A 57,512-nucleotide genomic window follows, 5' to 3' on the forward strand; every position below is an offset into this window, starting at 1 on the left:
GGGCGCAGCCAGGCCGATGCGCCGGAGATCGATGGTGCGGTCTACCTGCGCAATGTCGCGGCAACGCTCGCGCCAGGCGAGATCGCCAGGGCCCGGATCGAAGATGCCGACGCGCACGATCTGTATGGCGTTATCGCCTAGAACTTGACCGATATAGGGGCTTTCGCCCGCGCCGGTCAGGCTGTAGGCTGACCCGCGATGGGTCCAAGCGATGAGTGATGCACGCCGCGAAGCGCTCAGGTCCGCCATGCAGGGCATGGCAGCCGGTGACCGCGCCGCGCTCGACATGGTCTATGCAATGACTTCAGCCAAGCTGTTTGCGACCATCGTACGGATCGTGCGGGTGCGCGAGCGCGCCGAAGACCTGCTGCAGGAAACCTATGTCAAGGCGTGGCAGCGGGCTGGGAGGTTCGACCCTGCGCGCGGCAGCCCGATCACCTGGCTCTGCACCATTGCGCGCAACACCGCGCTCAACGATTTGCGGCGTGACGGGCGCCTGCCGGTCGATGCCGGGGACGCCCTGCCCGAAGTGGCGGACGACGCCGCGCCGCATGACGAATGGCTGTGCGACCTGCAGGACGCAGAGGCGCTGCATCGTTGCCTCGAGACCCTGCAGGCAGACCATCGCCGCTCGATCCGGCTGGCCTTCTTCGAAGGGCTGACCCATTCCGAACTGGCGCGCAGGATCGACGCGCCGATCGGAACGGTCAAAAGCTGGATCAGACGCGGCCTGTCAGGGCTGAAAGGATGCCTCGGTGGCTAATCCGCTCGACCTCCCCGAAGACGAATTCCTGCTCGCCGGCGAACTTGCGCTTGGCGCACTGGAAGGCGAGGAGCTGGGGGCGGCGCAGCGCCGCGTGTTGGCCGATCCGGCGTTTGCCGCCGCGTTGGGCTGGTGGGAAGAACGCCTCGCCCGCATGGCCGAGGCCGGCGGCACGCTGGCACCCTCGCCCGATCTGCTCCGGGGCATTCACGCTGCGATCGACCGGCTGCCGGGCAATGCCGCACCGGTGCAGCTCGACGGCGCCCGATCGCGCCGATTCTCGCGCTGGAGCATCGGATTGGCTGCATTCGGCACCAGCATGGCTGCCGCAGCCCTCGCGCTCTATCTTGCGACGCCATCGGCGATCGAAAATGTCACGCCGCCCGGCCAGAGCGCCGCCGCGCCGCAGCTCGTCGTGCAATTGCAGGATGCCGAAGCCGGACGCCGCCTCACCGGGGTCGTCCAGCCGGCCGCCCGGCGGCTCGCCATAAGCACCGAAGGGCTGGTTGCTGGGCCGGGCCAGATTGCCGAGCTCTGGGTGATCCCGGCCGACGGCGTTCCCCGATCGCTGGGGGAAATCCCCGGCAGCGGCAGTTTCGCGCGCAGGCTCAGCGAGGCCGAGCTGGATTGGATCGCCGCCGGGGCAGCCCTGGCGGTGACATTCGAACGCGACGAGAATATCCGTCACCAGACGCCAACCGCTCCCATCCTGCTGGCAGGAGCGCTCGCCGAGGTCTAGTGCCCCTGGGCGCCTGCGGCGGCGAAATTGCATCGCCTTTCCAGCGGTTTGACGCTTTCCTTAACCTAAGCTGCATCCGCTCGTAGCGGCGCCGGGTAGCTGGCCTTGCCATCTCGTCCAGATGGCGCGCCGGGACCCGCAGGTCCTCACAGCGATGGGGGCAAAGGCGCGCTGAATCGCGCTGCAACCCGATCCTGTCGGAGGGGAAGACCTACGCCGAACGGCTCAACGGTCCGAACGAACAGGAAGGAAAGCCAGAGATGAAAATAGTCTTCACCAAGCAGATCGCGCTGCAACTGATGGCCGGTGCCGCAATCATCGCGATCGCAACGCAGGCCAAGGCCGATCCCACGCCTGAGTGCAACGACGCCAATGTCGAGTCGACCGAATGCGGCTCCGACAGCACCACCGGCACGGCCAATGGCGCGACTGCGGTGGGCAATGGAGCCGCGGCGACCGGGACCGATTCTGTTGCCATCGGCGGCGACGATGCCGGCACCGATCCTGCTACCGCCTCTGCCCCGTCGACTGTCGCCATCGGCGGCGAGAGCGACGCCACCACCCCGGGGGCGACCGCACTCGGCTGGCAAGCCCAGGCGACCGGAGCCATGGCAACCGCCGTCGGCCACCAGACCACCGCCTCGGGCGACCAGAGCTTTGCCGGCGGCGAAGATGCCGTCGCATCCGGGTCCAACGCCATCGCCATCGGCAACACCGCGCAGGCAACCGGGGGTGATTCCATCGCCATCGGCGGCAATCGCGAAGGCGTATCCGGTCGCGCCACCGTCGCATCCGGTCCATCGACCACCGTGGTAGGGGGACAGGCGCTCGCCATCGGGGCCGGAGCCACTACTTTCGGCTGGCGTGCCGAAGCGACGGCCGAGCGAGCCACCGCGCTTGGCCATCTTGCCACGGCTTCCGGTGTCCGGTCGCTGGCAGTGGGCGAAGCCGCTGCCGCGCAGACGGATTTCGCCATCGCCATCGGCAATCTTTCCGTCGCCAATGGCATCGACGCCGTGGCTTTGGGCGACAGTGCCTTGGCGATGGGCAATTCGACCACGGCCATCGGCGGCGAGAGTGTCGCCACCACGCCGGGAGCGACAGCCCTTGGATGGCAGGCCGTCGCCTCGGGCGCGATGGCGACCGCCGTCGGTCACCAGTCGACCGCGTCTGGCGCGCAAAGCTTTGCCGGGGGCGAGGATTCGGTGGCTTCGGGCAGCAATGCCATCGCCATCGGCAATCTGGCGCAGGCGACCGGTGGCGATTCCATCGCTATCGGCGGCAACCGCGACGGGGCCATGGGGCGCGCCACCATTGCGAGCGGGCCTTCGACCACGGTCGTCGGCGGCCAGGCCATCGCCGCCGGCCCGGGTGCCACAGCCTATGGCTGGCGCGCAGAGGCGACAGCCGAGCGGGCCACAGCACTGGGTCATCTCGCCAACGCCTCGGGCGTGCGTTCTGTGGCGGTCGGCGAGGCCGCCGTCGCGAGCGCGGACGGTGCGATCGCGCTGGGCAACCAAGCCTCGGCGACGGGAGCCAATGCCATCGCCATCGGCAATGGCGCAACGGCGACGAACGACGGCCAAGTCGTGATCGCTTCGCTGGATACCAGTACCGCCAGCCAGATCGGGCCGGTCTTTGCTGTCACGACCGACGCCTCGGGCACTCTGGGGCGGACAGCACTGGCCAGCTCCGCCCAGCAGGCCAACAACACCGCGGCGATTGCCGCCAACACCTCCGCCATCGGTGCCAATACCTCGGCGATCACCGCGCTGCAGACGCTGACCGCCAGCCAGACCCAGCAGATCAACACGCTGTTCGGCCAGACTGCGGCCAATACGGCGGCGATCCAGCGGGCGAATGAAGGCGTGGCCATGGCACTGGCGATGGAGTCCCCCGCGCTTCCGGCGGGGACCACTTTCGGCCTTTCGGGCGGCATCGGCTACTTCGAGGACCAGGCAGCCGGCACGCTGGCCCTGAGCGCCCGGGTTGCCGAGAATACAACTGTCTCGGCCGGCGTCGGCGTCGGCTTCGACAGCGGTGAAGTGGGTGCGCGAGGCGGCTTCCAGATCGCCTGGTAAGCCTTTTGGGTTCCTGCGGACCGGCAGGCGGAGGGTCGGGGTAGTGCAAATGCGCACCCCGGCCCTTCTTTTTTATGTCTCGCGCTCGATTTGTCTGTCACGACGAGAAACATCCTCAAGCCTTGGCCGTTCACCCCCCATGCCCCTTGCCATCACCGCCACGCTCCGTTTCACCGCGCCGCAGCGGGTCGACTGCCTGCTCCAGTGCGAGGCGGCGGCGACGGGGGAGCAGCGCATCCTCTCCGGCGTCACCACCCTGCCCGCCGCCGTGCCGATCACCCGGGTCGCGGCGCAGGACGGGGTCGGCGAGCGGTTCTGGATCAGCCCCGAGGGCGATTGCAGGATCACCTACGAGGCCGAGGTCGAGGTGGTGCGGCAGGCGGTCGATTTCGCCGCGCTCGCCCAGGTCGGCAAGCCGGACCTGCCAGGCGAGGTGACGCAATATCTGTTCGACAGCCGCTATTGCGCCGCCGAAAGCTTCCAGCCCTTTGTCGACAGCGAGTTTCCCGGCCTCGCCGGCGGCGCGAGAGTGGCCGCGATGCGGGACTGGATCGCGCAGCATTTCAGCTATGTCCCGGGCATCAGCGGGGCGCACACCTCCGCCCGCGACAGCTTCGTCGAGCGGCGCGGGGTGTGCCGCGACTATGCCCATGTGCTGGTCGCCTTTGCCCGGGCCGCCGGGATCCCGGCGCGATACGCCAGCTGCTACGCGCCCGACGTAACCCCGCAGGACTTCCATGCCATTGCCGAAGTCTTCCTCGCCGATGACGCCGGCGGCCGCTGGGTTCCCGTCGACGCGACGGGCATGGCCGACCCCCAGGCAACGGCCCTGATCGGCGTAGGCCGCGATGCCGCGGATGTCAGCTTTCTCACCAGCTTCGGTTTCGTCCGGTTCGACGGGCACAAGGTTTCGGTCGAGCGGTAATCCTCCCCAATCTGGGGAGGGGGACTATCCGCAGGATGGTGGAGGGGCGAGCGCCGCTGGTTTCCTCTGCCCGGGAACATTCAGAGACCCTGCACGCCCCTCCACCAGCTGCGCTGGCCCCCTACCCGCTACGGGCAGGAAACCTGAATAGCTATGCGCGCCTCTGGCATGGCGCGCGCCGCGCTGGTAGCGTGCCCGCTGTGTTGACTGGAGAGGCACATAACCGATGAGTTTCACTGCCGACCGGCTGTTGTTGTTCGGGGCGACGGGTGACCTGTCGCAGCGCATGCTGCTGCCTTCGCTCGCGGCGTTGCACGCCGATCACCTGATCCATCCGGATCTGCGGATCATCGGCACGGCACGCTCCGATATGGATGATGCCGGTTTCCGCAATTTCGCGCGCGAGGCGCTGGAAAAGTTCATGCCGGCGGAGCGCCGCAGCGGCATGGGCGAATTCCTCAACCGGCTGAGCTACCAGCCGCTCGATGCGACGACGCTGGAAGGCTACGAAGACCTGGCTGCCAAGGTGGGCGACGGGCAGGGCCTCGCCATCTTCCTGTCCACCGCGCCCAGCCTGTTCGAGCCGACCATTGCCGGGCTGCAGCACGCGGGGCTGGCGGGCAGCGACGTGCGGATCGGGCTGGAAAAGCCGCTCGGCACGTCGCTCGAGACCAGCTGCGAAATCAACGATGCCGTCGCCGCCGCCTTCAGCGAGGACCGCACCTTCCGGATCGACCACTATCTGGGCAAGGAGACGGTCCAGAACCTGATGGCGCTGCGCTTCGCCAATATCCTGTTCGAGCCGATCTGGAACGCGACCTATATCGAGCATGTCCAGATCACCGTGGCCGAGACCGTCGGGCTGGAAGGGCGCGTGGCGTTCTACGACGATGCCGGCGCGCTGCGCGACATGGTGCAGAACCATATGCTGCAGTTGCTGGCACTTGTGGCGATGGAGCCTCCGACCGATTTCGACGCCACCGCCATCCGCGACGAGAAGGTCAAGGTGCTGCGCGCGCTGCGCAAGGTCGAAGGCAGCGAAACGGTGACCGGCCAGTACCGCGGCGGTGCCGTAAACGGCGGGGCGGTGCCCGGTTACGACGAGGAACTGGGCAAGGAAAGCGACACCGAGACCTTCGTTGCAATCAAGGCCCACGTCGACAACTGGCGCTGGAAGGGCGTGCCGTTCTACCTTCGCACCGGCAAGCGCCTGCCCGAACGGGTGACGGAGATCGTCATCCAGTTCCGCTGTATCCCGCATTCGATCTTCGGCTCCAAGGGGGCCAAGGCCCAGCCCAACCGCCTCGTCATCGGCATCCAGCCGGACGAGAACGTGACGCTGCATGTGATGGCCAAGGTGCCCGGGCTCGACCGTGACGGCATCCGCCTGCGCCAAGTGCCGCTCAACATCGCCATGCCCGATGCCTTCAGCGGCAAGACCCGCCGTATTGCCTACGAACGGCTGCTGCTCGACCTGATCGAGGGCGACCAGACATTGTTCGTCCGCCGCGACGAGGTCGAGGCGCAGTGGGACTGGATCGATGCCATCTGCGCCAGCTGGGACAGCAGCGGCATCACGCCCAAGCCTTACAACGCGGGCACCTGGGGTCCGAGCGCAGCCATCGCGCTGGCCGAGCGCGATGGAGTGAGCTGGCACGATGAGTAGTCTCCACGACACCATCCACCGCGTGACCCGGCGGGTGATCGAGCGGTCGAAGCCGACGCGCGAGGCCTATCTCGCGCTGATGGACCGCGAGGCGGACCGTGCGCCCGATCGCAGCCAGGTCAGCTGTTCCAACCTCGCCCATGCCTATGCCGGAGCCTTGGAAGACCAAGGCACCATGAAAGCCGGCGGCGCGCCCAATATCGGCATCGTCACCGCCTACAACGACATGCTTAGCGCGCATCAGCCCTATGGGCGCTATCCCGAGCGGATGAAGATCTACGCCCGCGAGGCCGGGGCCACGGCACAGGTCGCCGGTGGCACCCCGGCGATGTGCGACGGAGTAACGCAGGGCGAGGATGGCATGGAACTGTCGCTGTTCAGCCGGGACGCCATCGCCATGGCGACGGGCGTGGCGCTGAGCCATGCGATGTATGACAGCGTCGCCTGCCTCGGCATCTGCGACAAGATCGTGCCCGGCCTCTTGATGGGCGCACTGCGGTTCGGGCACTTGCCCTGCATCTTCGTCCCCAGTGGCCCGATGCCGAGCGGGGTCGCCAACAAGGAAAAGCAGCGCATCCGCCAGCTCTATGCCGAAGGCAAGGTCGGCCGCGACGAACTGCTGGCGAGCGAGATGGGCAGCTACCACTCGCCCGGCACCTGCACTTTCTATGGCACCGCCAACTCCAACCAGATGATGATGGAGATGATGGGGCTGCACGTTCCGGGCGCGGCCTTTATCCAGCCGGGCACTAGGCTGCGGCAGGAACTGGACCGCGCGGCGGTGCACCGGCTCGCCGGGCTGACCGGTTCGCGCGAACGCAGCCTTGCCCGCTGCGTCGACGAGAAAGCGATCGTCAACGCCGCCATCGGCCTGCTCGCCACCGGCGGCTCGACCAATCATGCGATCCACATCCCGGCGATGGCGCGCGCGGCGGGGATCGTGTTCGACTGGACCGACCTCAGCGAGCTTTCCGGCGCTGTGCCGCTGATCGCGCGGGTCTATCCCAACGGCGCGGGCGACGTGAACCATTTCCACGACGCGGGTGGCATGGGATACGTCATCGGCGAACTGCTCGAGGCCGGCCTCGCTCACCGCGACATCATGACCGTATGGGACAGCGACCTGTCGGCCTATGCCCGCGAGCCGGGCCTTGAAGACGACATGCTCGTATGGCGCGATGTCGGCGAGAGCGGCGACGAGACCATGCTGCGCCCGCCGTCCGACCCGTTCAGTCCCGATGGCGGCATGCGGCTGGTCGAAGGCAATCTGGGCCGTGGCTGTTTCAAGACCAGCGCGGTCGACCAGGAACGCTGGACCATCGAGGCCCCGTGCCGTGTGTTCGAGGATCAGCCGTCGGTCACCGAGGCCTTCAAGCGCGGCGAACTGGATCAGGATGTCGTGGTGGTAGTCCGCTTCCAGGGTCCGCGTGCCAATGGCATGCCTGAACTCCACAAGCTGACCCCGCCGCTGGGCGTGCTGCAGGATCGCGGCTACCGCGTGGCGCTGGTCACCGATGGCCGTATGTCAGGCGCCAGCGGCAAGGTCCCGGCGGCAATCCATGTCACGCCCGAGGCGCTTGGTGGCGGGCCGCTCGCCCGGTTGCGCGATGGTGATGTCGTGCGGCTTTGTGCCACCACCGGAGAGCTTTCGACAACGGCCGAACTCGCTAGCCGCGAGCCCGGACCCGATCCTTGCGCCGCGTGGGGTGTGGGCCGCGAGATGTTCGCCATGTTCCGCCTCCATGCCGACAGCGCGGAGAAAGGCGCGAGCCCGATGCTCGCGGCGGCGGGACTGTGATGCAGCTCGTAGCAGTCGATATCGGCGGCACCCATGCGCGCTTCGCCATCGCTACCATTGGCGATGACGGCGCGATCACGCTCGGCGAGCCGGAGACACTCCACACGGTCGATCATGCCAGCTTCCAGACCGCGTGGCAGGACTTCCGCGAGCGGCAGGGTGGCACGCTCCCCCGCGCAGTCAGCATGGCAATTGCCGGGCCGGTCGGCGGTGACGTCATCCGTTTCACCAACAACCCGTGGATCATCCGCCCGGCGCTGGTGCAGGAAAAGCTCGACGTCGATCACTACACCATCGTCAACGATTTCGAGGCGGTGGCCCATGCCGTGGCGCGGGCCAGCGAGGACCAGTTCATCCACCTGACCGGCCCTGACAAGCCGCTCAGCCCGACCGGGCGCCTCAGCGTGCTCGGCCCAGGCACGGGCCTTGGCGTGGCGCATCTCTATCGCGAGCCGGACGGGCGCTATCGTGTTTCCGCCACCGAAGGCGGGCATATCGACTTCGCCCCGCTCGACCAGATCGACGATGCAATCCTTGCCCGGCTGCGCAAGCGCCACACCCGAGTCTCGGTCGAGCGCGTGGTGGCAGGCCCGGCCATTTCCGACATCTACCAGGCCCTTGCAGCAATGGAGGGCAAGCCGGTCGCCGAGGAAGACGACATCGCCATCTGGACCCGCGGTCAGGATGGCAGCGACAGCCTCGCCGCCGCCGCGGTCGATCGCTTCTGCATGTCGCTCGGCAGCGTGGCGGGCGACATTGCCCTTGCGCAGGGCGGGTTTGGCGGGGTCGTTATTGCCGGTGGTCTCGGTTACCGCATCCGCGAAACGCTGCTCAAATCGGGCTTTGCCGAACGCTTCAAGGCGAAGGGACGGTTCCAGGAGCTGATGGCCTCGATCCCGGTCAAGCTGATCGTCCATCCGCAGCCGGGCCTGTTCGGCGCCGCGGCCGCCTTTGTCTCCGAACACGGGAATTCTGCCAAGTGAAGCCAATCGAAGCCATCATGCACACCGCGCCCGTGATCCCCGTCATCGTTATCGACGAAGTTGCCGATGCCGTGCCGCTTGCGGAGGCCTTGGTGGCCGGCGGGCTGCGCGTGCTCGAAGTGACGTTGCGCACGCCCGCAGCGCTCGAAGCCATCGCTGCGATGAAGCAGGTTGAAGGGGCGATTGTCGGTGCAGGCACAGTAACCAACGCTGCGGAACTCGATGCAGCGATCAAGGCCGGAAGCGAGTTCATCGTCTCGCCCGGCCTGACCGAACCGCTCGGCAAGGCAGCCATTGCAGAGGGTGTGCCGTTCCTGCCTGGAACCGCCAATGCCGGCGACATCATGCGCGGGCTCGACCTGGGGCTGACCCATTTCAAGTTCTTCCCGGCCATGGCGGCGGGCGGCTTGCCCGCGCTCAAGGCGCTGGCCGCGCCGTTCGGCCAATGCCTGTTCTGCCCGACCGGCGGCATAACCGAAGCGACCGCCGCCGAATGGCTCGCCTTCGACCCGGTGCTTTGCGTCGGCGGCAGCTGGGTCGCGCCGCGTCATCCGACCGACTTCGCTGCCATCGAGGCTTCGGCTCGCGCGGCCATGGCGCTGGCGGCATGAAGTCCATCAGCGACCTGCGCGACCGGCTCCAGCAACTTCACGCCCGCACGGCGGAAACCCCGCTGTTCAACCCTGTTTTCCAGCTGTCGCTCGATCTTTCGCGCGAGCTGGAATCGGGCGGCCTGACCCTCGACCAGGTCGAAGGCATGATCTGCGAACTGGAAACGCTCGCGCTGGAAGACCGCGCCGCGCGCACCCGCCGCCTGCTGTCCTTGCCCCGCAAGGGCGAAGCGAGGCTGGGCCCTGCTTTCAAGGACTTCGGCGCGTTCCGTGAACATTGGGAGCAGCCGCGCCTGCACGCCGTCTTCACCGCGCACCCGACCTTCCTGCTGACACCCGACCAGGCCAGCTCGCTCGCCACTGCCATCGAGGGCGATGGCAGCATCTCCAACGCCGCCTGCACCGCGACCGAGGATCGCCCGGCGGTAACCCTCTCCTACGAACATGCCCGCGCCATGCGCGCCATCGGCCATGCCCAGGATGCCCGCAACGAGATCGTCGGGCGGCTGCTGGGAGAGGCAGCGGTGCAATGGCCCGATCGCTGGCGCGACCTCAAGCCGCTGCCATTCCGTTTCGCCACCTGGGTCGGATACGACATGGACGGGCGGACCGATATCAAGTGGTACGATTCGATCGGCTTCCGCTTGGCCGAGAAGGCCCAGCGCCTGCGCCGCTACGTCGCGCGGCTGGAAGGCATCGACAGCGGGCACAAGCTGCTCGCCACGCTCCACCCCGCCCTCGCCTATGCCGAAGCGCGGGCGGAGGATTTCGCGCAGGATCTGACCGATCCGACCGATCTCAGCGATGCTGCCAATCGCCTGACGGCAGGCCACGAGCACAAGCTGCTCACTCTCTCCCCGCTCATTGCCGCGCTGGAGGAAGAAGCCCAGACCGCGCCAGAGGCCCGAGCGATAAAGCTCCTCACCCTCGCCGCTGCGATGCGGGCGGACGGGCTCGGCATGGGCTGGATCCATTTCCGGGTGAACGCCAAGCAGCTCCACAACGCGATCCGACGACGGATCGAAGGCGGCGACACGCTCGATATCGGCAGCCGCGGCGCGCTCGCCGTGCTGCGCAAGATGGTGCGCGAGGTCGAGCCGAAGCGGGCCAATTTCGGCGCGCTGGCGATCGAGGCCTCGACCGCGATCCGCCAGTTCCTCGCCATGGCGCAGATCCTCCACCACATCGACGCCGACGCGCCGATTCGCATGCTGGTGGCCGAGTGCGAGCAGCCTTCGACCGTGATGGCGGCGCTCTATTTCGCCAAGCTGTTCGAGATTGCCGACAAGGTCGATGTCTCGCCGTTGTTCGAGACCGAGGCGGCACTGGAGCATGGCGGCCGCTTCCTCGACGCCCTGCTGCAGGAAGAGGAGTACCGCGCCTATGCCCGTTCGCGCGGGCGGGTCTGCATCCAGACCGGTTTCAGCGACGCAGGGCGCTTTGTCGGGCAGCTCCCTGCCAGCCTCGCCATCGAACGCCTGCAAGGTCGCATGGCCGATGCCATGCGCGCCAATGCGATGAGCGATGTCGCCGCGCTGGTGTTCAACACCCACGGCGAGAGCATGGGGCGCGGGGCGCATCCTTCCAGCTTCCGCGACCGGCTCGAATGGCCGCTCTCGCCTTGGGCGCGGGCGAGATTTGCACGTGGGAACATACGGTTGGAGCCGGAAGCCAGTTTCCAGGGCGGCGACGGCTACCAGTTCTTCGAGACCCCGGCCCTGGCGCTCGCCACCCTGGAGCAGATCGCCGATTACGAATGGACCGAGCACGCCCCGGCCGAGCCCGATCCCTTCTACACCCGCACCGACCTGAGCCTCGACTTCTATCGCGCCATTCGCGGCGAGCAGCGCGAACACCTTGAAAGCGCGACCTATTCGCGGGCCATCACCGCCTTCGGGCTCGGCATGCTCAACGCCACCGGCAGCCGTGTCAGCCGCCGCCAGAGCGATATTTCCGCCGACCGGTCGATGAGCCTGCGCCAGATCCGCGCCATCCCGCACAACGCCATCCTGCAGCAGCTCGGCTATCCCGTGAATGTCATCGCCGGGATCGGTGCAGCGGTGGAAGGGAACGAGGAAGAGCTGGCACAATTGATTCAATCGAGCCCGCGCGGGCGGCAATTGATGCGGCTGGTGCGCAATGCCAATGCACTCGCCAGCATCAAGACCGTCGCCGCCTATGGCGAATTGTTCAACAGCGCCTATTGGGCCAGCCGGACCTATCGCGGGACCGAGGATCGCCTGTCAGATGCCTGCCAGGCCCTGGCCGATTACCTGACCAAGGATGACCGCAACGGCGTGTTCCGGCGGCTGGTGTCGCGCCTGCGGGTCGATGCGCTCAAGTTCCACCGCCTGCTCGACCTGCTGCCGCCCGAGGACCCGATGCCCGAGCGCGAGGCGACCCGCCGCACCATCGGCGTGCTGCAGGCGCTGCGGCTGGCGCTGTTCCAGCACATGTTCCTGCGCGCCGTCTCCATCCCCAGCTTCAGCCGGGCCAACGACATCAGCCGCGACGACGTGCTGGAGATGGTCTTCACGCTCCGTATCGACGATGCGCTGGCGCAGATGCGCCGGGCCTTCCCCACCCACTTCCCCAAGCTGGACGATTTCGCCCTCGACGAAACCAGCGACTGGCCCGATGACGAGGATGCCGGCTACGCCGCGATCGGGCGCAATTTCATCGATCCGATCGAGCGCGCGCATTCGCTATCGCTGCGGATCACCACCGCGATCGCCAATCATTTCGGGGCCCACGGCTAAGCCGCGGCAGCGTTAACCTGTCGCATTCGCCCGTCCAAATGCGGGACGCGGCCTCCTTCGCTGTAGCCTGCGTAAGCCAACGCGCGCATACACGCTCCCATGAACCCGATGCTCAAATGGATTGGCGGCGCGACGGCGGCCGCGGTTTTCGTCTTCGGCGGCGCAACGCTGGCGAGTTCGTATCTCTCCACCGACAACAAGCCGGTCGAGAAGGTCACGCTGGAGGAAGCGATCCCGGTCGATCCGGCGAAGGTGACCGGCGAGACGGTCCAGGGCGCGCCCGGCCAGGGCCAGGCTGCGATGCAGCAAGCCAATGCCCAGGCGGACGACCAGTTCACCGTCAAGCGTATCCTGCCGATCGAAGGCCCGATCAAATACGGCGAGTGGTTCTGGGACGACAAGGACGTGCCCGACGGCCCGATCGTCATGACCGTCGACCTGCAAGCGCGCGTTATCTCGGTGTTCAAGGGCGGCTATGAAATCGGCACCGCGGCGGTCCTGCTCGGCACGGACGAATACCCGACCCCGCTCGGCACTTTCCCGATCCTCTACAAGATGAAGGACAATGTGTCGGAGAAGTACGGCAATTCGCCAATGCCCTATTCGATGTTCCTGACCAAGGACGGCGTGGCGCTGCATGGTGCCGATGTCGAGAAAGGCTTTGCCAGCCACGGCTGCGTCGGACTGCCCACGCCCTTCGCGGCCAAGATCTTCGCGGTCGCCGGCAAGGGCGACAAGGTCATCATCACCGACGGCGAGATGATGGGTCTGGGCGACCAGATCCTGTAACGGATCAACCGGTCCGGCGCGGCGGTTCGGGACGGACGAGAAAGACATCTTCTCGCCTTTCGATCAACGCTCCGCCGACATTGGCCTTGGAGTTACCGCGTGACAGCTGAGACTTGAGCAAGCCCATCACTTCGCCGTAGGCGAGGGCAATTCCCAAAGCCTTGCCCGCCCTGACCAAGAGTCGCGCGTTTGCATCGTGATGATTGGTCCGCGGGACTGACACTTGATCGGCACCCACCTCCGCACCTCGATCCCAGAGCTTCCCCGCCACTGCCTCGAGCGTGGAGTCTGCCTCTGCAAGATAGGCAGCAGAACGCGCAATGGCGTGCGGATCGAGCCAGTCGGCATCTGCCAGTGCCTTTCGCAGCCTCGCCCGGTCGAACCGATCGTCTTCATTGGAGGGATCGAAAGCAAATTCCACTCCGCAGCTTTCGACCAGTCGCAGCAGTTCTGTTCGACGGAAGCCTAGCAATGGGCGAACGATTGGAGTTCCGTGACCTTCGAGCCAGATCTTGCGGCTGATGCCACGCATGCCCTTCAGGCCCGAGCCGCGATTGAGCCGCATCAGGATTGTTTCCAACTGATCGTCAGCATGATGGGCGGTCGCGACGGCACCGACGCCGCGCTGGTCGGCCCAATCGAGAAGCGCGTCATAGCGCGCACTTCGCGCTTCGTGCTGCACATTGCCAGCTGCAACTTTGACGTCGAGAATGTCACAACGCACGCCGAGGCGCTCGCACTGGCGAGCCACGAGAGCGCACTCAGCCGCTGCTTCGGGCCTCAAACCATGGTTGACCGTCGCGACAGCGACTTTGCCATCGAGCGCTTCATATCCCAGAAGCAGCAAAGCCATGGAGTCAGGTCCGCCCGATACCGCCAACCCAATAGGTCGCGTACGGCAGAGTTCCCTCAGCGCGGCATCGAACCGGTCGAGCAGTTCTCGTTCGAGACCTAGATCGACCGCCCTATCAATTGCAGGTCACCTTCTTGCGATTGGCCTCGTACTGGTTCGACAACCGCCCGGCCGCGATCGCCGGATAGGTTTCGCCAAACTCTGCCAGCGCGATGCAGGCACGGTTGGTGTCGCCCAGCGCGATCATGCTCTCGGCGAGGTAGAGCAGGCTGTCAGGCGCGCGTTCGGCGTTGCGGTCCTCCTGGTAGTTCTTGAGGAACCAGGGCGCCGCCTCGCGCGGCTTGCCGTCGTCGAGATAGGCCCGTCCGAGCAGGTTGCGGCCATAGGTCGCGCGCGGATGCCGGGGGTATTTCTCGACGAACATGGCCAGCTGCTGTTGCGCTTCGGGATAGAAGCCGGCGTTCCACAGCCGGAAGCCATAGGAATACTCGTCGTCGCCCGGATCGTCGGTCTGCGGCTTGGCGATGGCCTGCACCGCCGCGAGCCGCTGCGCACTCGGACCGCTGGCTGCAGGCGCAGGAGGTGGCGTCGGAGCCGGACCGGCGGCAGCGGGAAGCGGTTGTTCGTCCGGCAAAAGATTGTCGGCCGCTACAGCCGGCGCAGCGCCGCTCTCGAGGGCAGCGAGCCGAGATTCAAGGTCGCGCACCGCATTGCTGTTGACTTCGACCTGGCCGGTCAGCCGTTGCAGCGAGGCTTCGAGCGCATCGAGACGGGCGAGGATGTCTGTTACCGCAGTCGTGGAAGCGGGCGAGCTGGACGTGGTGGTGACAGGCGCCGAACTGTCGATCTGCGGCTCGAAATAGCGTCCATCGCCGCCGGGGAAGACCTTGCGCTGCAGCGCGCGGACCTCGGCCTCGAGTTTCTTGATGCGTGCCTCGTCGGCATCCTGGGCCATGGCCGGTACCGCCGGGAGCGCGACTGCCAGCAGCGCGGTTCCCATGATCAGGCGGGTGTGGCGGAAAATCATGTCGTCCTCTCCATCGCGGTGACGTGTCGCTTGCACGCAAGACACCGAACCTTCGCTGAACATTTGCCCCGGAAAGTGCCGTGTGCGCCCGCTCCTGTCGAGGGCGGTAATCCGAAAAATCGGGGAAATGCGTTGGCCATCAGCCATGAGGTTAGCCCGAAGGTTAGCCCCGAAGACAGCCCAAGTGTCAGCCCTGCGTGCCGGCAGCGGGCGTTGCCGCAGGGGTCTGAGCCTTCGCAGGAGCCTCATTGCGCGCCAGCAACGCCTCGGCGCTGACCGGGATATCGGCAACCGTGACCGCTTCCTCGCTGAGCTTGGCGACCGGCTTGCCATCGATGGTGATGCCCAGTGCATAGGGTCGCCCGGTCACGATCTGCGGGTTCTCGGCATCGGCCGGCACGGTATAGCGTTCGCCCTTGGACATCTGCTTTTCCATCAGCCGGTTGCCGCTGTCGTCGTAGAACTTGACCCATACCTCGTCTTCGAGCGCGGTGAAGACCACTTCGCCCTGGGGATCGATCGCCGGCCCGGTCGATGCCGCCGCTTCGTTTGCCGCCTGCTGGGTCGCTTCCTCGCGCGCAGCCTGCTCGGTCGGGAGGATCGACCCGGGGCCGGAGCCGGGGGCGAAGAAAGTGCGGTAGAACATGAACCCGCCCGCCAGCAGCAGCAAAATCGAAGCGATCGAGAAGAACACCAGCCCGCGCGAAGGCACTCGTGCCGGATCGCCCGGTTCGAGCGCTTCGCCACTGGCATAGCGCTCTCCCGGACCCTCGACGCCCATATCGGCCCGGACCTGGTCGACAACCGCATGCTGGTCCAGCCCGACCGCCTTGGCATAGCTGCGCGCGAAGCCGACCGCATAGGTGCGCGCCGGCAGGCTGCCGAAGTCGCCCGCCTCGATCGCTTCGAGATGGCGCAGCGGAATCCGGGTCTTGCTGGCTATGTGTTCGAGGGTAAGGTCCTGCGCCTCGCGCGCGGCGCGCAGCTGATCGCCCGCGCTGGCATAGGCGTTTGGTTCGACGGCAGGGGATTCCTCGTCACTCATGGCGGTTCTGTTGCGACCTTCGCTTAAAGCTGGCTTGTTTTGTTTGCGTACCATCCCAGCGGTAAGCCACCGCTGTCAAGCGTGGATTTGGCGGAAACGCAGCGTTTCCGCGGCGTCCAATGGTTACCAGCCTACTCGATATCGATCCCGTGCTCGCTTGCCCAAGCGGCCAGTGCTTGCCGGATGGAGGGCGGTGGCGAAGCAAGGAAACCGGTCATTACCTGTTCGACCTGCTTGAGGTCGACCTGGCGCACCAGTTCCTTGATCGGCCCGACCGAGACCGGCGTAATCGACAGGCGGTGGATACCAAGGCCCAACAGGGCCAACGCCTCCAGCTTGCGCCCACCCATCTCGCCGCACACACCCAGCGTCACCGGCTGGCCGACGCAGGTCTGTGACACGCGCTTGAGGAAGCGCAGGATCGCCGGGCTGAGCCAGTCGTAGCGCGCCGCCAGCTTGGGGTTGGCACGATCGGCAGCGAACAGGAACTGGGTCAGGTCGTTGGTCCCGATCGACAGGAACGAGACCTTGGGGATCAGCAGGTCGAGCACTTCGGCCAGCGCAGGGACTTCCAGCATCGCGCCGTAGCGGATTTCGTCGGGCAACTGCTTCTTCTGCCCGCGCAGCCATTTGATTTGCTCGTCGAACACCGCCTTGGCGGCATCGAATTCCCACGGCTCGCTGACCATCGGAAACATCACGCGCAAGGTCTTGCCGGCGGACGCTTCGAGCAGCGCGCGCGCCTGGGCCTTGAGCAGGCCTTCGCGTTCCAGGGCAAGGCGCAGGGCGCGCCAGCCCATCGCCGGGTTCTCGTCATTCTCGGCTTCCGCACTGGCGAGGTAAGGCACCGCCTTGTCGCCGCCGATATCGACCGTGCGGAACACCACTTCCTTGTCGCCGGCGGCCTCCAGCACATCGCGATAGAGCCGCGTCTGGCGATCACGCTGCGGCAGGGTGGCGGAGACAAGGAACTGGAATTCGGTGCGGAACAGCCCGATCCCGTCGGCCCCGACCAGCGGCAGATTGGCCATATCGTCGCGCAGCCCGGCGTTCATCAGCACCTGGATGCGCTTGCCGCAGCGGGTGAACGGCTCGACATCGCGCAACTCGGCATAGGCGGCCTGGCGCTCCTTCGACTTGGCGAAACGCGCGTCGAAGGCATCGGACAGCTGCTGTGTCGGACGGATCGTCGCGGTCGCCTTGTCGCTGTCGAGCAGGATCTCGTCGCCTTCGCGCACGATTCCGCGCAGGCCGCGGACGCGCCCCAACACCGGCACGCCCATGGCGCGCGCCACGATCACCACATGCGAAGTGAGCGAGCCTTCTTCCAGCAGCACGCCTTTGAGGCGCCGCTTGTCGTACTCCAGCAATTCGGCCGGGCCGAGGTTCTTGGCGATCAGGATCGTATCGCGCCGCAGTCCCTGCGAGGCCGCGGTGCCCAGTTGCCCGGACACGATCCGCAGCAGCCGGTTGGCGAGGTCTTCGAGATCGTGCATCCGGTCCGCCAGCAGCGGATCGTCGATCTCGCGCATGCGCATGCGGGTGCGCTGCTGGACGCGCTCGATCGCCGCTTCCGCCGTCAACCCGCTGTCGATCGCTTCGTTGATGCGGCGCGACCAGCCCTCGTCATAGGCGAACATCTTGTAAGTCTCGAGCACCTCCTCGTGCTCGCCGCCCTTGCCGAACTCCGCCTGCTGCGAGAGGCCCTCGATCTGGTCGCGCATCTTGTCGAAGGCGCGATAGACCCGCTGGCGCTCCATCTCGATGTCTTCGGCCACGACCTGGTCAATGGTGACACGGGGCTGGTGGAACACGGCGTAGCCAGCGGCGATCCCGCCAACGAGGGTCAAGCCTTCAACCTGCACCTGGCCGGTCTGGGCTTCGGTCGCGCCGACCGATTCTTCATCGATCAGGCCGGCATTGCCGATCAGTTCGCTGAGCACCATGGCGGTGGTCTGCAGCGCTTCGATCTCGACGTCTTCGTAGCGCCGCTGTTCGACATGCTGGACGTTGAGCGCCCCGACCGCGCGTTCCCGGTAGACGATCGGCACCCCGGCAAAGCTGTGGAACTTGTCCTCGCCGGTTTCCGGCCGGTACTGGAAATCGGGATGCGCCCGCGCTTCGGCCAGGTTGAGCGTCTCGTTGTTGGCAACGAGCGTGCCGGTCAGCCCTTCGCCCAGCGCCATACGGGTGACGTGGACCGCTTCCTTGTTCAGGCCGCGCGTGGCGAACAGCTCCAGCATCCCCTCGCGCAGGAGGTAGATCGAGCAGACCTCGCTATCGAGCGCCTCGCCGATAATCTCGACCACCGCATCGAGCTTGCCCTGCGGGTGCAGGCGCGACGCCATGATGTCATGCAGGCTGGTGAGGATCTGGCGGGCGGCGGCAGCGGCGGTCATGCCGCTCCGCCTAGCGCATCACTCGCCCATTTGGAATTGGCGAGAGTGCCGCCGGCGCTATCCGGCAGCGATTTCTTCCTTGACCCTCAGCTTGAGCTTCTTGAGTTGCTGGACAATCGCCATGTCGGGGGCCGGCCGGGTCATTTCCTCGTGCAGGCGGGCCTCGAGACCGGCGTGCTTGGACTGAAGGGCGGTGACATGTGACGAAGCCATAGGGCTCTCCTTCTCAGGTTGTGCGACCAGGAAGCGACTCGCCATGAGCGGACGAACCGCTGTGATGCATACAATCACATCATACAAAGATTGCGAAGACCTTGTTTCGCCCTATGCGATTGGTAAACCGCTTTGCGCGACGAAACGTCGTCGCCATCTTCGACAAGGGATCTCTCACAGCGTGACCGAAGCGGAACTGCGCAAACGGCTGGAACACCTGCGTGTCGAGCACCGCGATCTCGACGCGGCGATCAGCGCCTTGACCGAGGCAGGCAGCACCGACCAGCTCCAGATCGCGCGGCTCAAGAAGCGCAAGCTCGCCCTGCGCGACCAGATCGCCGTGATCGAAGACCAGCTGATTCCGGACATCATCGCCTGATCGTCCGGCTGCCCGATTGAGGGCTTCGTTGCGTCCGACGGACCAAAACTGTTCCCCATCGGGACAGGTCTCAATTACCCGACGGACATCGTCGTTACCAAGCTTTCCCGTCAGCATGCGGTCGCGTAGCGGCGTTATGCATGGGAGACCCGACCGACCTGACCGCGACGATTGTGGAAGAGCTATATTGCGAAGCTCTGATCCTGGCCGATGACGTGCGTGCGGCGTTCGACCTCACCACCCCGCGCGATGCGGGCAAGGCCGACCTCGTGCGGATCGCCCTGTCGACCGAAGGTCTCAAGACCACCACCCGCGTGATGCATGTGCTGGCCTGGCTGCTCAACCAGCGGGCCTATTTCCGCGGCGAGATGACCGAATACCAGCTGACCCAGCACGGTCGGCTGCCGCCCGATCGCCCGTCGGAACCATCGCAGCTCGAGCTGCTCGAACTGCCGACCCAGTTGCTGATCCTCGAAACCCAGCTGATGCACGCCCGCGTGGCGCGGCTCGACAAGGCGTGGCGCGAAGGGCCACGCGGACGGCCCGAAGGGCTCGACGATATCCGCGCCCGGCTCGAAAGCGCGCTCAGGCGGCTGTAAGCGCTTTGCGCCAGCGGGCGAGGCGTTCCTGCCGCACGCTGTCGTCCATCGCCGGCTCGAAGGTCCGCACCGAGCCCCGCATCGCCGCCGACGCCTCCTCCAGCGAGCGGTAGAGTCCGGCTCCGACCGCCGCGCTCATCGCCGCTCCCAACGCGGTGGTTTCGACGAAATCGGGGCGTTCGACCGTGAGGCCGAGCATGTCGGCCAGGTCTTGCGCCATCCAGTCGTTGGCGCTCATCCCGCCGTCGATCCGCAGGCATTTCCATGCCGCACCGTCGGCCGCGAAGGCCTCGGCCAGGTCATGCGTCTGGTGCGCCATCGCCTCCAGCGCGGCGCGGGCAATCTGCGCCTTGCCGCTGGAGAAGCTGAGTCCCGTCATCACTCCGCGTGCCTCCGCCCGCCAATGGGGCGCCCCCAGCCCTGACAGAGCGGGAACGATCACTACCTCGCCCGAGTGCGAGATCGAGCGGGCCAGCGCCTCGGTCTCGGCCGCGCTGCTGATGAGGCCAAGCTGGTCGCGCAACCATTGCACCAGGCTACCCGCGACGAAAACCGAGCCCTCGATGGCATAGGTCCGCTGCCCCGCCTGCTGGCACAGCACCGTGCCCAGCATCCGGTTATCGGAATGTGGCAGTTCGTCCCCCTTGTTGGCCAGCACAAAGGCCCCCGTGCCGTAAGTCGCCTTGGTATCGCCGAACGAGAGGCACCCCTGCCCCAGCGTCGCCGATTGCTGGTCGCCGACCATGCCGGTGATGGGGATGACGCGCCCGAACCATTCGGCGCTGGCCTCGGCCAGCGGGCCGTGCGTATCGACCACCTTGGGCAAGGCATCGCGCGGCACGCCGAGCAATTCGCAAAGACCATCGTCGAACTGCGCGCCGTCGAGAGCCAGCAGCTGCGTCCGGCTGGCATTGCTCGCGTCGGTGATATGCGCCTGGCCGCCGGACAGATTGGCCACCAGCCAGCTTTCGACCGTGCCCAGCGCCAGCGTGCCCTTGGCTGCCGCTTGCCGCACGCGCTCGTCATGATCGAGCAGCCAGCGCATCTTGGTGCCGGAGAAATAGGGATCGAGCAGCAGGCCGGTCTTGGCCTGGACGTCCGGTTCATGGCCTTGTGCCTTCAGCACGGCACAGAAATCAGCCGTCCGCCGGTCCTGCCACACGATTGCGCGGCTGAGCGGTTCGAGCGTCTGCTCGTCCCACGCCACCACGGTTTCGCGCTGGTTGGTGATGCCGATGCACGCGATCCGCTCGGCCCCGACCTTGTCCACCGCCTCGCGCGCGCATGCGAGCGTCCGCTCCCAGATCTCGCCCGCGTCATGCTCGACCCAGCCGGGCTGCGGATAATGCTGGGTCAATTCCTTTTGCGCCACGCCATGCATGGTTCCGTCGAGCCCGAACAGCATGGCACGCGTGGAAGTGGTCCCTTCGTCGAGGACGAGGATAAGGTCGGACAAGCTGCTCTCTCCCGTGCAGAATTTCTTGCAGGGTGACATGTGCCAGCTTGCGTCCCATATGCAAGGGCATGGCAACGCCTCCTCCCAAACCCTGGCCGGTGGGCCTGGTCGAGCGGCCCGAGCCGCTGGTCGGCCGCATCCTCGCGCCCAATCCCTCGCCCTATACCTTCACCGGGACGCAGACCTACATCGTCGGGACCGAAGGCGAAGTGGCGGTGATCGATCCCGGCCCCAACGATGCGGCGCATATCGACGCGATCCTGGCCGCGACCGGCGATGACAGGGTCGTCGCCATCATGTGCACCCATACCCACCGCGACCACTCCCCCGCCGCCGCGCCGCTCAGCGAGCTGACCGGCGCCCCGGTGGTCGGCTGCGCCCCGCTGGTGCTGGAAACCGACCTGCCGCGCGCCGACGAGGCCTTTGACCCAACCTACGCGCCCGACCGTGTGCTGGAAGATGGCGAAGCCATGACCGGACGCGGCTGGACGCTGCGCGCCGTCCATACGCCGGGCCATACGTCCAATCACCTGTGCTTTGCGTTGGAGGAAACAGGAGCCCTGTTCACCGGCGACCATGTGATGGGCTGGTCCACCAGTGTCGTTATCCCGCCCGATGGCGACATGGGCGATTACATGAAGAGCCTCGACCGGCTCTACCAGCGTGAGGACAGGGTCTATTACTCCGCCCATGGCGAGCCGATCACCAGGCCGCGCCAGCTGGTGCGCGGCATGATCGGGCACCGCCGCCAGCGCGAAAACCAGATCCTCCGGCATCTGGGCGATGGGCCGCTGGCGCTGCCCGACTTCGTCCCGCTGATGTACAAGGGGCTCGACCCCCGGCTCGACAAGGCCGCACAGATGAGCGTCCATGCCCATCTGATCGATCTGGAACGAAGAGGGCTGGTCGCTCGTTCGGGAGAGACATGGCAGACGATCTGACACTCGAGGACCAGACGGCGAGCGTGGCCCCTGCCGATCCCCCCGCTTCGCCTCCGGCAAAAACCGACAATGCGCGCTCGCTCGCACGGACGCAGGCGCTACCCTGGCTGCTTGTCATCCTGTTGCTGGCAGCCGTGGCGTGGTTGGCATGGAAGGCCTTCGGGCCTGACGAATTGGGCGATCCGGTCGCCACCAGCCTCGTTGCCTTCGAAGAGCAGAACGCCCTCACCGTGTTCAGTGCCGAGTTCGCGCCGGTTGTGGCGAGCAATGACAGCCGCTTCTTCGGCACCATCAAGACCCGGCAGGTGGCGGTAATCCCGACACGGGTCAGCTACACGCTCGACCTGTCGAAGGTCGATCGCTCGCGCCTCGCGTGGAACGAGGCCGAGGAAACCCTCACCGTACAGCTGCCCCCGATCCAGATCGGCCAGCCCAATCTCGACGAGGCGCGCGCCCAGTACCTGCGCGAAGGTATCTGGATCACGCGCGAGGCGCAGGACAAGCTCACCCGCGACAACACCCTGCTAGCCGAACGCGAAGCGCGCAAGTCTGCCGCCAACCCCGCACTGGTAAGGCTCGCCCGCGATGCCGCCCGGCAGGCGGTGACGCAGAACCTTTCCATCCCGCTACAGGTGGCCGGCTATGGCGATGTGAATGTGGTGGTCCGCTTCGATGGAGAGTCCTCGAAGTAGGCAGGACATTGTTGACCTGAGCGGCCACACCGCAGTATCTCCCCGACAGCAAAGCAAAGGCGGTCGCACGTTTCACCGGAGGGAGGGACTCCATGGCGACCACTGCCCCTGTGCGCGGCACCACAGTCGAAGGCACGCGCTTCTTTGCCATCATGGCTTTCGTGATGTCGGTGACGATCATCGCCGGCTTCTCGCTCAACCTGGCGATGGGTCGCTCGAGCTTCGATGCTCCCTGGTTCCTGCATGCCCATGGTCTGATCTTTCTCGGCTGGATCGGGCTCTACCTCGCCCAGCATGTGACGATTGCGACAGGCAACATCGCCTTGCACCGGCGGCTGGGCCAGGTGGCCTATCTGTGGGTCCCGTTGATGGTCGCTGCCGGGGTGATGATCATCGTCATCGTGGCGCGGAGCACCGGCGGGCCATTCTTCTTTGCGATGAACGAGTTCTTCGTCAGCAATCTCATTGCCCTGCTGACCTTCGGCGGCCTGGCGCTGTGGGCGCTACGGGCGCAGCGGTACAGCGGCTGGCACCGAAGGCTGATGCTGGTGGCGATGAGCATCCTGACCGGGCCCGGCCTTGGGCGATTGCTGCCGACGCCGCTGTTCATGCCCAACGCCTGGACCATACTGATCTGCCTGACCTTCGTCTTTCCGCTGATCGGCATGGTTTACGATCTGCGCCGGGACGGGCGGGTCCATCCCGCCTATTGGTGGGGCATGGGCATCAACGTCGGGCTCTTCGTGCTGTCCATGCTGCTGGCCTATTCGCCGCTCGGCTATGCCTTCACCGAATGGCTGACGGCGGGAACACCCGGCGGCGAGCGGCCGATGGAGGCGTTTCTCCCGCCCGGCTTCACGATGTGAGGCGCGCAACCGGCATTGCCCGGAACGCGCTCGCATCCTGGTTCGTTCGCTTTATAGAGGGCGCAAACAGCGCCTTCGCAAAGGACGGACCATGACTGCCCCGATCAAGCCCCCCGTCGGTGACGAACTGCTCGCCGAAATCGACCGCCTGCGCAAGGAGCGCAATGCGGTGATCCTGGCGCATTACTACCAGACGCCCGATATCCAGGACCTGGCCGATTACGTCGGCGATTCGCTCCAGCTGAGCCAGATGGCGGCGGAAACCGATGCCGACGTCATCGCTTTCTGCGGTGTGAAGTTCATGGCCGACACTGCCAAGATCCTCAGCCCCGAAAAGATCGTCGTCCTGCCCGACATGGACGCCGGGTGCAGTCTCGAGGACAGCTGCCCGCCGGAGAAATTCCGCAAGTTCCGCGAGGCGCATCCCGATCACATCGCGCTGACCTACATCAACTGCTCGACCGAGGTGAAGGCGCTCAGCGACATCATCGTCACCAGCTCCAGCGCGGAGATGATCCTTCAACAGATCCCGCCCGAGCAGAAGATCATCTTCGGGCCGGACCGGCACCTGGGCGGCTACCTCAGCCGCAAGTTCAACCGCGAGATGCTGCTGTGGCCGGGGGTGTGCATCGTCCACGAGGCTTTCAGCGAAACCGAGCTGATGAAACTCAAGGAACAGTATCCTGGTGCGCCGATCGCTGCGCACCCCGAATGCCCCCCCTCGATCATCGACCACGCCGACTATGTCGGCAGCACGTCGGGCATCCTGCAGTTCGCCAAGACTTTCCCCGGCGACACGCTGATCGTCGCGACCGAGCCGCACATCATCCACCAGATGGAAAAGGCGCTGCCGGAAAAGAACTTCATCGGCGCGCCGGGTGCGGACGGCAACTGCAGCTGCAACATCTGCCCCTACATGGCATTGAACACGCTGGAGAAGCTCTACGTTGCGCTGCGCGACCTCGAACCGCGGATCGAAATCGAGGAGGAGCTGCGGGTCAAGGCCAAGCGCAGCCTCGATGCCATGTTGGCGATGGCCAGCGGGACGATCGGCAAGGGCGATCTGGGGAAAGTGTGAGGGCACCCCACGCGCTGATGTGCGTTCTCCGACCATGACCGCGCAAATCCGCTTCCTCTGGGCCCGGCTCAACGCCAATTACTGGTTCTACCCGGCGCTGTTTTCGGTACTGGCCGCGCTGTTGGCCTTCGCCATGATCTGGCTCGACCGCAGCGGCTGGGCGGAAGCGCTCAACCGCGAGGGCTGGATCATCCCGGCCCGGCCCCAGGGCGCGACCAATATGCTGAACGTCATGGCGGGCAGCATGATCGGGGTCGCCTCCACGGTGTTCTCGATCACGCTGGTGGCGGTGACCTATGCCAGCGGCACCTATGGCCCGCGGCTGCTGACCAATTTCATGGAGGACCGCGGCAACCAGCTGAGCCTGGCGACCTTCATTGCCAGCTTCGTCTATGCCCTGATCGTGCTGCGCAGCGTTCGGGCCGAGGACGAGACTGCTGCCGCTGGGGCCGCGGCCGATGCCCTGCCCGGATTTGTACCGCAGCTTTCGCTGCTGGTCGCCTATGCCCTGATGGCGCTGTGCGTCGCGGTGCTGGTTTACTTCCTCAACCACGTCCCGTCCTCGATCCGCATCAACACCGTGCTCAAGGAGATCGCTGGACGCCTGCTGCGCATCATCAGGGAGACCTACCCGGTCGAAGAGTCCATCGTCGACGCGCGCCCGCAGGAGTCCGGCGAACCGCTTTGCGCGACGGGCACGGGCTATGTGCAGCTGATCGACCTCGAAGGATTGACGGCCCTCGCCCGCGAGCATGACTGCACCGTCTCGCTCAAGGTTCGCACCGGCGATTTCATCCATCGCGACTTGCCGCTGCTGGAGGTGACCGGCGACTTGCCGGAGGCGTGCGAGCAGGATTTGCGCGATTGCTTCACGCTCGGCCCGTCGCGCACGCCGGAGCAGGATCCGCAGTTCCTGATCGACGAACTGGTCGAAATCGGCCTGCGCGCGCTCAGCCCCGGGATCAACGATCCCTTCACCGCCATCACCGCGCTGCACTGGCTCGGTGCGGCAACCGCAGAAATCGGCCGGCGCGACCTTCGCAAGCAGATCGATGACGAGGATGATCCGGATAGGTGTCCCGTCATCCCGCTGCCCGATGATTTCGCGCATTATCTCAGTCGCGGCTTCGGCTCGATCCGGAGTGCGGTGGCGACCAGCCCGATCGCCGCCGAGGTCATGCTCGACACGCTTGCCAATGCGGCGCAAGCTGTCGGGAATCCCGGTCGGCGCGCATTGCTGCACGACGAAGGCATGCGACTGGGCGAACAGGCCCTGATTGCGCTGGCAGGCCCGGACCGCGAAGCCTTGCGCGAGAAGCTCAAGGCATTCGACGCGCGCTTTGCCTGATCAGGCGGATAGGCCGGGTGCAATGCCGGGCCCGGTTTTGGGCTTCTCGCTCCGCGCCACCACCAGCGCACAGCCGAGCATAAGCATGCCGATGATGTCCCACACGCCCAGCACTTCGCCGAAAACGCCATAGCCATAGAGCGCCGCCACCGCCGGCTGGGTCAGCAGCGCAAGGCCGATCACCAACGGGCTGAAATGGCGCAAGGCGAAAACCAGCAGGCCTTGCCCCACCAATTGGCTGAACAGCGCGAGCGCGACCAGCGGACCCCAACCCGCCGCGCCAGGAAGGACCGGTTCGCCCATGGCCAGTGCCAGCACCAGCAGCACGGGGCAGGCGAAGAGGCTGACCCACACCAGCAGGCTCCAAGCTCCAATCTGCTTGCGCGCATCCTGCAGGGTGAGGAGGTAGACCGCGTAACTCAGACCCGCCGCAAGACAGAAGAGATCGCCTACCAATGTTGCGGTGCTGATCTCCAGACTCTCGCCCAGCAGGATGGCCGAGCCTCCCAGCGCAAAGACGATGGCGAGCCATTCCAGCCCCTTGGGCAGGGTCCGGCTGATAACGAACCCCCAGAACAGCAGCACGATGCTCCCGGCATTACCGAACAGCGTGGCATTGCCGAGCCGCGTCAGCCCGATGCCGTAATGCCAGGCAGCGAGGTCGAGCGCGAAAGCGGTGCTGCCGATGGCGATCATGGTGAGTGTCTTGGCCGGGATGCCGCCCAGCCGCTGTCCGGTCGCCCGTGCCAGCAGCGCCAGGAACGGCAACGCCAGGAATAGCCGCCAGAACGCTGCACTTACCGGCCCCGTGTCCGCCAGCCGCACGGCCCATGGCCCCAATGCCAGGGCGACATTGCCTGCCAGCAGCGCCATGAACAGCACCCACTGCGGCGCTGCTACACCCCCTGTCACTTTTTCTGATGTTGCGCCGCTCACGCCGCTGCCCTAGCCGCAATTCACGAAATCGAAAAAGAAAATGCGGAGACATTGCCCGATGCATGATGCCCTCTTCCAGCCGCTGAAAATGGGGGCGCTCGAAGCGCGCAACCGGATCTTCATGGCCCCGCTGACCCGTGGCCGTGCGGCGGAACCGATGTTCGTGCCCAACGAACTGATGGCGACCTATTACCGCCAGCGTGCGGGCGCCGGGATGATCCTGACCGAGGCCACCGGCATCAGCCGCGAAGGACTCGGCTGGCCGTCGGCTCCCGGCATCTGGAGCGACGAGCAGGCCGAAGCGTGGAAGCTCTCGACCGAGGCCGTGCATGAGGAGGGCGGTCTGATCGTCATGCAGCTGTGGCACATGGGCCGGATCGTCCATCCCTATTTCCTCGATGGGCAGCCGCCGGTTTCGGCCAGTGCCACCAAGGCTCCCGGCGAAGCGCATACGCCCGTCGGCAAGCAGGAATACGCCACCGCGCGTGCCATGACGCTCGACGATATCAAGCGCACCGTGGCCGACTATCACAATGCTGCGGCCCAGGCGAAGAAGGCAGGGTTCGACGGCGTCCAGCTGCACGGCGCCAATGGCTACCTCGTCGACCAGTTCCTGCGCGACGGGACCAACCACCGCGACGACGAATACGGCGGTTCGCCGGAAAACCGCACCCGCTTCATGCGCGAAGTGCTCGAAGCGCTGATCGACGTATGGGGCGCGGGCCGCGTCGGCATCCGCCTCTCGCCCAATGGCGAGACGCAGGGCTGCGACGACAGCAACCCGCCTGCCACCTTCGGCGCTGCGGCCAAGGTGTGCGAGGAACTCGGACTCGCTTTCGTCGAACTGCGCGAACCGGGGCCCGACGGCACCTTCGGGCAAACCGATGTGCCGAAACAGAGCCCGTTGATCCGCTCGATCTATTCGGGTGCCTTGATCCTCAATTCGGACTACGATGCAGCCCAGGCGGAAGCCGATGTGGTCAGCGGCAAGGCCGACGCGATCAGCTTCGGCCGGCCGTATATCTCGAACCCCGACCTGGAAAAACGCATTGCCGTCGGCGCGCCGTTCAACCCGAACAGGGATGTGCCCAAGAGCTGGTACTTCCCGATTCCGGAAGGTTATATAGATTACCCTACGCTGGCAGAGGAACATGCGGCGGTCGCCTGATCGCTGGCTCCTCCCCATGCCGTTCCGCTCGCTCCTGCTCGTCCCGGCCGACAATGAGGCCAAGCTGGCCAAAGTGCCGGCGGCCGGGGCAGGCGCGGTTGTGCTTGACCTCGCCTCGGTCAGCGAAGGCCAGAAGACTGCCGCGCGCGAAAACACCTACCAGTTCCTGTTGCGGCAGGAACACCAGCTGACCAACAAGAAGACCTTCGTGCGCTGGGTGCGGATCAATCCGATCGGCAGCCCGCACTGGAAGGAAGACCTCAACGCCGCGCTGGCAGGCAAGCCCGACGGTATCGTCCTGCCGCGCGCGATGGGGCCGCAGCAGGTCCAGATGCTGGCGGCGGACATATACGAGCTGGAACAGCGTAACAGCCTGCAGCACAATTCGGTTCGGATCATCCCGCAAGTCGGCGATGCACCCGAGGCGGCACTGTTGATCCCGCAATTCGCGCATGATCCGCATCCGCGCATCATCGGGCTTGGGTGGGATTCGCAGGCGCTTGCCGCAGCCTCGCACATGGCCAGTGCGGACAATGACGCGATCCGTGCCGTCCGCGCGCAATTGCTGCTGACGGCGAAGGCGCGCGGGCTGATGGCGATCGAAAGTCCCAGCGGCATGGTGAAGCGCGCCGATGCGCTGGAGGCGACGATCCAGCGCGCCCGCATGAACGGCTTCGATGCGATGATGGCGCGCCATCCTGCCCAGGTTGAAGTGATCGAACGGATTTTCGCTCCGACCGAGGAAGAGCGGGTGGCGGCGCGAACGGTGCTGTCAGGCTTCGAACTTCACCCCGAAGCGCAGGTCGTGACCGTCGATGGTCGTTCGGTCGACCGGTTCGGGCTGGACCGCGCCAAGCGCTTGCTGGACAACGATTAGCTTTCTTCGGCGGGTTCCGCAGCTTCGGCGGGCTCTGCCGGTTCCGCGTCGCGGCTATCGTCGGTCGCTTCGTCGGCAGAATCGTCTTTCGCTGTACCGTTGCTGGCCGCGCCGCCTTCACCCGCTGCCGCTTTCATCGGCGGTGACTCGGATTCGAGTTCGTCGAGGGGCAGCATGGCGTCGCTGATTGTCCCGCCCAGGATCTCGCCCTGCGCGTTTGCCCCTTCGGCAGCAACCGGAGCCTTGTCCGAGCCGCAAGCAGCCAGCGCCAATGTGGCAGCGAGGACGGATACAGGGCGCAGCATCATGCAGTCTCTCCTTCGAGCGCGGCGAGGAATCGCGGTGCCTCGGCGCGCAATGCCGCATCCCACTCGTGCGGCGCAAGGGCGATCCCCAGACGGGCGAGGCTGGTGACGCCGAATTCTTCGATCCCGCAGGGGACGATCCCGGCAAAATGGGCCAGGTCCGGGTCGAGATTGACGGAGAAGCCGTGCATCGTAACCCAGCGCCGCACCCGCACGCCGATGGCCCCGATCTTGGCCTCGCGCCCGTCGATGTCGGCGGTCCAGATACCGACCCGGCCATCGACCGACCAGCTTTCCACCCCGAACCCGCGCAGGGTGGCGATGACCCAGTCCTCCAGCGCATGGACGAAGCGGCGCACGTCCTTGCCGCGCTGGCCCAGGTCGAGCAGGACATAGCCGATCCGCTGGCCTGGTCCGTGATAGGTGTAGCGCCCGCCCCGCCCGGCCTCGACCACTTCGAAGCGCGGGTCGAGCAATTCGGTCACATCGGCGCTGGTCCCGGCAGTATAGACCGGCGGGTGTTCGAGCAGCCAGACTAGCTCCTGCGCTTCACCTGCGGCGATGGCGGCATTGCGTGCCTCCATTGCGTCCAGCGCCGTGCGATAGGGCACTGGCGCGGAATCGAGCCGCCATTCGATATCGGAAGTGCCCTCAGCCATAGTCGGTCATTGCGTGGCGCTTGTCGAAGCGACTATCAAGGGCTGACAATCAATTTGCGAAGGCAGCGGCAGTGAAATTCGACATGAGCAAGGCCTGGGATCAGGCCACCGCCGTACTCGGCAAAAACCGGCGAATGGTCGCGGTTGTCGCGGGGGTATTCTTTTTCCTGCCCGTCGCCGTGCTGATCCTGCTGCTGCCCGATTTCAGCCAGGACCCGGCCTTCGCCGGAGCAGGCAGTGACCCTGAAGCGATGGCGAAGATGATCAATGCGGTCCTGAAAGATATCTGGTGGGCGCTGCTGATTGCGACCCTGTTGCAAATCGTTGGCATGCTGGCACTCTATCGCCTGCTGAGCAGCCGCGCGCGACCGACCGTGGGCGAGGCGTTGTCCTTTGGGGCAAAGGCGCTGTTGCCGTTCATCGGCTCCAGCCTGCTGGTGCAGATCATCCAGCTGGTCGTGGTCGGGTTGCCGACACGGCTGACCGAGGGGACCGCCATCGGCGCGCTCGTCTCGCTGGCGGGTCTGTTCGTCACCATCTGGCTGACCATCCGTTTCCTGCTGACCGGCCCGGTGGTGGCGATCGAGAAGCAGTTCAACCCGTTCAAGGTGCTGCGGCGCGCATGGCAGCTGACGGAAGGCAACGCCATGCGGCTGCTCGCTTTCTTCATCCTGCTGATCGCGGCCTTCGTGATCGTCTGGCTGGTCGCGGTGCTGATGTTTACGCTGGTGTTCGGGCTGATGGGGCCGGAAGCCGCGCGCTTTGGCTTCGCCCTCGTCACCGGCGCGGCGATAGCGAGCTACTTTGCGATCTATGTCGGCGTGCAGGTGGCCATCCACCGTCAGCTGGCCGGCGAAGAGAAGCCGCCCGTCACTCAGGACGACCGCTGGGTCATCTGAGGGCTAGTCCTTCCAGCCCCAGAACAGCTTGCACGGAAGGATATTCCAGAACTCGAAACCGCTGTCGATACGGCGGAAGTCCGCCCGCATCAGGTCACGCACGGCGGCGGTGAACTGATAAGCCATGAACGCCCCGCCGGGGCGAAGCACGCGATGGGTTGCCGAGATGATCCGGGGGCCAACCCCGCCGGGCAAGGTCGAGAACGGCAGGCCTGACAGGATGAAGTCGGCATGGTCATGCCCGGCCATCCGCACAATGGCCTCGACATCCTCGGCCGAGCCGAGCACTGCGGTGAAGCGGCTGTCCTTGATCGTGCGATTGAGGAAATCGACATAGAGCGGATTGGTGTCGATCGCGATCAGCCGCGCATCGCCCTTCATCCGCTCCAGCACCGGCAGGCAGAAGGTGCCGACGCCGGGGCCGTATTCGACGAACAGGTTGCAATTGGCCCAGTCCACCGGGCCCAGCATCTTGTCGATAGTGAAGCGCGAGGACGGGATGATCGAGCCGACCATGCGCGGATGTTCGAGAAAGCCCTGGAAGAACACGGCCCACTGCGATTCCGACTGCCCGAGGATGTGACCCAGGCGTTGGCGGACCTTGTCGCGCAACCGTTCGATCGCGCGCGTCGTATTGTCGTTCAAACCGATTCTCCGGCGTAGCGGGCGACATGCCCAACCCGTTTCGTTCGCAACAATTGGCAGCTTCACCGCCCCATTGCAACCGCGCTGCGGCAGGCGTAGCGGAGCAGCATGGCCGAAGCCGATCCCTCCCCTTCCGTGCCCCCGCCGCCGCTCGAAACGGCTAGCTCGCCCATCACCAGGGGTCGGCTGGTGCTGCTTTTCATGGTCATGCTGGTGACCGCTGCGGGCAACACCGCGATGCAGTCGGTCATGCCTTCGATCGGGACCGAGCTGGGCGTGGCCGACGTCTGGATCAGCCTCGCCTACACCTGGTCGGCGCTGTTGTGGGTGGTGTGCGCCCCGATGTGGGCGAAGCGGTCGGACAAGCGCGGTCGCAAGGCGATGATGGCGCTGGGCATGGTCGGCTTCATCAGTTCGATGGCGCTATGCGGCCTGGCTCTCCACTTGGGCCTAGCAGGTGTATTGAGCGCATTGTGGACGCTGGTGCTGTTTGCGCTGTGCCGCTCGCTCTACGGGCTGTTCGGTTCCGCTGCGCCCCCTGCGGTCCAGGCGTATGTCGCCAGCCGCACGCCGCGCAGCGAGCGGACGCAGGCCCTGGCGCTGGTCGCATCGAGCTTCGGGCTTGGCACGGTGCTTGGCCCGGCGCTGGCGCCACTGCTGCTGTTCCCGGGCACCGGATTGACCGGCCCCTTCTTCGCCTTTGCGCTCTTTGCCGTCGGCGTCTTGATAGCGCTGCGGCTGCGCCTCCCGGACGACGAGCCGCAGTTCGCCGCGCGTGGCAAGACCTATGACGCGCCGTTCGGCAGCGGTGCGGCCCGCCATGTCCGCGACGAAGATCGCGACGAGGACGACATCGAAGACAGCGGCGAGATGCAGGCTGCAGAAGAAGCCGATCCGCCCGATCTCAAATGGACCGACAAGCGACTGATGCCGTGGATGGTGGCCGGGCTGCTGGGCGGGCATGCGCAGGCGATGATCCTCGGTATATCGGGGTTTCTGGTGCTCGACCGGCTGGACCTGCGCGCGACGCCCGAGGCAGGTGCGGGCCCCGTCGGCATCGTGCTGATGGTCGGGGCTGTTGCCACACTGCTCGCCCAATGGGGCTTGATCCCGACGCTGCGACTGGGTCCGCGCGCATCGACATTGTGGGGCATGCTGCTGGCCCTGGTAGGCGTGGCCATTGTCGCCGTGGCGGTTGATCTGCACGCCATTGCGCTCGGCTTTGCCGTGGCATCGCTTGGCTTCGGACTCTACCGGCCCGGATTCACCGCCGGCGCGTCGCTGGCCGTTACCCGGCCCGAACAGGGGCAGGTGTCAGGCAAGGTCGCATCGATCAATGGTGCCAGCTACATCTATGCCCCGGCATTGGGGGTGTGGCTCTACGGCCATTCGGACTGGCTCGGCTTCGCCGTCATCATGGGATTCTGCATCGCTGTGTTCGTGATCGGCAGCCGTTCGCTGCAAAGCGACGAGTTCCTGACCCGCGATCGAAGTTAGCCAGAGGATTTCCAGCACCACGTCCTGCGGTCGGCACAGCCGCACGCCCTTCTCCGTCTCGACCAGCGGGCGGTTGATCAGGATCGGATCGGCTACCATCGCGTCCAGCACCGCATCGGCTTCCGCATCGGGCAAGCCGCGCTCTTCCGCATCGGTGCCGCGCAGGCGTAGGCCTTCATGGGGCGTCATCCCGGCGTCGGCATAGAGCTGGGCCAGCTTGTCGCGGCTCGGCGGGTTCTCGAGATACTCGATCACAGTCAACTCCACGTGCGACAGGTTCTCCAGAATCGCGAGTGTCTTGCGCGAAGTGCCGCATTTCGGGTTGTGCCAGATGGTCGCTTTCATGCTCGGTTCCCGGATCGATTGGATTGGCCGATCCGCTAGCAACAAGCGATTTTCTCGCCAAGGGCACTTCTGTGGTTGCAATTGCGAATTATTCGCAATAACGACCCTTCCACGTTGAGAATCATTCGCAAGAAAGTCATCCCATGTCCCTGTTCTCCCACCGCGCCATCTTTCTCGCCGGCACCGCCTTCCTGGTTGCGCCATTCCCTGCCATCGCGAATGAAGCTGCTGCAGAAGACGGTCCGGAGCGCGACTACCTCCCTGAAATGATCGTCGTGGTAGGCAGCGCCGACGGCTACACCACGACCGACGGATCGAGCGGGACCAAGACCCCCACCCCCCTTATCGACGTGCCGCAAACCGTCGCGGTGATCACCGAAGATCAGCTGGATGACCAAGGCATTTCGCAGCTCGGCGAAGCACTCCGGTATGTCCCGGGGGTGAGCCTGGAGACGGGCGAAGGCCATCGCGACGAGATCTTCATCCGTGGTCAGGAAACAACCGCCGATTTCTATCTCGACGGCCTGCGCGACGATGCGCAGTATTACCGCTCGCTCTACAATGTCGAACGGATCGAGGTGCTCAAGGGCGCCAATGCCCTGATCTTCGGGCGCGGCGGCGGCGGCGGGGTGGTGAATCGCGTCAGCAAAAGCGCCAAGCTGGGGACAAGCGAGATCGGCCTCAACGCCTCTGCCGACAGCTTCAGCGCCTTCGACCTCGGAGCGGATATCAACCAGCCGCTGGGTGACGCTGTCGCCATCCGGGTCAATGGAACCTACGAGGAATTCGACAGCCACCGCGACTTCTACGAAGGGCGTTTCATCGGCATCTCCCCGACCCTGACCGCCAGGCTCGGTCCCGACACGCGGCTGGTCGCCAGCTACACCTATGATGACGACAGTCGCGTGACCGACCGCGGATTGCCTTCGCTCAACGGTCTGCCCCTCGGCGGCTATGATCGGACCTTCTTCGGCGACCCGGAATTCAACCGGGCCAGCAACGAGGCCCACATTGCCCGCGCACGGCTGGAACAGGGTCTGGGTGCGGGGTGGTCGGTCAATGCGGCAGTCCAGTATGCCAATTACGACAAGATCTATGCGAACCTCGTTCCGGGAACCACCGATGGCACGACGGTCCGCCTGTCCGGATATCAGGATTACCAGGATCGCGAGAACCTGATTGCCCAGGCGAACCTCGTTGGCGAGTTCGAGACCGGCGGTGTCGGGCACACCCTGCTCGCCGGCGTCGAGGCAAGTTGGCAGGATTCGTTCAACGGTCGCCGCAACGTCCGGTTCGGCACAGGCGCCGGCCCCTTCACCGGTTCGGTCGATGTGCCGCTGGCCGATGTGCTGACCATCCCCGCGTTCTCACTGGCGGCCCCGAACCGCGCCAACAACAGCAAGCTCTCGGTCCTGTCGGCCTATATCCAGGACCAGATCGCTTTCGGCGACCATGTCGAACTGATCGCCGGCCTGCGCTGGGACCGGTTCGACCTCGAAACCACCAACCTGGCTGGAATGCTTACGATCCGCGTCGACGAGAAGGTCAGTCCGCGCGTCGGCCTGGTCGTCAAGCCGATGGAATCATTGTCGCTCTATGCCAGCTATGCCACCAGCTTCCTGCCGCAGGCGGGTGACCAGTTCTTCCTGATCGCTCCGAACGACCAGGCGTTCGAGCCGGAGAAATTCACCAACTACGAGATTGGCGCCAAGTGGCTGATCGATCCAAAGCTGTTCCTCACTGCTGCCCTGTTCCAACTCGACCGGACCAACACCAAGGGTCCGAGCCCCACCGATCCGACCTTGGTCGAACTGGTGGGCGAAAGCCGCGTGAAAGGCATCGAACTCAGCCTGGTCGGCGACATCCTGCCCGGCTGGCAGGCCAATATCGGCTACACCTATCTCGACGGCGAGATCCGGAGCAGCACCAGCAGCGCCCCTGCCGGACGCAGACTCGAACAATTGCCCGAGCATCAGTTCACCGCCTGGAACCATGTCGAGCTGACGGAGAAGTTCAGCGTCGGCCTGGGCCTGATCTATCAGGACGAACAGTTTGCCAGCCTCTCCAACGCGGTCACGCTGCCCGATTTCTGGCGAGTAGATGCCGCTGCCTACTACCAGCTGAGCGAGAGTGTGACCGTCCAGCTCAACATCGAAAACCTGTTTGACGAGAGCTACTATCCGAGCGCCCATGGCGACAATAACATCCAGCCGGCCGAGCCGTTCAGTGCCCGGGTCGGCGTCCGGATCAGGTTGTAATGCGCTGATTGACGCCAAACCAACCGTAGGCAGCTAGAACCTCCCTCGGGGAACGGGGGAGATGACCGAAGCGGAAGAAGCTTTTCAGGGGTCGGGACAACAGCCCCGCTGGCGAGTTCGCCATTGCTGCGGACGTCATTTCGCCGGCGGTGCTGGATGCCCGTCAGGCGCTGGGCCAGCAATCGAGCAACCAGACGGGCAATGTCCGAATGGCCTATTCGGAGGCCAATCGCTAGCAGCTATTCGTCCGTCGGCGGTGCCATGGCCGGCACTGCCGAGGCCGCGTCGGCGGGATCGATGCCCGGGGCCGGCGCAGCGCTGATGGTTTCCTGCCGCAAAGCCACACGCCCCGCGCGCTGCACAGCCCGGACCAGCCGGGGATAGACGCCGCAGCGACAGATATTCGGGATCGCTTCGCCGACCTCTTCCCTGGTCGGCGCGGGATTGCGCTGCAACAGCGCCGCCGCAGCGATCACGATCCCGGGGGTGCAGAACCCGCATTGGATCGCCTGCTCGGCCACCATCGCTTGCTGCACCGGATGCGACCGGTCGCGGCTCAGACCTTCGATGGTGGTGACGAAACGACCTTCGACCTCGGCCAGGGTAATCAGGCAGGAACGCAGCGCGGCGCCGTCCACCAGCACCATGCAGGCGCCGCAATCGCCATTGCCGCAACCGTATTTCGTTCCGGTGAGATTCGAGGCATCGCGCAGCGCCCACAGCAGGGGCGTCTGCGGATCCATCTCGTATTCGACCGGGCGGTCGTTGACCGTCAGGCGTGACACCGCGCTGCGTTTCCTGCTTCAGCCGGTCAGTTGCGCCAGCTGGTATCGATCTTGTCGATCCGGCGCTTCCATGCCTCGAAGTCGAACGCGCCGGCCGGGCCGCCCTGTTCCCCAACGACGTGCAGGTCACGCTGGTGCACCGCAACGACTTCGTCCGGCACGAACAGCGGATCGCCCATGCCAAGCGTCGCGACCTGGATTTCGCAGGCGCGCTGGAGCGCCCACATCTTCACGAACATGCCGGGGATGGTCTTGTCCATCACCACGGGGCCGTGGTTGCGCAGCATCAGGATGCTGTGCTGGCCGAGGTTCTCGACCAGCCGCTCACCTTCCTCGGCGCGCACGGTCACACCTTCGAAATCATGATAGCCAATCTGGCCCTGGAAATTGCAGGCGTAGAAATTGGTCGGCAGCAGGCCGCCCTTGTGGCTGCACACGGCCATCGTCGCCGTGGTGTGGACGTGGCAGATCGCCGCCGCCCTGTCGCCCAGATGCTTGTGGAAGTAGCCGTGCTGGGTGAAGCCGGCCTTGTTCACCGGATATTGCGACGGGCCGACATTGTTGCCTTCCACGTCGATCTTGACGAGGTTCGAGGCGGTCACTTCGTCATACATCAGCCCGAACGGGTTGATAAGGAAGGTGTCGTCCTCCCCCGGGATCTTGACCGAGATGTGGTTGTAGATGGATTCGCCCCAGCCGAGGTGGTCGAAAATGCGATAGCAGGCGGCGAGATCCTGGCGAAGCTTCCACTCTTCGTCGGTGCAGGGAAAATCGGCTTTGCGCTGGGTGGCCATGGGCTCTCTCCTCAATTCGGTTGCTGCGCATATCGCATGACTCGCGTCCCGTGGACAAGCGCCGGTCGCCTATTTCTGCTTTCCCCGCGCCAAGCTGCCAGCTAGGCCCGCGGACATGAGCGAGAACGCCAAGCTGACGCGCGGGAGCATCCCCGGCCATCTCGTCTCCCAAACCCTGCCGGGCATCATCGGCGTCGCGGCCATGATGTCGATCGGGATCGTCGATGCCTACTATATCGGCCAACTGGGCAGCACTGAACTGGCCGCAGTCAGCTTCATATTCCCGATCAATGTAGCCCTCGCCAGCCTGGGAGTCGGGGTGATGGTCGGGATTTCCTCGGTCGTCGCCCGAGCGCTGGGCGAAGGTGACACCGCCAAGGCAGCGCAGCGGGCCAATTTCGGGATCGCCATGGCCATCGCTTTCGGCGCGGTCATAGGCTGCGCGCTCTATGCGGTGCACGAGCCGCTGTTCCGCTTGATGAACGCCGGCGACGAGCATTTGCCGCTGATCGAGGCCTATATCCTGCCCTATGCGCTGGGATTTCCCCTGCTGGTTGCCAATATGGCGATGAGCGGCGCCCTGCGCGGCCAAGGAGAAGCGAGCCGGACGAGCGCGATCAACATCACCTATGCGGTGGTGAACTGGGTTCTCAACCCGATCCTGGTTACAGGTACGGGGAACTTCGAGGGCTTCGGCATTGCAGGTTCGGCCTATGCCACGCTGACTGGCTGGGTCGTCGGCATGATGGTCGCTTTGCGGTTGATGCGCGGCACGCTGCTGCCCGTCGATTTCTCGCTGCTCCGCGAGACCCCGCCGCTGGACCCGTTGCGCTCGATTTTGCGGGTTGCAGGGCCCGCCGCCCTGTCCAATGCCATCAATCCGATCGGGCTTTCGGTGCTTACCGCGTTGGTCGCCACCGAAAGTGCCAATGCGGTAGCAGGCTTCGGTGCGGCAGCGCGCGTGCAGAGCTTCGCGCTGGTCCCGCTGTTGGCGCTGTCCGGATCGATCGGGGGGATCGTCGGCCAGAATTGGGGGGCGGGGCAATACGACCGGGCGCGGCAGGCGGCGTTATACGCTGGCCTGTTCTGCATCGGATGGGGCTTGGCCACGGCCACGGTGCTCATCCTTGCCGGAAGCTGGCTAGGGCAGGTTTTCAGCGACGACCCGGCTGTGGTCGGGGAATTCGGGCGCTATCTCTCCATCGCAGCCTGGGGGTACGCAGGCTTCGGCGTGCTGATCGTCGGCAATGGCGCGCTCAATGCCATAGACCGGTCTAGCTTTGCCCTGATGCAGAGCTGCGCCAGGGTGTTTCTGGTCATGCTACCCCTCGCCTGGTTCCTGCGCGGCAGTTGGGGCGCGGACGCGATCTATGCGGCTGAACTGGCAGCCAATTTGTTCGGGGGGATAGTGGCCTCGCTGGTGGTCTGGCGGCTGTTGCGCGCCCCGATGGCGGAGCCATCGCTTGCCTGAAATCCGCCTGCATATCTTCTGCCGCTGGCCGGAGCCGGGCAAAGCCAAGACCCGGCTGATCCCGGACTTCGGACCGGCTGGCGCAGCAGCAATCTATGCCAGGCTGCTGGCACATACGATCAAGGTTGCGAGGGAGAGCGGCATCCCGTTCGAACTGCGCGTGACCGGTGCGGAGCCGGACGTGTTCCGATCGGCGCTTGGCGAGGAACTGATTGTCGTGGACCAGGGCGAAGGCGACCTGACGGACAAGCTCGCACGGGTATCGGCTCCCGCCATCGTCATCGGCAGCGATTGTCCCGGCCTGACCCCGCAACACCTGTGGGCCGCACATGACACGCTGGCGACCGAAGAGATGGTGATCGGTCCGGCAAGCGACGGGGGGTATTACCTGCTCGGCTACAACAGCGATGCCCGCTTCGCCTTCGAAAACATGCCGTGGAGCACTGCGGAAGTATTCGAGGAAACGCTGCGGCGCTTCGTCGCACAGGGCATCCGGCCTGCGGTGATGCCGGAACTGTCGGACATCGATACCGCCGAGGATCTCGCCGACTGGCCGGACTTCCTGCCGTGAACCAGTCGGTCGCTTTGGTGATCCCGCTGCTCGACGAAGAGAAGGCGCTGCCTGCGCTGGTCGAAGTCGTGCGCGGGCTGGTGCCGCAACCTGATGAGGTGATCGCTGTCGATGGCGGCAGTTCGGACGGGACACGCGAACTGGTCCGGGGAGCGGGCTGGCACCTGCTCGAGACCGCAAAAGGCCGCGCCGTGCAGATCAACGCGGGGGTCGCGGCGTCGCAGTCGCCGCTGGTGTGTATCCTACACGCCGACACCATCCCGCCTGCCGACATGGTGCAGGTGATCCGCGACACGCTGGAAGACAATCGCATCGCCCTCGCCAGCTTCACACCGTTGATAACCGGCGAGAAGACCCGCTGGTTCACCAGTGCGCACAACTTCATCAAGACCTGGTACGCCCCGCTGATCACCCGGCCACATCTGTTCTTCCGCGGGGTAAGGCTGTTGTTCGGCGACCACGCGATGTTTTTCCGGCGGGTGGATTTCCTTGCCGTCGGCGGCTGCACGCCGAGCGACGCAGTCATGGAGGAAGCGGATCTTTGCGTAAAATTCGCCCGACTGGGGAAGATCAGGATGGTCCCCCGCATCGTGCGGACGTCGGACAGGCGGATCGTCGCATGGGGCCCGCTCAAGGCGAACTGGATCTACTTCAAGGTCGGCATTCTGTGGGCGCTGGGCCTGCGCGAGCGGATGGCCAGGGATTATCCGGACGTCCGCTGAAGCTCCGGCGCGCTGAGGAAACCCGCATCGATGCAGTACTGGATCAGCTTGCGCAGCATGGCCTGATCCATCACCGGCGGTACCAGCCCGGTCATTGTCCGTAGTTTTGCGTTATCAAAACGCGGATCCCGCTGAAAGTAGGCCGCGTAGAGGCCCGCAACCCGCTTGTAGAGCCTTCGCTCCAGCGGCGGGAGCACAGCCGGGTCGAATGTGGCCGCATCGGCCAGAACCGGTGCACTGAAGTGATTGAAGCTGCCGATCGCCGCCGCAAAATCCTCGACCGGCACCGGCCCGCCCGAAACGAGATGGTAGGCGCCACCTTGCGCCTCCTCGAACCGCTCCACCAGCGCCGTGATCCCGGCCGCGACGTGATCGAGCGGGACGAAGTCGAGCGTCGCCCCCTCGCTCACCGGCATGTGCCGCACGCGGCCCTCGGCGATGAGCTTGAAAGCGGCGTAGATCGTGTCGAACTGGCGGATCGCGCCGGTGCGGCTGTCGCCGACGACGATGCTCGGACGCGCGATGGCGAAGCGCACCCCGCTGGCGCGGACCAATGCTTCGGCCTCTGCCTTGCTCGCTTCGTACCCGTTGGTGAAGCCGCCGGTCGGCAGGGGGTCGTCCTCGCCGATCGGGCCGGAGCGATCGCCGCAGACATAGGCGGTACTGACATGCAGGAACCCTGCCCCCGCCCGACCCGCAAGCTCCAGTGCGCGGGCGGTGCCGTCGATATTGGTGGCGCGGTAGGCCTCTTCCTCCAGATCGAAGCGGGTCAGCGCGGCGCAGTGGAGGACGAGGTCGATCTCACCCGATAGCCGCTCGAGTAACGCCGGGTCGAGACCCATGCTTTCCTGCGAGAGGTCACCCGTCAGCACCTCGGCCACGGCAGCAGGCTTGCCGTCATTCGCCAGTACGGCGGGGTTCGAGCGCACCAGAGCGGCAACCCGGTGCCCCGCCTGCGCCAGCCGCGCGCAGACTTCGCCACCGATCAACCCGGCGGCCCCGGTGACGAGGATATGCATCAGCAGCAGGCAGCCGGACTGTCAGGCACCGAACCTTCCCCCGCGCCGAAGGGCACCGCCACCCCGCAATCGGGAAACACGCCATAGTGATGCGCGAAGTCGCCAAAGAATTCGAAGTGTCCGGCGAAGCGGGTATCGGCCAGCATCTTCCAGCTGTTGCCGCAGATCGGGAACATCCGCCCGGCCTCGATATTGTGGTGCCCGTCGAGTTCGAACACGCGCTCCTGCCCGGGCACGGTGCCCTTATAGCGGACGGCCTGGCCATAATCCTCGCACTGCATCTCGAGGTCCGCCAGTTTGAACAGCCGGTAGGTGGCGGAATAGAAATTGATTCCGTCGAGCTTGGCCGCGACCTCCTTGTCGCCGATCCCAAGCGGACGGCTGGTGACGAGGCGCGGGTCGGCGAAACCCGCTGCCTTGGCCTGCGCGATGAAGTCGCCCCAATAGAGCGCCCCGCCCAGGCATTCGCCGTGCAGCACGGGATCGGTCCGCAGCGCCTCGGGCACGCGGCGGTCGGCATAGACGTCGGAGAAATAGATCTCACCGCCTTCCTTGAGCAGCCGGTGCGCGGCGGCGAAGACCGCCTGCTTGTCCGCCACCAGGTTGATGACGCAATTGGAGACGATGACATCGAAATGTCCCGCGGGCAGGCCGAGATCACCCAGCTTTTCGATATCGCCTTCGAGGAAGCGCACGTTGGACCGGGCATAGCCGAAGCGTTCGCGGTGCCATTCGAGATGTTCGTTGGCCACCGCCAGCTGTTCAGGCGTGGTATCGATCCCGGTCACACTGCCGTGTTCGCCCACCAGTTGCGCGAGGATATAGGCATCCTGCCCGCTGCCGCTGCCGAGATCGAGGATATGGCACCCTTGGATCGCCTGCGGCGTGACCAAGCCACAGCCGTAATAGCGCGCCCGCACTTCCTCGTGGACATTGCGCATCGCGGCCAAGATTTCCGGCGGGGGAGCTTCGGCGGTGCAGCAGGCATCGGTCTTGAGGTCGGCCGATCCGGTCAGGACCTTTCCGTAATACTCGCGCGAATTCTCGATGTTCATGAAACCGTTCGACCCCTAGCTGCGAATATGCTTGTGCAGGCAGGTACGCCGGTTAGACGCTTTCGGTTGCAGGGGCACCCATGAATTTCACCCATGATGTGATTGTGATCGGCGGCGGAGCCGCTGGGCTGACGGCGGCAGGCGGTTGTGCGCTGTTCGGGCTCACGGTCGCCCTGATCGAAGGCCACAAGATGGGCGGCGAGTGCCTCAACAACGGCTGCGTGCCATCGAAGGCGCTGATCACTGCCGCGAAGCGCGCCGCCGAAGCGCGCGAGGCGACCCGCTTCGGTGTGACGCTGGCTGCGCCGCAAATCGATTGGGCCGGGGTGCGCGGGCATATCCAAGATGCCATCGAGGGCATCGAGCATCACGATTCCGTCGAGACATTCGAAGGCATGGGCTGCGAAGTCTTCACTGCCCGCGCTACGCTGACCGGACGGCAGACGGTCGAGGTCGCGGGCCGGACGCTAAGGGCACCGCGCATTGTCCTCGCCACCGGGTCCGAACCGCTGGTACCGCCGATCCCGGGCTTGGACAGCGTTCCATACCTCACCAACGAGAACCTGTTCGAGCTGCCGGAGCAACCGGGCCATTTGATCATCATCGGCGGCGGGGTGATCGGGATGGAAATGGCGCAGGCCTTCCGCCGACTGGGCAGTGAAGTGACCGTGGTCGAGCCGGGCAAGCCAATGGCCCGCGACGATGCGGATTCGGTTGCCGTCGTGGTCGAGGTCATGCGCGAGGAAGGCGTGCGCTTCGTTTCCGGCAAGGCCGGGAAGGTCGAAGGAACGACCGGCAATGTCACGCTGCATACCGACGGCGGCGAAGCCATCACCGGCACGCATCTGCTGGTCGCCGTGGGACGCAAGGCACGCGTCGCGGGCTTCGGCGCGGAAGAGATCGGCATCGCTACGGGGAAGAACGGTTTCGTCACCGATGCCCGGAGGCGCACCTCGGTCAAGGGCATCTATGCCATCGGCGATTGCCGCGAGGGGCCGCGCCTGACCCATGTCTCGGGCTATGAAGGCTCCAACGTGGCGCTGGAGATCGTCACCGGCCTGCCGACCAAGGTCGATTACCGCGCCCTGCCGTGGTGCACCTATACCGAGCCCGAAGTCGCGCAGATCGGCCTGACCGAGGAAGAGGCGCGCCAGCAGCATGGCGACAAGGTGACGGTAGTGAAGCAGGACTTCTCCGAGAACGAACGCGCCGTCGCAGAAGGCTATACCAAGGGGCATATGAAGATGGTGCTCAAGGGCAAGAAGGTGCTCGGCGTCAGCGTGGTGGGCAAGAACGCGGGCGAGCTGCTGCTGCCCTTCAGCCAGACGATCACCGGCAAGACCAGCACCTTCGCGCTGGGCTCGGCGATCATCAGCTATCCGACCCGCAGCGAGATTTCGAAGGCCGCGGCCTTTGCCGCCTGGGAACCGACGGTGTTCGGCAGCCTGCCCAGGAAATACGCCGGTTTCGTCGCCGGCCTCAGACGGAAGTTCTCGTGACCGAAGCCCGCACCAAAAGTCGCAACGCGCCCCAAGGTCCCTCGCCTTTCGCGGTCGAGGCGGCGCTGCTGCCGCCGGAAAAGTTCACCGATCCGGACTGGACCGCCAAGGGCGAACCGCGCGCCTCGGTGCCGCTGGTCGCGCTCGAGACACTGTGGCTCAACACCGGAACGCTGTGCAATCTCGCCTGTGCGCACTGCTATATCGAAAGCAGCCCGACCAATGATGCGCTGGTCTATCTGCGTCATGCCGATGCCGCACGATTCCTTGACGAGGCGCAAGCCATGGGCACGCGCGAGATCGGCTTCACCGGCGGCGAGCCGTTCATGAACCCCGAGTTCGTCACCATGCTGACTGATACGCTGCAACGCGGGTTCGAAGCGCTGGTGCTGAGCAATGCCATGAAGCCGATGCGGCGATACGAGACAGCGCTGCTGGAACTGCGTGAGCGTTTCGGCAGCAAGCTGACGATCCGCGTCAGCCTCGACCACCATACGCAGGCGGTGCATGAGGCCGAGCGTGGTCCGAACAGCTGGGACGCCGCAATCGACGGGCTGCAATGGCTGAGCGGTCACGGCTTCTCGCTGGCGGTGGCGGGCCGGATGCTGCCGGGCGAGAGCGAGGCGGACGAGCGGGCCGGCTATGCGCGGCTGTTCACCGGGCAGGGCATTGCCGTCGACGCGAACGACCCGGCGCGGCTGGTGTTGTTCCCGGAAATGGACGGAGCCAAGGACATCCCGGAGATCACCACCGCCTGCTGGGGCATCCTGGGGCAGGATCCGGCCGATATCATGTGCGCGCGCTCCCGCATGGTCGTCCACCGCAAGGGCGAACCCGCCCCGCGTGTCGCGGCCTGCACGCTGATCCCCTACGATCCCGGCTTCGACATGGGCGCTTCGCTGGCCGAGGCGTCAGCCCCGGTGAAGCTCAACCACCCGCATTGCGCCCGTTTCTGTGTGCTTGGCGGGGCGAGCTGCTCGGCCTAGGCTACCGCTTTCGGGAAATCGCGCTTCAGCAGCACGGCCGCCCGCCAGTAGCACAGGATGGCGAAGGGCGTGATGGCAGCAATCACCAGCAAGGCATAGCGCAGCGATTCATCGCCGAAGCGCGGCACGAACAGGTCCGAAAGCACCCCGACCATCGTCGGGCCCAGGCCAAGCCCGATAAGATTGATGATAAGCAGGGTGATGGCAGCCCACACCGCGCGCATCTTGAGCGGAGCCAGCGTCTGGATCACCGCGAAGGTCGGCCCCAGATAGCTCGACTGGAACAGCAGCGCGACGAAATAGACGCCCACGGCCGTCACCGGCTCTTCGGCAAGGTAGAACCAGATCAGGAACGGCAGCGCAATGGTCTTGAGCACTGCAATCATCCATGGCTGCCGCCACAGCCCGTCGCGCGCGGTCATGCGGTTGGCCAGCCAGCCGCCGCCCAGTCCGCTCACCACACCCGCCAGCGCCAGCAGCGGAGCGACGATATTGCCGACCTGCAGCGTGTTGAGATCGAAAATCCGGATGAGGTAAGCCGGGGTCCAGCCGGTCAGGGCGTAACCGATGGCCGACGTCAGGGTAACGCCAGCGATCATCCAGCGGGCCGAGGGATTGGCGAAGATCGTGCGGAACCCTTCGCGGATGCTGGGCTGGTTCTCATCTGCTACCGCCCCAGGCTCGGCCCGGCGGGGCGGCTCGGTTGCGAACAGCTTGACGATTACTGCCAGGATCACGCCGGGCAGGCCGATGACGATGAAGGCGACCCGCCAGTCGAAGAAATAGGTCAGGTTGCCGCCGAACATCTGCCCCGCCGCCGCGCCCAGCGTGACGCCGAGCGAATAGATCGACAGCGCCAGCGCGCGCTTTTCCGCCGGGTAGAGGTCGGCAATGATCGAATGGCTCGGCGGGCTCGACCCGGCCTCGCCGATGCCGACGCCGATGCGCGCGGCAAGCAGCTGGACGAAGTTTTGCGCCAACCCGCACACGGCGGTCATCGCGCTCCACAATGCCAGCGCGATGGAGATGAGGTTGATCCGGTTCATCCGGTCGGCCAGCGCTGCCACCGGGATGCCCAGCGTGGCGTAGAAAAGTGCGAAAGCGAAACCCGAAAGAAGCCCCAATTGGGTATCGGTCAGCAGCAGGTCGGCCTTGATGTCCTCGAGCAGGATGGCGAGGATCTGGCGATCCATGTAGCTGAAGAAATAGGTCACAGTGAGCAGGAACAGCGTGACCTTGCGCGCCCGGTCGGAAACGTCGGTCTCGTTGATCGCTACGCTCGCCATGCTGTTAAGTCCTCTCATCGATGCCAGAAAAAGGGCCGGCCAAGCGATACGCCCGGCCGGCCCGTTTTGTTTGCGTTACGCCGCCCGTTTAGAAGCGCACGCGGGTCGTGATGCCGTAGGTGCGCGGCTCGGCGAGGAACGCCGAATAGGTCTGCTGCGGCGCGACGAACGACGTGTTGAACGCGACCTGGGTGTAGTCTTCGTCGAACAGGTTGTTGGCCCACAATTCGACTGCCCACTTGCCGTCCGGACCGACGAGGCCGATGCGGCCGTTGACCACGACGTAGCCGTCCTGTTCCTTGCCGTAGAGCAGGTCCGAACCGGTATTGTAGTCACCGGTCATGCGGGCGTTGATGAAGAACAGGCCCGACAGACCCGAGCTGCCGATTTCCGGAGTCCAGCTGAGCGACGAGGTCGCGACGATTTCCGGGGCGTTCGACAGATTGTCGCCCGGAAGCAGGCGCAGCGCAGGATCGAGCGGCGTACCGTCGTCCCGGCCGACCAGGTCGTTCTTGTAGCTGGTGTCCGCATAGGTGATCCCCATTGTCATGGTGAGGTCACGGATCGGCGACAGCGAAGTCTCGAGCTCGATGCCCTGCGCCACAACGCCGGGGCCGACATCGTCTGGAGCGCAAGCGCCGGTGGTGGCGCTGGCGTCACGGTCGGTATCGCCGAGCGACGAGCTACAGCCGTTGACGTTCTGGACCAGGAAGACCGAACCGTTGAAGGTGTTCAGCTGGAAATTGCTGAACTCCTGACGGAACGCAGCCGCGCTGAACGAGAACGGACGGGTCGAGTACTTGAGGCCGATTTCATAGGCCTTGACCGTCTCTTCGTCGAACTGGAGGTTCGCCGGGTTGAGCGCGTTGACATTGAGGAACAGCGGGTTCGCCAGCGCCGAGCGATCGAGGTTGAATCCGCCCGCCTTGTAGCCGCGCGAGTAGCTGGCATAGACCAGCAGGTCGTCGGTCGGCTTGTACGACAGCACCGCGGTGCCGGTGAACTCGTCTTCCTTGCGCTGGTCCGAAACCGACCTGCCGTCGAGTTCCGACGTCGAGTTGCCCTGGCACGACAGTGCGATCAAGCCACCGGCAAGGCCTGCCAGCGGACCGCCAAGGAGCGGGCTCAGCAGCGCCCGGTTGGCCGGACAGAAGGTGTTGTCGTTGCCGAAGGTCGCGTCGAAGTCCTTGGTTTCGTTGGTGTAGCGAAGGCCAAGGGTCAGGTCGAGACGATCGGTGATGTGGATGATGTTGTGCGTGAACAGCGCGAAGTTGTTGCTGGTCTGGTTGTAGACATCGCCCGTGCCGCCACGGTCGCGGACGTTCGACAGGTTGTTGATACCTGCGACGATCAGCGGGGTCGCTGCACCGAAGGCACCGGCACCGCCATTGGCAGCGGTCAGCGCGGCGATATTGGCCCCGAAGCAGTTTGTCGCCGCCGGATTGGCCAGCGCCGGGTTGATCGCCAGCGCGATACGGCAAGCGGCGAAAGTGCCGTACTGGCTGCCGAATCGCAGGTTATCGCGGGTCTGCAGCTTCTCATTGGCGAAGTAGCCGCCGACGAGCCAGTCGAGCTTATCGTTGAACGCGGTGCCGCTGAGGCGCAGTTCCTGAGTGAAGGTCTTGAACTCGCGGGCGCCGGCATTGTCGCCGGGCGCGCGATACAGGATGTCCACCCCGGTGTAGTCGGTGTCCGAGCCCTGGTTGTTCGAATACTGGCGATAGCCGGTGATCGAGGTCAAAGTAACCGCACCCAACTGGTAGTTCAGCTCGCCAGAGATACCCCAGTCTTCGGTGTTGCCCTGATAGCTGCGACCGGCGGTCGGGTAGATATCGCGATCGAAGGTGCTCTGCGTCAGCGCCCGCGGATCCTGGCCCAGGGCGAGCAGGATCGGGATGATCGGGTTCGAGGTGCTGGTCAGCGCAGGCGCGCCCGGCACCGGCTCGACAAAGGAATTGAGGCCCGGGCTGACCCGCGCGCCCGGTGCGAAATCGGGCTGCACAAAGGTTGCGGCGCAGCAGGCCTCGTCCTTGTTCGAATAATCACCGACAACGCGGAACGAAAGGTCGTCGTTCGGTTCGAACAACACCTGCGCGCGAACCAGGTAGCGATCACGGTCGTTGATGCGGGTGCCGTTGGTGACATCGTTGTAGAAGCCGTCACGCTCGAAATAGACCCCATCGACACGGGCAGCGACAGTATCGCCGAGCGGGCCGGTCACGCCGGCTTCGATCTTGATCGCGTCGTAGTTGCCGTAGGTGAAGTTGCCGTAACCGCCGAAGATGAATTCGGGCGGCGCGGTGTAGATGCTGATGAGGCCGGCCGAAGCATTACGACCGCCGAGTGTGCCCTGCGGGCCGCGCAGGATTTCGACGCGGTCGATCGGGCCGAGTTCGCTGAGCGCGTTACCTGAACGCGACCGGTAGACGCCATCGACGAACACCGCGACCGAGCTTTCGAGGCCGGGGTTGTCACCGACGGTGCCGATGCCGCGGATACGGGCCGAACCGTTCGCTTCGTTGCCCGTCGAAGACACCAGCAGCGACGGAGCCACCTGGTTCATGTCGCGAATGTCGGACACGCCCGACTTTTCGAGCAGTTCGCCCGACACTGCGGAAACGGCGATCGGAACATCGGCCAGCGACTGGCTACGGCCCTGCGCGGTAACGACGATAACGAAGTCGCCTTCGCCTTCTGCGGCGGCGGCTTCATCCTCGTCAGCGTCCTGCGCAAAGGCGATCGTGGGGGTCATCGCCATGGCACCGGCGAGGGCACCTAGGGCAATCGATCGACGGAAAATGCTTTTCATGCTTGCTCCCTGGAACGGTTGTTCGAATTTCCGACCGGGAGGTGCATTCGTATGCATCCGGATGGGCCAGTTGCCGCATGAAAAATGCGGCAATGCTTTCCGGATACACAAGGCCTCTCCCTGCCTTGCGCAATATTCTGTGCGAGCCGTGTCGTCTATGCAAGGCGCAAAGTTGCAATTCTGCGACTCTTTTCGACCAGTGTGGCTTTCCGGTCTATCGGCAGCTAGCCGAACTTCTCCCCTGCAGCGGCCTTGGCGCGCAGACTGTCGCACACCGGCAGCCCGTGCTTCTCCAGCCCCGCGACCACGGTGTCGAGCCCGATGGTGCTGGCCCAGAACATCGGCCCGCCGGTCCACAGTGGCCAGCCGTAGCCGTTGATCCACACCACATCGATGTCGCTGGCGCGCTGGGCCATGCCTTCCTCGAGGATCATCGCCCCTTCGTTGACCATGGGATAGAGCAGGCGCTCGCGGATCTCGTCCTTGGTGAAGCTGCGCTGGGCATGGCCTTCCCTGGCGGCAAAATCGGCGATCAGCGCCCTCACCTCGTCAGACGGCGTGCGGTTGCGCGCCTCGTCATAGTCGTAGAAGCCCTTGCCGTTCTTCTGGCCGAACCGGCCCGCCGCACACAGCGCCTCGCGCAGGGTGGTGACCTTCGACGGATCGCGGTGCCAGCCGATGTCGATCCCGGCAAGGTCGGCCATCTGGAACGGCCCCATGGGAAAGCCGAATTCGAGCAGCACGTCATCGACATCCCAATAGTTCGCGCCCTCCAGGATCAGCGCATTGGCCTGCTGCTGGCGCGGCGAGAGCATACGGTTGCCGATGAAGCCGTGGCACACGCCCGCGACCACCGCGACCTTGCCGATGGTCTTGGCGAGCTTCATCGAAGTCAGCAGTACGTCGTCCCGGGTTTCCTTGCCGCGCACGATCTCCAGCAGCTTCATGACATTGGCGGGCGAGAAGAAGTGCAGCCCCAGCACATAGCCGGGTCGCTCGGTCGCCCGGGCGATCTCGTCGACATTAAGATAGCTGGTGTTGGAGGCGAGGATCGCGCCTTGCTTCACCACCGCGTCGAGCTTGCCGAAGACCTCTTTCTTGACGTCCATGCTTTCGTAAACGGCTTCGATTACCAGATCGCAGTCGGCGAGGTCAGCATAGTCGAGCGTGGGGGTAAGCAGGCCCATAGCCGCGTCGACCGCTTCCATCGTCATCCGGCCGCGCTGCGCGGTACGCTCGTAATTCTTGCGGATTACTCCGGTGCCGCGGTCTAGCGCTTCCTGCTGCATCTCCAGGATTGTTACGGGGATACCGGCGGAGAGGAAGTTCATCGCGATCCCGCCGCCCATGGTCCCTGCGCCGATCACGCCGACCTTCAGAATCGGGATCAGCGGCACATTGGCGTCGACATTGTCGATCTTGTTGGCCGCACGCTCGGCGAAGAAATAGTGCCGCATCGCCGCACTCTGGGTGCCGGACATGAGCCCGGTGAACAGCTCGCGTTCTTTCTTCACGCCCTCGGCATAGGGCAGTTCCGTCGCGGCCTTTACCGCCTGGATCGCGACATTGGGCGCATCGAACCCGCGCAGGGCGCGCGCATTCTTGGCGCGGAACTGGTCGAACAGGTCGGGATTGCGGATCCCGTCCTCGTTGGCGGTGCCTTCGCTCGAACGCTTGACCGGCTGGCCGATCTTGCTGCGGGCGAAAGCGATGGCATCTGCCTCGAGGCTGTCCTCACCCACGATGGCATCGACCAGTCCGATCGCCTGCGCCTTCTTGGCCGAGATCGGATCGCCGCCGACCACCATCGGCAAGGCGTTCTCGACCCCCACGACGCGCGGCAGGCGCTGGGTCCCGGCGGCACCGGGGATGAGGCCCAGCTTGACCTCGGGCAGGCCGAGCTTCGCGCTCGGCACCGCCACACGGTAATGGCATGCCAGCGCGACCTCGCAGCCGCCGCCCAGCGCGGTGCCGTGGATCGCGGCGACCACCGGCTTGTCGCTCGCTTCAAGCTTGTCGAGCGCTTCGGGCAGGCTTGGGCCTTGCGGTGCTTTGCCGAATTCCGTGATGTCCGCCCCGGCAAAGAAGGTCCGCCCATCGCAGCGGATCACCACCGCCTTGACGCTGTCATCTCCCAGCGCTTCCTCCACACCGGCCGCCAAGCCCGCGCGCACTGCCTGGCCCAGCGCGTTGACCGGCGGGTTGTCGGAAATGATCACCAACACATCATCATGGCGTTCGGTGCGGATCGGGGAAGTCATCTGTTCTCTCCTCAGAAATCGGGTCAGGCGCGACTCTCGGCCAGCGCGCTGTAGATCATGGTCTTCAATTGGCGGCGGATCGGATAGCTGCTCGACGGGTAGACCTGCGTCATGAACACCATCGTCACGCCTTCCAGCGGATCGACGAAGAAGGCGGTCGAATAGGCCCCGCCCCAATAGAACTCACCCGGGCTCGACGGCATCAGTGTCTTGGCCGGATCGATCACCATGGCAAAGCCGAGCCCGAAACCGGTCCCGGCGTTGTTGCTTTCAGAAAACAGGCTGCTCGACATCTCGGTGAGGTCGGCATTGTTCGGCAGGTGGTTGGTGCGCATCATCCGCAGGGTCTTGGGGCTGACAATCCGCGCGCCATTAAGTTCGCCGCCGTTCACCAACATATGGGTGAAGCGGTGGTAATCGGCGATAGTGCCGCACAGCCCGCCGCCGCCGCTGTCATAGAGGCCCGGCTTACCAAGGTTGCTGCCCGGCCCTGCCTCGATCATCTTCGCCGCGTGGCCCGGCACATACTGGTAGGCATCGACCAGCCGCGTGTCATCGGAAACGCCGAAAGCAGTGTCGACCATGCCGAGCGGCGCGAAAATGTGCTGCTGGAAATAGTCACCCAGCCGCATCCCGCTGAGCCGTTCGACGCAAATGCCGAGCACATCGGTCGAGACCGAGTAGTTCCATCCTTGCCCCGGCGCGAACTCGAGCGGCAGTTCGCTAAGGATGCGGATGTATTCGTCGCTGTTCATCCGGCCGCGCGCGAAATCGAGATTGTGCTCGCGGTAGATGGCATCGATATTGCCGCGATTCTGCAATCCGTAGGTCAGTCCCGACATATGGGTGATGAGGTCGATGAAGCGCATCGGATGCGCGGGCGTTCCCGGCGCGAATGGAATCGAGCCGCCGCCCCCGGCATAGATGCGCAACTTGGCGAACTCGGGCAGCACCTTGGTGACCGGTTCCTCCAGTGCGACCTTGCACTGTTCGACCAGCTGCATGAAGGCGATCGAAGTCACCGGCTTGGTCATGCTGGCAATGCGGAAAATCGCATCATGGCGCAGCGTCTCGCGCCCCTCGCCCATCTTGCCACGCGCATCGTAATAGACCGGCTGCCCGTCGCGAGCGACCACCAACTGGGTCATCGGCAGCTTGCCGGGTGCGACATAGGCGCTTTCGAGGAAGTCCCCGATCCGGGCCAGGCGGCCCGCGTCGAAGCCGAGCGACGCCGGATCGGCGCAGGTGAAAGGTGCAGTCATGCTCTCTCCCGATTCATCGGCGCTTGAGCGCCTTTGCATCCTCACCTAGCATCGGTTGCGAATAAAAACATACCCGATTGGGAGAGATAGCTTGAGCGATGCGAAGGGGCCGGCGTGGAGCAAGCCCGCAGGGTGGCCGACGATGAGTCTGGCCGAAGTCGAAGCCGTGCTGTGTGCACCCGGTGCGCGCTTCGAGATGGAGACTGTCGAGATTCGCGGCGTGCCGACGCGGGTGTGGAAGCATGCCCCTGCTTCGCTGCGGATGCTGGCCGATCATGCGCGCGGCCATGGCGACCGGCTGATGACGATCTATGAGGACGAGCGGGTTACTTACGAGGCATGGTACCGGGCGGTGGCCGAACTCGCGATCAACCTCCGCTCGCGCGGGGTCAAGCCGGGCGAGCGGGTCGCACTGGCCATGCGCAATCTGCCCGAATGGCCGGTCGCGTTCTTTGCCGCGACCACGATCGGCGCGATCTGCGTTCCGCTCAATGCCTGGTGGACCGGCGAGGAGCTGGCTTTCGGGCTCGCCAATTCCGGTGCCAAGGTCCTCATCTGCGACGACGAGCGCTGGGACCGGATCGCCCCGCATATGAGCGAGTGCCCGAGCCTCGCGCATGTGCTGGTGAGCCGCGCGACCTCGCTGGAGAGTCCGGCCGAACCCCTCGAAGCGGTCATCGGCACGGCGCAGGACTGGCCGGCCCTGCCCGATCAGGCGATTCCCGATGTCGCCATAGCGCCCGACGACCCGGCGACGATCTTCTACACCAGCGGCACCACCGGCCAGCCGAAAGGCGCGCTGGGCAGCCACCGCAACCTGACCACCAACATCCTCTCCAGCGGCTATTCCGCCGCCCGCAGCGTGCTGCGCCGGGGCGAGCCGATCCCGCCCCCGGCGCAGAAGGTGGGCCTGACGGTGATCCCGCTGTTCCATGTCACCGCCTGCTCTGCCGGGATGATGGGCCAGCTGTTTGCCGGGCACACCATCATCTACATGCGCAAATGGGACACGGTGAAGGCGTTCGAGATCATCGAGCGCGAGAAGGTCAACCTGACCGGCGGCGTGCCGACCATCGCCTGGCAGATGATCGAGCACCCCGACCGCGCCAAATACGATCTCTCCAGTCTGGAGAGCATCGCTTATGGCGGCGCGCCTTCCGCGCCGGAACTGGTGCGCAAGATCTACGAGGTGTTCGGCTCCATGCCCGGCAACGGCTGGGGCATGACGGAGACCATGGCGACCGTCACCAGCCATGCGGGCGAGGATTATCTCAACCGCCCCGACAGCGCCGGGCCGCCGGTGCCGGTGGCCGATCTGAAGGTGACGGACGAGGCTGGCAACAGTCTGCCCACCGGGCAGGTCGGTGAACTGTGGGCGCGCGGGCCGATGATTGTCATGGGCTACTGGAACCGGCCCGAAGCGACCGCCGAGACCTTTATCGACGGCTGGGTCCGCACCGGCGACCTGGCGCGCCTGGATGACGAAGGCTTCCTCTATATCGTCGACCGGGCGAAGGACATGATCATTCGCGGCGGCGAGAACATCTATTCGTCGGAGGTCGAGAATGTCCTCTACGACCACCCTGCCGTGACCGATGCCGCGCTGGTCGGCATCCCCCACCGGACGCTGGGGGAGGAACCGGCAGCGGTGGTCCATCTCGCCCCGGGCATGACGGCAAGCGAGGCCGAATTGCAGGGTTGGGTCGCGGAGAGGCTGGCCAGGTTCAAGGTGCCGGTGCGGATTGTGTTCACAGAGGACACGCTGCCCCGCAACGCCAACGGCAAGATCCTCAAGAAGGATCTTGGCTCGCTGTTTTAGCCATTCGTTCTGGGCTCGCTAACGCGCCAGAAAACCATCCCCAGCGCCAGCACCAGCGAAATGAAGCTGGCTACGATCAGGGGAACATAGCCCGACGCGGCGATGGCCAGCCCGGCGAGGATCGGCCCGACCGAGCTGACCGCACCCTCTACCGTGGTGGTTAGCGCGATCCGCATCGGCACGTCCTCATGCGCGCCGAATTCGAGCACGAGCGTCAGCGCCGCCATCATCCAGCCGGAAAAACCCAGCCCGAGCAGGGCGAAGGCTGCGTGCAGCATCAGCGCATCCTCGCCCATGACCAGCAGCACCATCCCCGCCAGACTGCACAGCAATGCGCCGAGATAGACCAGCCGGAAGCCGCGGCGGTCGCCCAGCTGGCCCCACAGCAGATTGCTCAATGTCTCAGCGGCGAGGAAGGCGAGGCTGAGCGAGCCGATCAGCGCTCCGCTCAGGCCCAGTCGCTCGCCGACATAGATGGTCCAGAACGGCAGGCCGACCCGGGCGATGGAGGAGAACCCATGCGCGAAAAGGAAGGCACGGAAGGCGCGATGCTGCAGCAGCTCGCCGAACTGTCGGAAGCGCGCCCGCCACGGCACCGAGAGCCGCGTCATCGGCGCCTCGGGCTCGTTGAGGCCCCATTGCAGCGCCACCAGGCCGATCGAGGTTAGCAGGAATGCGAACAGGAACGTTGTGGCATAGCCATTGCCGAGCCAGTCCTGCTCGATGAAATAATGCCCGGCGACCCACGCCAGCCCGGCGGCGATCCCGCCGCCGAGCATATTGCGCACGCCCTGCAGCCGACCCCGCTTCGCCAGCGGGATGACCTTGGCCATCAGCATCTGGAACGCCACCCGCTGCGCCCCACTGAAAAAGCCCAGCAGCAGGAAGGCGGCGAGCGTCGCCCACAGCAGCGCGCGGCCTTCCAGGAACCAGCCGATCAGCGCCAGCGCCAGCACCATCACTCGCATCAAAGAGCCGACGGTGATGGCATAGGGCAGGATGCGCGCCCGGCTCTCGACCCGCGCACCGGACAGGATCGGCGACAGCGTGCCGCCCAGTTGCAATAGCGCCGTGCCCAGCCCGACGGCCGCCGCGCTGCCGGTCAGCAGGTAGAGATAGGCCGGGATGATGGTGGGGGCATAGATCAGGCGAAAGCCGGTCATCCCGAACACGCCGTGGACCAGCGTGGCGGTGTAATTATGCTTCAGGTTCTCTTCGACGAAAGCGTGGTGGCGCGCCCAGATTTCCTCTTCCGGGCGCGCCTCCAGCGTATCTTCTGCTAACGGGCCGCTGCTCAATAGCCCGCGAGCTTGGCGTGGCGGTCCTTGAGGAAGCCGGTGTTGCCCCAGCTCGCCTCCAGCACGCGGGCGCGCTTGAGATAGAAGCCGACGTCATATTCGTCGGTCATCCCGATCCCGCCGTGAAGCTGGATGCCCTGGCGGCTCATGACATGGAGCACTTCGTTGGCACGGCTCTTGGCGAGGCACGCCGCCTCGGGCACCTTGAAGCTCATGTCGAGCGCCTGGAAGCCCGCCTCGACCGCGCTGCGCATCAGTTCGAGATCGGCATAGAGATCCGCCATCCGGTGCTGCAATGCCTGGAAGCTCGCCAGCACCTGGTTGAACTGCACGCGCTGCTTCAGATAGTCGAGCGTGGTGTCGAACACCGCCTGCGCCATGCCGAGCATTTCGGCGCTGGTGAGGATGCGCGCCCGGTCGAGGATCTTGTCGGCCAGGTCATCGCCGCCATCGGCCAGCTTGTCCGCCGCCGCACCGTCGAAGGTGACTTCGGCATGGTCGCGCCGGTCGGTTAGCTCGCGCGAAGACAGCGAAACGCCTTCCCCCTTTTCGACGAGATACACCCCGTCCGCTGCCGAGACCACGAACAGCCCGGCGGTATCGGCCTCATGCACAAAGGCCTTGGTGCCGCTGAGCTTGCCGCCCGAAACCGTCGCCTTCGCAGCGGAGCCGGTGTGACGCGAGCCTTCGTCGAAGGCCAACGTGCCGACCAGTTCGCCACTGGCGAGGCGGGGCAGGTACTTTTCCTTCTGCGCCTGGCTGCCGCCAAGCACGATTGCCGCCGAGGCGAGCGAAGTCGCCACCAGCGGGCTGGCGGTCAGGGTCTTGCCCAGTTCCTCGACCACCAGGCCAAGACTGGTCCAGCCGAAATCGGTGCCGCCGAATTCTTCCGGCACCACGATCCCGGTCCAGCCCATCTGGCCCATGCTCGACCACGCGCTGCTATCGACCTTCTGGCCCGCGTCGCGCGTCTTGCGCCAGTTGCCGACCGGACTTTCGTTGGTCGCCCATTCCTGCGCCATATCGCGCAGCATGGTCTGTTCTTCGTTGAGAATGGCCATCGTTCCGCGCTCCCCTTACTGGTGGTCCAGCATGCCAAGGATCCGCTTGGCGATGATGTTGTTCTGGATCTCGGTCGATCCGCCGTAGATGGTGAAGGCCTTGCCGAACAGCCAGCCGCGGACATGCTCGATCTCGCTGCCGGTAAAGCCTTCGCCTTCCCAGCCGAGACCGCGGAAGCCCATGATCTCGATCAACAGCTCGGCCCGTTCCTGGCTCAGCTTGGTGCCGACCTTCTTGAGGATCGAGCTGATTTCGGACACCCCGCCCTTGGCTTTCGATTCCTCGGTCGCCCGGCGCGCGGTGAGGAGGAAGCTTGACCAGGCCAGTTCGAACTCGGCAATTTTGCCGCGCAGTTCCTGGTCGGCCAGCTCGCCATTCTCGTCAGTGCCGATATATTCCTTGGCGATCTGCGAGAGCGGCTTGGCATTGAGCCCCATGGCATTGCCGGCGCCGGAGATATTGGTGCGTTCATGCTGCAGCAGGCGCTTGCCGATCGTCCAGCCCTGGCCTTCCTCGCCAACGAGATTGCCCTTGGGCACCTTCACATCGGTGAAGAAAGTTTCGCAGAACGGGCTGAGCCCGCTGATCATGGTGATCGGCTTCACTTCGACGCCGGGGCTGTCCATGTCGATCAGCAGGAAGCTGATGCCCCGGTGCTTGTCGCTGCGGTCGGTGCGGACAAGGCAGAAGCACTTGTCAGCCCACTGCCCGCCGCTGGTCCAGGTCTTCTGGCCGTTGACGAGATAGTGATCGCCCTTGTCCTCGGCGGTGGTCTGCAAACTGGCGAGGTCGGACCCGGCATTGGGTTCGGAATAGCCCTGGCACCAGCGCACTTCGCCGCGGCAGATGGGCGGGATATGCTCCAGCTTCTGCTCGTGGCTGGCATATTCGAGCATGGTCGGCCCGAACATCATCACGCCCATGCCGCCGATCGGGTTCCACGCCCCGACTTTCATCATTTCTTCGTTGAGGACCCGGGCTTCGTCCTTCGACAGGCCGCCGCCGCCATATTCCTTGGGCCAGGTCGGGGTGCCCCAGCCGCGCGACCCCATGGCTTCGCGCCAGGCATTCTCTTCCGGCGTTTCATCGCCCGGCCCTTCGACCGAGCGCATCGCGTTGCTCTTGCCTTTCAGCGAAGGCGGGAAATGTTCGGCGAGGAAGGCCTGCACCTCGGCGCGAAAATCGGCGAGGGCGTCGTCGGGCCTGATATCGGC

At 65.3% G+C, this 57,512-nt stretch carries 50 protein-coding genes and 1 pseudogene (2 of these 51 cut by a window edge); 29 read left to right on the forward strand and 22 right to left on the reverse strand.

All coding sequences use genetic code 11. The features are described 5' to 3' along the window. The 11 genes from rimO to LY632_RS13310 form a co-directional block, all read left to right on the forward strand. Positions 1-141, forward strand: partial view of a 30S ribosomal protein S12 methylthiotransferase RimO gene (gene rimO, locus LY632_RS13260; protein WP_234091598.1) — the 3' end only. It extends 1,233 nt beyond the left edge of the window; the window shows 141 of its 1,374 coding nt (coding positions 1,234-1,374); its start codon lies beyond the left edge, outside the window; its stop codon occupies positions 139-141. A gap of 70 nt (positions 142-211) precedes the next feature. Beyond that, positions 212-763, forward strand: coding sequence for a sigma-70 family RNA polymerase sigma factor (locus tag LY632_RS13265; protein WP_234091599.1), 552 nt, complete (start codon positions 212-214; stop codon positions 761-763). Further along, the gene (locus tag LY632_RS13270; RefSeq protein WP_234091600.1) at positions 756-1,502 is read left to right on the forward strand and encodes an anti-sigma factor domain-containing protein; all 747 of its coding nucleotides are present in this window, start codon (positions 756-758) and stop codon (positions 1,500-1,502) included. The genes LY632_RS13265 and LY632_RS13270 overlap by 8 nt, the downstream gene beginning before the upstream one ends. A 260-nt stretch (positions 1,503-1,762) precedes the next feature. Beyond that, entirely contained in the window at positions 1,763-3,583 is a 1,821-nt protein-coding gene (locus tag LY632_RS13275) for a YadA-like family protein (protein ID WP_234091601.1), read from the forward strand. A gap of 139 nt (positions 3,584-3,722) precedes the next feature. After that, a complete protein-coding gene (locus LY632_RS13280; protein WP_234091602.1) occupies positions 3,723-4,508 on the forward strand; it encodes a transglutaminase family protein in 786 nt (261 codons plus the stop codon). A gap of 226 nt (positions 4,509-4,734) precedes the next feature. After that, a complete protein-coding gene (gene zwf / locus LY632_RS13285; RefSeq protein ID WP_234091603.1) occupies positions 4,735-6,174 on the forward strand; it encodes a glucose-6-phosphate dehydrogenase in 1,440 nt (479 codons plus the stop codon). After that, positions 6,167-7,972: a phosphogluconate dehydratase gene (edd, locus tag LY632_RS13290; RefSeq protein WP_234091604.1), complete on the forward strand. Its 1,806-nt coding sequence runs from the start codon at positions 6,167-6,169 to the stop codon at positions 7,970-7,972. The genes zwf and edd overlap by 8 nt, the downstream gene beginning before the upstream one ends. Further along, entirely contained in the window at positions 7,972-8,955 is a 984-nt protein-coding gene (gene glk, locus LY632_RS13295; protein ID WP_234091605.1) for a glucokinase, read from the forward strand. Before edd ends, glk begins: the two co-directional genes overlap by 1 nt. A gap of 17 nt (positions 8,956-8,972) precedes the next feature. Beyond that, a complete protein-coding gene (gene eda, locus LY632_RS13300) occupies positions 8,973-9,566 on the forward strand; it encodes a bifunctional 4-hydroxy-2-oxoglutarate aldolase/2-dehydro-3-deoxy-phosphogluconate aldolase (RefSeq protein ID WP_234093249.1) in 594 nt (197 codons plus the stop codon). Further along, positions 9,563-12,325: a phosphoenolpyruvate carboxylase gene (locus LY632_RS13305; RefSeq protein WP_234091606.1), complete on the forward strand. Its 2,763-nt coding sequence runs from the start codon at positions 9,563-9,565 to the stop codon at positions 12,323-12,325. Before eda ends, LY632_RS13305 begins: the two co-directional genes overlap by 4 nt. A 99-nt stretch (positions 12,326-12,424) precedes the next feature. Then, positions 12,425-13,114, forward strand: coding sequence for a L,D-transpeptidase family protein (locus tag LY632_RS13310; RefSeq protein WP_234091607.1), 690 nt, complete (start codon positions 12,425-12,427; stop codon positions 13,112-13,114). Positions 13,115-13,118: 4 nt separating this feature from the next. Here the strand turns inward: LY632_RS13310 and tilS are convergent, their stop codons facing one another. From tilS to LY632_RS13335, 5 genes are all read right to left on the reverse strand, one after another. Continuing rightward, positions 13,119-13,967: a tRNA lysidine(34) synthetase TilS gene (gene tilS / locus LY632_RS13315; RefSeq protein ID WP_234091608.1), complete on the reverse strand. Its 849-nt coding sequence runs from the start codon at positions 13,965-13,967 to the stop codon at positions 13,119-13,121. Positions 13,968-14,082: 115 nt separating this feature from the next. Beyond that, positions 14,083-14,994, reverse strand: a complete 912-nt coding sequence (locus tag LY632_RS13320) for a tol-pal system YbgF family protein (protein WP_234091609.1) — start codon at positions 14,992-14,994, stop codon at positions 14,083-14,085. Positions 14,995-15,181: 187 nt separating this feature from the next. After that, positions 15,182-16,039 carry a helix-turn-helix domain-containing protein gene (locus tag LY632_RS13325; protein ID WP_234091610.1) on the reverse strand — a complete coding sequence of 286 codons (858 nt, stop codon included), beginning with the start codon at positions 16,037-16,039 and terminating at the stop codon, positions 15,182-15,184. Between the two features lie 131 nt (positions 16,040-16,170). Next, the gene (gene ptsP, locus LY632_RS13330) at positions 16,171-18,438 is read right to left on the reverse strand and encodes a phosphoenolpyruvate--protein phosphotransferase (protein WP_234091611.1); all 2,268 of its coding nucleotides are present in this window, start codon (positions 18,436-18,438) and stop codon (positions 16,171-16,173) included. Between the two features lie 57 nt (positions 18,439-18,495). After that, positions 18,496-18,651: a YdcH family protein gene (locus LY632_RS13335; protein WP_234091612.1), complete on the reverse strand. Its 156-nt coding sequence runs from the start codon at positions 18,649-18,651 to the stop codon at positions 18,496-18,498. 181 nt (positions 18,652-18,832) lie between these two features. On the opposite strand from LY632_RS13335, the gene LY632_RS13340 reads away from it, so the two are divergent. Both LY632_RS13340 and LY632_RS13345 read left to right on the forward strand, forming a co-directional pair. Continuing rightward, entirely contained in the window at positions 18,833-19,030 is a 198-nt protein-coding gene (locus LY632_RS13340; protein WP_234091613.1) for a YdcH family protein, read from the forward strand. A gap of 140 nt (positions 19,031-19,170) precedes the next feature. Next, complete coding sequence (locus LY632_RS13345) at positions 19,171-19,629, forward strand: DUF1465 family protein (RefSeq protein WP_234091614.1); 459 nt, start codon at positions 19,171-19,173, stop codon at positions 19,627-19,629. On the opposite strand, the gene glpK is transcribed toward LY632_RS13345, so the two are convergent. Continuing rightward, positions 19,616-21,085 (reverse strand): glycerol kinase GlpK, encoded by a 1,470-nt coding sequence (glpK, locus tag LY632_RS13350; RefSeq protein ID WP_234091615.1) that lies wholly within the window; start codon positions 21,083-21,085, stop codon positions 19,616-19,618. The two genes, LY632_RS13345 and glpK, sit on opposite strands and share 14 nt — an antisense overlap. 68 nt (positions 21,086-21,153) lie before the next feature. Between glpK and LY632_RS13355 the strand changes: the two genes are divergently transcribed. From LY632_RS13355 to LY632_RS13375, 5 genes are all read left to right on the forward strand, one after another. Next, a complete protein-coding gene (locus tag LY632_RS13355) occupies positions 21,154-22,026 on the forward strand; it encodes an MBL fold metallo-hydrolase (RefSeq protein ID WP_234091616.1) in 873 nt (290 codons plus the stop codon). Then, entirely contained in the window at positions 22,011-22,718 is a 708-nt protein-coding gene (locus LY632_RS13360; protein ID WP_234091617.1) for a DUF4230 domain-containing protein, read from the forward strand. The genes LY632_RS13355 and LY632_RS13360 overlap by 16 nt, the downstream gene beginning before the upstream one ends. A 92-nt stretch (positions 22,719-22,810) precedes the next feature. Further along, entirely contained in the window at positions 22,811-23,584 is a 774-nt protein-coding gene (locus LY632_RS13365; protein WP_234091618.1) for a hypothetical protein, read from the forward strand. A gap of 91 nt (positions 23,585-23,675) precedes the next feature. Continuing rightward, positions 23,676-24,662 (forward strand): quinolinate synthase NadA, encoded by a 987-nt coding sequence (gene nadA, locus LY632_RS13370; protein WP_234091619.1) that lies wholly within the window; start codon positions 23,676-23,678, stop codon positions 24,660-24,662. Positions 24,663-24,696: 34 nt separating this feature from the next. Continuing rightward, on the forward strand, positions 24,697-26,010 hold the full coding sequence (locus LY632_RS13375) for a DUF2254 domain-containing protein (RefSeq protein ID WP_234091620.1): 1,314 nt from the start codon (positions 24,697-24,699) through the stop codon (positions 26,008-26,010). On the opposite strand, the gene LY632_RS13380 is transcribed toward LY632_RS13375, so the two are convergent. Further along, entirely contained in the window at positions 26,011-26,883 is an 873-nt protein-coding gene (locus LY632_RS13380; RefSeq protein ID WP_370636579.1) for a DMT family transporter, read from the reverse strand. Between the two features lie 121 nt (positions 26,884-27,004). On the opposite strand from LY632_RS13380, the gene LY632_RS13385 reads away from it, so the two are divergent. Continuing rightward, a complete protein-coding gene (locus tag LY632_RS13385) occupies positions 27,005-28,114 on the forward strand; it encodes an alkene reductase (RefSeq protein ID WP_234091622.1) in 1,110 nt (369 codons plus the stop codon). Continuing rightward, on the forward strand, positions 28,098-28,991 hold the full coding sequence (locus tag LY632_RS13390) for a CoA ester lyase (RefSeq protein ID WP_234091623.1): 894 nt from the start codon (positions 28,098-28,100) through the stop codon (positions 28,989-28,991). Before LY632_RS13385 ends, LY632_RS13390 begins: the two co-directional genes overlap by 17 nt. Here the strand turns inward: LY632_RS13390 and LY632_RS13395 are convergent. Continuing rightward, entirely contained in the window at positions 28,988-29,299 is a 312-nt protein-coding gene (locus LY632_RS13395) for a hypothetical protein (RefSeq protein ID WP_234091624.1), read from the reverse strand. The two genes, LY632_RS13390 and LY632_RS13395, sit on opposite strands and share 4 nt — an antisense overlap. Further along, entirely contained in the window at positions 29,296-29,955 is a 660-nt protein-coding gene (lipB, locus tag LY632_RS13400) for a lipoyl(octanoyl) transferase LipB (RefSeq protein ID WP_234091625.1), read from the reverse strand. The genes LY632_RS13395 and lipB overlap by 4 nt, the downstream gene beginning before the upstream one ends. 71 nt (positions 29,956-30,026) lie before the next feature. Here lipB and LY632_RS13405 point away from each other — a divergent pair, with 71 nt between their 5' ends. Further along, entirely contained in the window at positions 30,027-30,854 is an 828-nt protein-coding gene (locus LY632_RS13405) for a hypothetical protein (RefSeq protein ID WP_234091626.1), read from the forward strand. A 3-nt stretch (positions 30,855-30,857) separates the two neighbouring features. On the opposite strand, the gene LY632_RS13410 is transcribed toward LY632_RS13405, so the two are convergent. After that, positions 30,858-31,499 carry a class I SAM-dependent methyltransferase gene (locus LY632_RS13410; RefSeq protein ID WP_370636538.1) on the reverse strand — a complete coding sequence of 214 codons (642 nt, stop codon included), beginning with the start codon at positions 31,497-31,499 and terminating at the stop codon, positions 30,858-30,860. 108 nt (positions 31,500-31,607) lie between these two features. On the opposite strand from LY632_RS13410, the gene LY632_RS13415 reads away from it, so the two are divergent. After that, entirely contained in the window at positions 31,608-32,996 is a 1,389-nt protein-coding gene (locus tag LY632_RS13415) for an MFS transporter (protein WP_234091627.1), read from the forward strand. A 3-nt stretch (positions 32,997-32,999) separates the two neighbouring features. Here the strand turns inward: LY632_RS13415 and LY632_RS13420 are convergent. Then, a pseudogene (locus LY632_RS13420) lies at positions 33,000-33,341 on the reverse strand (arsenate reductase family protein); the annotation flags it as partial. Positions 33,342-33,484: 143 nt separating this feature from the next. Between LY632_RS13420 and LY632_RS13425 the strand changes: the two are divergent. Continuing rightward, positions 33,485-35,599, forward strand: a complete 2,115-nt coding sequence (locus LY632_RS13425) for a TonB-dependent siderophore receptor (RefSeq protein ID WP_234091628.1) — start codon at positions 33,485-33,487, stop codon at positions 35,597-35,599. Positions 35,600-35,838: 239 nt separating this feature from the next. On the opposite strand, the gene LY632_RS13430 is transcribed toward LY632_RS13425, so the two are convergent. Beyond that, positions 35,839-36,384: a (2Fe-2S)-binding protein gene (locus LY632_RS13430; RefSeq protein ID WP_234091629.1), complete on the reverse strand. Its 546-nt coding sequence runs from the start codon at positions 36,382-36,384 to the stop codon at positions 35,839-35,841. Between the two features lie 26 nt (positions 36,385-36,410). Next, entirely contained in the window at positions 36,411-37,178 is a 768-nt protein-coding gene (locus LY632_RS13435) for a class II aldolase/adducin family protein (RefSeq protein WP_234091630.1), read from the reverse strand. 115 nt (positions 37,179-37,293) lie between these two features. On the opposite strand from LY632_RS13435, the gene LY632_RS13440 reads away from it, so the two are divergent. Genes LY632_RS13440 through LY632_RS13450 form a run of 3 tightly spaced genes read left to right on the forward strand, consistent with a single transcriptional unit; the run spans position 37,294 to position 39,942 of the window. Then, positions 37,294-38,649, forward strand: a complete 1,356-nt coding sequence (locus tag LY632_RS13440; protein ID WP_234091631.1) for an MATE family efflux transporter — start codon at positions 37,294-37,296, stop codon at positions 38,647-38,649. Next, positions 38,642-39,220 (forward strand): TIGR04282 family arsenosugar biosynthesis glycosyltransferase, encoded by a 579-nt coding sequence (locus LY632_RS13445; RefSeq protein WP_234091632.1) that lies wholly within the window; start codon positions 38,642-38,644, stop codon positions 39,218-39,220. Before LY632_RS13440 ends, LY632_RS13445 begins: the two co-directional genes overlap by 8 nt. Continuing rightward, a complete protein-coding gene (locus LY632_RS13450; protein ID WP_234091633.1) occupies positions 39,217-39,942 on the forward strand; it encodes a glycosyltransferase in 726 nt (241 codons plus the stop codon). Before LY632_RS13445 ends, LY632_RS13450 begins: the two co-directional genes overlap by 4 nt. On the opposite strand, the gene LY632_RS13455 is transcribed toward LY632_RS13450, so the two are convergent. Then, the gene (locus LY632_RS13455; RefSeq protein ID WP_234091634.1) at positions 39,924-40,961 is read right to left on the reverse strand and encodes an SDR family oxidoreductase; all 1,038 of its coding nucleotides are present in this window, start codon (positions 40,959-40,961) and stop codon (positions 39,924-39,926) included. The genes LY632_RS13450 and LY632_RS13455 overlap by 19 nt on opposite strands. Beyond that, positions 40,961-42,016, reverse strand: a complete 1,056-nt coding sequence (locus LY632_RS13460) for a methyltransferase domain-containing protein (protein WP_234091635.1) — start codon at positions 42,014-42,016, stop codon at positions 40,961-40,963. The genes LY632_RS13455 and LY632_RS13460 overlap by 1 nt, the downstream gene beginning before the upstream one ends. An 80-nt stretch (positions 42,017-42,096) precedes the next feature. On the opposite strand from LY632_RS13460, the gene LY632_RS13465 reads away from it, so the two are divergent. Beyond that, positions 42,097-43,515, forward strand: coding sequence for an NAD(P)/FAD-dependent oxidoreductase (locus tag LY632_RS13465; protein ID WP_234091636.1), 1,419 nt, complete (start codon positions 42,097-42,099; stop codon positions 43,513-43,515). Continuing rightward, positions 43,512-44,501 (forward strand): radical SAM protein, encoded by a 990-nt coding sequence (locus LY632_RS13470; protein ID WP_234091637.1) that lies wholly within the window; start codon positions 43,512-43,514, stop codon positions 44,499-44,501. Before LY632_RS13465 ends, LY632_RS13470 begins: the two co-directional genes overlap by 4 nt. Here the strand turns inward: LY632_RS13470 and LY632_RS13475 are convergent. The 4 genes from LY632_RS13475 to LY632_RS13490 form a co-directional block, all read right to left on the reverse strand. After that, positions 44,498-45,787 carry an MFS transporter gene (locus LY632_RS13475; protein WP_234091638.1) on the reverse strand — a complete coding sequence of 430 codons (1,290 nt, stop codon included), beginning with the start codon at positions 45,785-45,787 and terminating at the stop codon, positions 44,498-44,500. The two genes, LY632_RS13470 and LY632_RS13475, sit on opposite strands and share 4 nt — an antisense overlap. An 88-nt stretch (positions 45,788-45,875) precedes the next feature. Further along, complete coding sequence (locus LY632_RS13480; protein WP_234091639.1) at positions 45,876-48,596, reverse strand: TonB-dependent receptor; 2,721 nt, start codon at positions 48,594-48,596, stop codon at positions 45,876-45,878. A 224-nt stretch (positions 48,597-48,820) separates the two neighbouring features. Continuing rightward, positions 48,821-50,857, reverse strand: a complete 2,037-nt coding sequence (locus LY632_RS13485; RefSeq protein WP_234091640.1) for a 3-hydroxyacyl-CoA dehydrogenase NAD-binding domain-containing protein — start codon at positions 50,855-50,857, stop codon at positions 48,821-48,823. A 23-nt stretch (positions 50,858-50,880) separates the two neighbouring features. Continuing rightward, positions 50,881-52,119, reverse strand: coding sequence for a serine hydrolase (locus tag LY632_RS13490; protein ID WP_234091641.1), 1,239 nt, complete (start codon positions 52,117-52,119; stop codon positions 50,881-50,883). Positions 52,120-52,261: 142 nt separating this feature from the next. Between LY632_RS13490 and LY632_RS13495 the strand changes: the two genes are divergently transcribed. After that, positions 52,262-53,938, forward strand: a complete 1,677-nt coding sequence (locus tag LY632_RS13495; RefSeq protein WP_234093251.1) for a class I adenylate-forming enzyme family protein — start codon at positions 52,262-52,264, stop codon at positions 53,936-53,938. Here the strand turns inward: LY632_RS13495 and LY632_RS13500 are convergent. The 3 genes in view from LY632_RS13500 to LY632_RS13510 are tightly spaced (at most 15 nt apart) and all read right to left on the reverse strand, a layout consistent with a single transcriptional unit that may run on beyond the window. Beyond that, positions 53,935-55,236 (reverse strand): MFS transporter, encoded by a 1,302-nt coding sequence (locus tag LY632_RS13500; protein WP_234091642.1) that lies wholly within the window; start codon positions 55,234-55,236, stop codon positions 53,935-53,937. The genes LY632_RS13495 and LY632_RS13500 overlap by 4 nt on opposite strands. Continuing rightward, positions 55,233-56,297 (reverse strand): acyl-CoA dehydrogenase family protein, encoded by a 1,065-nt coding sequence (locus tag LY632_RS13505; RefSeq protein ID WP_234091643.1) that lies wholly within the window; start codon positions 56,295-56,297, stop codon positions 55,233-55,235. The genes LY632_RS13500 and LY632_RS13505 overlap by 4 nt, the downstream gene beginning before the upstream one ends. A 15-nt stretch (positions 56,298-56,312) precedes the next feature. Next, positions 56,313-57,512 carry the 3' portion of an acyl-CoA dehydrogenase family protein gene (locus tag LY632_RS13510; protein ID WP_234091644.1) on the reverse strand. The gene runs 12 nt beyond the window's last position, so the window shows 1,200 of its 1,212 coding nt (coding positions 13-1,212); the start codon falls outside the window, past its right edge; the stop codon is at positions 56,313-56,315.

It is taken from the genome of Erythrobacter sp. SDW2 (assembly GCF_021431965.1).
Lineage (GTDB): Bacteria > Pseudomonadota > Alphaproteobacteria > Sphingomonadales > Sphingomonadaceae > Parerythrobacter.

Coding starts and splice junctions, on each gene's coding strand:
- LY632_RS13265 (WP_234091599.1), top strand. CDS start 212: ATGAGTGATGCACGCCGCGAAGCGCTCAGGTCCGCCATGCAGGGCATG.
- LY632_RS13275 (WP_234091601.1), top strand. CDS start 1,763: ATGAAAATAGTCTTCACCAAGCAGATCGCGCTGCAACTGATGGCCGGT.
- LY632_RS13280 (WP_234091602.1), top strand. CDS start 3,723: ATGCCCCTTGCCATCACCGCCACGCTCCGTTTCACCGCGCCGCAGCGG.
- zwf (WP_234091603.1), top strand. CDS start 4,735: ATGAGTTTCACTGCCGACCGGCTGTTGTTGTTCGGGGCGACGGGTGAC.
- edd (WP_234091604.1), top strand. CDS start 6,167: ATGAGTAGTCTCCACGACACCATCCACCGCGTGACCCGGCGGGTGATC.
- glk (WP_234091605.1), top strand. CDS start 7,972: ATGCAGCTCGTAGCAGTCGATATCGGCGGCACCCATGCGCGCTTCGCC.
- eda (WP_234093249.1), top strand. CDS start 8,973: ATGCACACCGCGCCCGTGATCCCCGTCATCGTTATCGACGAAGTTGCC.
- LY632_RS13305 (WP_234091606.1), top strand. CDS start 9,563: ATGAAGTCCATCAGCGACCTGCGCGACCGGCTCCAGCAACTTCACGCC.
- LY632_RS13310 (WP_234091607.1), top strand. CDS start 12,425: ATGAACCCGATGCTCAAATGGATTGGCGGCGCGACGGCGGCCGCGGTT.
- tilS (WP_234091608.1), bottom strand. CDS start 13,967: ATGGCTTTGCTGCTTCTGGGATATGAAGCGCTCGATGGCAAAGTCGCT.
- LY632_RS13320 (WP_234091609.1), bottom strand. CDS start 14,994: ATGATTTTCCGCCACACCCGCCTGATCATGGGAACCGCGCTGCTGGCA.
- LY632_RS13325 (WP_234091610.1), bottom strand. CDS start 16,039: ATGAGTGACGAGGAATCCCCTGCCGTCGAACCAAACGCCTATGCCAGC.
- ptsP (WP_234091611.1), bottom strand. CDS start 18,438: ATGACCGCCGCTGCCGCCGCCCGCCAGATCCTCACCAGCCTGCATGAC.
- LY632_RS13335 (WP_234091612.1), bottom strand. CDS start 18,651: ATGGCTTCGTCACATGTCACCGCCCTTCAGTCCAAGCACGCCGGTCTC.
- LY632_RS13345 (WP_234091614.1), top strand. CDS start 19,171: ATGGGAGACCCGACCGACCTGACCGCGACGATTGTGGAAGAGCTATAT.
- LY632_RS13355 (WP_234091616.1), top strand. CDS start 21,154: ATGGCAACGCCTCCTCCCAAACCCTGGCCGGTGGGCCTGGTCGAGCGG.
- LY632_RS13360 (WP_234091617.1), top strand. CDS start 22,011: ATGGCAGACGATCTGACACTCGAGGACCAGACGGCGAGCGTGGCCCCT.
- LY632_RS13365 (WP_234091618.1), top strand. CDS start 22,811: ATGGCGACCACTGCCCCTGTGCGCGGCACCACAGTCGAAGGCACGCGC.
- nadA (WP_234091619.1), top strand. CDS start 23,676: ATGACTGCCCCGATCAAGCCCCCCGTCGGTGACGAACTGCTCGCCGAA.
- LY632_RS13375 (WP_234091620.1), top strand. CDS start 24,697: ATGACCGCGCAAATCCGCTTCCTCTGGGCCCGGCTCAACGCCAATTAC.
- LY632_RS13380 (WP_370636579.1), bottom strand. CDS start 26,883: ATGGCGCTGCTGGCAGGCAATGTCGCCCTGGCATTGGGGCCATGGGCC.
- LY632_RS13385 (WP_234091622.1), top strand. CDS start 27,005: ATGCATGATGCCCTCTTCCAGCCGCTGAAAATGGGGGCGCTCGAAGCG.
- LY632_RS13390 (WP_234091623.1), top strand. CDS start 28,098: ATGCGGCGGTCGCCTGATCGCTGGCTCCTCCCCATGCCGTTCCGCTCG.
- LY632_RS13395 (WP_234091624.1), bottom strand. CDS start 29,299: ATGATGCTGCGCCCTGTATCCGTCCTCGCTGCCACATTGGCGCTGGCT.
- lipB (WP_234091625.1), bottom strand. CDS start 29,955: ATGGCTGAGGGCACTTCCGATATCGAATGGCGGCTCGATTCCGCGCCA.
- LY632_RS13415 (WP_234091627.1), top strand. CDS start 31,608: ATGGCCGAAGCCGATCCCTCCCCTTCCGTGCCCCCGCCGCCGCTCGAA.
- LY632_RS13425 (WP_234091628.1), top strand. CDS start 33,485: ATGTCCCTGTTCTCCCACCGCGCCATCTTTCTCGCCGGCACCGCCTTC.
- LY632_RS13435 (WP_234091630.1), bottom strand. CDS start 37,178: ATGGCCACCCAGCGCAAAGCCGATTTTCCCTGCACCGACGAAGAGTGG.
- LY632_RS13440 (WP_234091631.1), top strand. CDS start 37,294: ATGAGCGAGAACGCCAAGCTGACGCGCGGGAGCATCCCCGGCCATCTC.
- LY632_RS13455 (WP_234091634.1), bottom strand. CDS start 40,961: ATGCATATCCTCGTCACCGGGGCCGCCGGGTTGATCGGTGGCGAAGTC.
- LY632_RS13460 (WP_234091635.1), bottom strand. CDS start 42,016: ATGAACATCGAGAATTCGCGCGAGTATTACGGAAAGGTCCTGACCGGA.
- LY632_RS13465 (WP_234091636.1), top strand. CDS start 42,097: ATGAATTTCACCCATGATGTGATTGTGATCGGCGGCGGAGCCGCTGGG.
- LY632_RS13475 (WP_234091638.1), bottom strand. CDS start 45,787: ATGGCGAGCGTAGCGATCAACGAGACCGACGTTTCCGACCGGGCGCGC.
- LY632_RS13480 (WP_234091639.1), bottom strand. CDS start 48,596: ATGAAAAGCATTTTCCGTCGATCGATTGCCCTAGGTGCCCTCGCCGGT.
- LY632_RS13485 (WP_234091640.1), bottom strand. CDS start 50,857: ATGACTTCCCCGATCCGCACCGAACGCCATGATGATGTGTTGGTGATC.
- LY632_RS13490 (WP_234091641.1), bottom strand. CDS start 52,119: ATGACTGCACCTTTCACCTGCGCCGATCCGGCGTCGCTCGGCTTCGAC.
- LY632_RS13495 (WP_234093251.1), top strand. CDS start 52,262: ATGAGTCTGGCCGAAGTCGAAGCCGTGCTGTGTGCACCCGGTGCGCGC.
- LY632_RS13505 (WP_234091643.1), bottom strand. CDS start 56,297: ATGGCCATTCTCAACGAAGAACAGACCATGCTGCGCGATATGGCGCAG.